The 57,671-nt window shown below is 61.5% G+C and carries 38 protein-coding genes, 1 tRNA gene and 2 pseudogenes; 7 read left to right on the top strand and 34 right to left on the bottom strand.

The annotated features are described in order from the left end of the window. Nucleotides 1-81: 81 nt before the first annotated feature. Nucleotides 82-1,524, bottom strand: a complete 1,443-nt coding sequence (gene gabD / locus HU773_RS01795; RefSeq protein WP_057957966.1) for an NADP-dependent succinate-semialdehyde dehydrogenase — start codon at nt 1,522-1,524, stop codon at nt 82-84. A 369-nt stretch (nt 1,525-1,893) separates the two neighbouring features. On the opposite strand from gabD, the gene HU773_RS01790 reads away from it, so the two are divergent. Next, nucleotides 1,894-1,970 (top strand) — tRNA-Arg (locus HU773_RS01790). A 185-nt stretch (nt 1,971-2,155) separates the two neighbouring features. On the opposite strand, the gene HU773_RS01785 is transcribed toward HU773_RS01790, so the two are convergent. Then, nucleotides 2,156-2,530: a nuclear transport factor 2 family protein gene (locus tag HU773_RS01785; RefSeq protein ID WP_186625065.1), complete on the bottom strand. Its 375-nt coding sequence runs from the start codon at nt 2,528-2,530 to the stop codon at nt 2,156-2,158. 108 nt (nt 2,531-2,638) lie between these two features. On the opposite strand from HU773_RS01785, the gene HU773_RS01780 reads away from it, so the two are divergent. Then, nucleotides 2,639-3,541, top strand: a complete 903-nt coding sequence (locus HU773_RS01780) for a LysR substrate-binding domain-containing protein (RefSeq protein ID WP_225923829.1) — start codon at nt 2,639-2,641, stop codon at nt 3,539-3,541. A gap of 101 nt (nt 3,542-3,642) precedes the next feature. Here HU773_RS01780 and HU773_RS01775 read toward each other — a convergent pair whose 3' ends face one another. The 20 genes and pseudogenes from HU773_RS01775 to HU773_RS01680 form a co-directional block, all read right to left on the bottom strand. Further along, nucleotides 3,643-4,245 (bottom strand): hypothetical protein, encoded by a 603-nt coding sequence (locus HU773_RS01775; protein WP_057957964.1) that lies wholly within the window; start codon nt 4,243-4,245, stop codon nt 3,643-3,645. Further along, nucleotides 4,242-4,814: an RNA polymerase sigma factor gene (locus HU773_RS01770; protein ID WP_057957963.1), complete on the bottom strand. Its 573-nt coding sequence runs from the start codon at nt 4,812-4,814 to the stop codon at nt 4,242-4,244. The genes HU773_RS01775 and HU773_RS01770 overlap by 4 nt, the downstream gene beginning before the upstream one ends. A gap of 94 nt (nt 4,815-4,908) precedes the next feature. After that, nucleotides 4,909-6,540, bottom strand: coding sequence for a vWA domain-containing protein (locus HU773_RS01765; RefSeq protein WP_186625063.1), 1,632 nt, complete (start codon nt 6,538-6,540; stop codon nt 4,909-4,911). A 203-nt stretch (nt 6,541-6,743) separates the two neighbouring features. Beyond that, nucleotides 6,744-7,394, bottom strand: coding sequence for a DUF799 domain-containing protein (locus HU773_RS01760; protein WP_057436967.1), 651 nt, complete (start codon nt 7,392-7,394; stop codon nt 6,744-6,746). Beyond that, the gene (locus HU773_RS01755; RefSeq protein ID WP_057957961.1) at nt 7,391-7,753 is read right to left on the bottom strand and encodes a DUF4810 domain-containing protein; all 363 of its coding nucleotides are present in this window, start codon (nt 7,751-7,753) and stop codon (nt 7,391-7,393) included. The genes HU773_RS01760 and HU773_RS01755 overlap by 4 nt, the downstream gene beginning before the upstream one ends. A 29-nt stretch (nt 7,754-7,782) precedes the next feature. After that, nucleotides 7,783-8,463 (bottom strand): CsgG/HfaB family protein, encoded by a 681-nt coding sequence (locus HU773_RS01750; RefSeq protein ID WP_186625060.1) that lies wholly within the window; start codon nt 8,461-8,463, stop codon nt 7,783-7,785. Between the two features lie 31 nt (nt 8,464-8,494). Continuing rightward, nucleotides 8,495-9,076: a hypothetical protein gene (locus HU773_RS01745; protein WP_186625058.1), complete on the bottom strand. Its 582-nt coding sequence runs from the start codon at nt 9,074-9,076 to the stop codon at nt 8,495-8,497. Between the two features lie 141 nt (nt 9,077-9,217). Beyond that, a pseudogene (locus tag HU773_RS01740) lies at nt 9,218-11,792 on the bottom strand (autotransporter family protein). A gap of 383 nt (nt 11,793-12,175) precedes the next feature. Further along, a complete protein-coding gene (gene pgaD / locus HU773_RS01735; protein ID WP_186625056.1) occupies nt 12,176-12,643 on the bottom strand; it encodes a poly-beta-1,6-N-acetyl-D-glucosamine biosynthesis protein PgaD in 468 nt (155 codons plus the stop codon). Beyond that, entirely contained in the window at nt 12,640-13,986 is a 1,347-nt protein-coding gene (pgaC, locus tag HU773_RS01730; RefSeq protein ID WP_120731196.1) for a poly-beta-1,6-N-acetyl-D-glucosamine synthase, read from the bottom strand. Before pgaC ends, pgaD begins: the two co-directional genes overlap by 4 nt. 3 nt (nt 13,987-13,989) lie before the next feature. Further along, nucleotides 13,990-15,990, bottom strand: a complete 2,001-nt coding sequence (pgaB, locus tag HU773_RS01725) for a poly-beta-1,6-N-acetyl-D-glucosamine N-deacetylase PgaB (protein ID WP_057957947.1) — start codon at nt 15,988-15,990, stop codon at nt 13,990-13,992. Between the two features lie 12 nt (nt 15,991-16,002). Next, nucleotides 16,003-18,453 (bottom strand): poly-beta-1,6 N-acetyl-D-glucosamine export porin PgaA, encoded by a 2,451-nt coding sequence (gene pgaA / locus HU773_RS01720; RefSeq protein WP_186625054.1) that lies wholly within the window; start codon nt 18,451-18,453, stop codon nt 16,003-16,005. 327 nt (nt 18,454-18,780) lie between these two features. After that, on the bottom strand, nt 18,781-20,277 hold the full coding sequence (locus tag HU773_RS01715; protein ID WP_057957945.1) for a YdgA family protein: 1,497 nt from the start codon (nt 20,275-20,277) through the stop codon (nt 18,781-18,783). A 258-nt stretch (nt 20,278-20,535) separates the two neighbouring features. Continuing rightward, on the bottom strand, nt 20,536-21,168 hold the full coding sequence (locus tag HU773_RS01710) for a hypothetical protein (protein ID WP_057438948.1): 633 nt from the start codon (nt 21,166-21,168) through the stop codon (nt 20,536-20,538). A gap of 81 nt (nt 21,169-21,249) precedes the next feature. Beyond that, a complete protein-coding gene (locus HU773_RS01705; RefSeq protein WP_169960020.1) occupies nt 21,250-22,692 on the bottom strand; it encodes an efflux transporter outer membrane subunit in 1,443 nt (480 codons plus the stop codon). Then, nucleotides 22,689-23,579, bottom strand: a complete 891-nt coding sequence (locus HU773_RS01700) for an efflux RND transporter periplasmic adaptor subunit (protein WP_186625053.1) — start codon at nt 23,577-23,579, stop codon at nt 22,689-22,691. Before HU773_RS01700 ends, HU773_RS01705 begins: the two co-directional genes overlap by 4 nt. Next, entirely contained in the window at nt 23,576-23,785 is a 210-nt protein-coding gene (locus tag HU773_RS01695) for a DUF1656 domain-containing protein (protein ID WP_057438946.1), read from the bottom strand. The genes HU773_RS01700 and HU773_RS01695 overlap by 4 nt, the downstream gene beginning before the upstream one ends. Next, nucleotides 23,782-25,860: an FUSC family protein gene (locus HU773_RS01690; protein ID WP_057957942.1), complete on the bottom strand. Its 2,079-nt coding sequence runs from the start codon at nt 25,858-25,860 to the stop codon at nt 23,782-23,784. Before HU773_RS01690 ends, HU773_RS01695 begins: the two co-directional genes overlap by 4 nt. After that, nucleotides 25,857-26,288 (bottom strand): MarR family winged helix-turn-helix transcriptional regulator, encoded by a 432-nt coding sequence (locus tag HU773_RS01685; RefSeq protein ID WP_057438945.1) that lies wholly within the window; start codon nt 26,286-26,288, stop codon nt 25,857-25,859. Before HU773_RS01685 ends, HU773_RS01690 begins: the two co-directional genes overlap by 4 nt. Before the next feature lie 269 nt (nt 26,289-26,557). Beyond that, nucleotides 26,558-26,800, bottom strand: a complete 243-nt coding sequence (locus HU773_RS01680) for a DUF2789 domain-containing protein (protein WP_057957941.1) — start codon at nt 26,798-26,800, stop codon at nt 26,558-26,560. Between the two features lie 150 nt (nt 26,801-26,950). Between HU773_RS01680 and HU773_RS01675 the strand changes: the two genes are divergently transcribed. Together HU773_RS01675 and HU773_RS01670 are read left to right on the top strand one after the other, a co-directional pair. After that, nucleotides 26,951-29,107, top strand: coding sequence for a PA5441 family protein (locus HU773_RS01675; protein WP_186625052.1), 2,157 nt, complete (start codon nt 26,951-26,953; stop codon nt 29,105-29,107). Nucleotides 29,108-29,111: 4 nt separating this feature from the next. After that, nucleotides 29,112-29,819 (top strand): DUF3142 domain-containing protein, encoded by a 708-nt coding sequence (locus tag HU773_RS01670; RefSeq protein WP_186625051.1) that lies wholly within the window; start codon nt 29,112-29,114, stop codon nt 29,817-29,819. 43 nt (nt 29,820-29,862) lie between these two features. Here the strand turns inward: HU773_RS01670 and HU773_RS01665 are convergent, their stop codons facing one another. The 10 genes and pseudogenes from HU773_RS01665 to HU773_RS01620 form a co-directional block, all read right to left on the bottom strand. Beyond that, entirely contained in the window at nt 29,863-32,316 is a 2,454-nt protein-coding gene (locus HU773_RS01665) for a TonB-dependent siderophore receptor (protein WP_186625050.1), read from the bottom strand. A 227-nt stretch (nt 32,317-32,543) separates the two neighbouring features. Further along, nucleotides 32,544-33,500, bottom strand: a complete 957-nt coding sequence (locus HU773_RS01660; protein WP_128593623.1) for a FecR domain-containing protein — start codon at nt 33,498-33,500, stop codon at nt 32,544-32,546. After that, nucleotides 33,497-34,006 carry a sigma-70 family RNA polymerase sigma factor gene (locus HU773_RS01655; RefSeq protein ID WP_057438940.1) on the bottom strand — a complete coding sequence of 170 codons (510 nt, stop codon included), beginning with the start codon at nt 34,004-34,006 and terminating at the stop codon, nt 33,497-33,499. The genes HU773_RS01660 and HU773_RS01655 overlap by 4 nt, the downstream gene beginning before the upstream one ends. 73 nt (nt 34,007-34,079) lie before the next feature. Beyond that, nucleotides 34,080-35,524 (bottom strand): annotated as a pseudogene (locus HU773_RS01650) (efflux transporter outer membrane subunit). Beyond that, a complete protein-coding gene (locus tag HU773_RS01645) occupies nt 35,521-36,579 on the bottom strand; it encodes an HlyD family secretion protein (protein WP_057438939.1) in 1,059 nt (352 codons plus the stop codon). Before HU773_RS01645 ends, HU773_RS01650 begins: the two are co-directional and overlap by 4 nt. 25 nt (nt 36,580-36,604) lie before the next feature. Further along, on the bottom strand, nt 36,605-38,140 hold the full coding sequence (locus HU773_RS01640; protein ID WP_057438938.1) for an MFS transporter: 1,536 nt from the start codon (nt 38,138-38,140) through the stop codon (nt 36,605-36,607). Between the two features lie 232 nt (nt 38,141-38,372). Beyond that, nucleotides 38,373-39,293 (bottom strand): LysR family transcriptional regulator, encoded by a 921-nt coding sequence (locus tag HU773_RS01635; protein WP_057444856.1) that lies wholly within the window; start codon nt 39,291-39,293, stop codon nt 38,373-38,375. A gap of 332 nt (nt 39,294-39,625) precedes the next feature. After that, nucleotides 39,626-40,984, bottom strand: a complete 1,359-nt coding sequence (locus tag HU773_RS01630; RefSeq protein WP_115129340.1) for an HlyD family type I secretion periplasmic adaptor subunit — start codon at nt 40,982-40,984, stop codon at nt 39,626-39,628. Next, the gene (locus tag HU773_RS01625; RefSeq protein ID WP_057957933.1) at nt 40,977-43,133 is read right to left on the bottom strand and encodes a type I secretion system permease/ATPase; all 2,157 of its coding nucleotides are present in this window, start codon (nt 43,131-43,133) and stop codon (nt 40,977-40,979) included. The genes HU773_RS01630 and HU773_RS01625 overlap by 8 nt, the downstream gene beginning before the upstream one ends. Nucleotides 43,134-43,174: 41 nt before the next feature. Further along, on the bottom strand, nt 43,175-44,521 hold the full coding sequence (locus tag HU773_RS01620) for a TolC family outer membrane protein (RefSeq protein WP_057438932.1): 1,347 nt from the start codon (nt 44,519-44,521) through the stop codon (nt 43,175-43,177). 339 nt (nt 44,522-44,860) lie between these two features. Between HU773_RS01620 and HU773_RS01615 the strand changes: the two genes are divergently transcribed. Both HU773_RS01615 and HU773_RS01610 read left to right on the top strand, forming a co-directional pair. Beyond that, nucleotides 44,861-53,158 carry a retention module-containing protein gene (locus HU773_RS01615; RefSeq protein WP_217883914.1) on the top strand — a complete coding sequence of 2,766 codons (8,298 nt, stop codon included), beginning with the start codon at nt 44,861-44,863 and terminating at the stop codon, nt 53,156-53,158. Nucleotides 53,159-53,318: 160 nt separating this feature from the next. Beyond that, on the top strand, nt 53,319-53,657 hold the full coding sequence (locus HU773_RS01610) for a hypothetical protein (protein ID WP_057441348.1): 339 nt from the start codon (nt 53,319-53,321) through the stop codon (nt 53,655-53,657). A gap of 14 nt (nt 53,658-53,671) precedes the next feature. Here HU773_RS01610 and lapD read toward each other — a convergent pair whose 3' ends face one another. Both lapD and lapG read right to left on the bottom strand, forming a co-directional pair. Beyond that, complete coding sequence (lapD, locus tag HU773_RS01605) at nt 53,672-55,618, bottom strand: cyclic di-GMP receptor LapD (RefSeq protein ID WP_057957931.1); 1,947 nt, start codon at nt 55,616-55,618, stop codon at nt 53,672-53,674. A gap of 14 nt (nt 55,619-55,632) precedes the next feature. Continuing rightward, nucleotides 55,633-56,325 (bottom strand): cysteine protease LapG, encoded by a 693-nt coding sequence (gene lapG, locus HU773_RS01600; protein ID WP_057441344.1) that lies wholly within the window; start codon nt 56,323-56,325, stop codon nt 55,633-55,635. A gap of 276 nt (nt 56,326-56,601) precedes the next feature. On the opposite strand from lapG, the gene HU773_RS01595 reads away from it, so the two are divergent. Next, nucleotides 56,602-57,312, top strand: a complete 711-nt coding sequence (locus HU773_RS01595; protein ID WP_057957930.1) for a GntR family transcriptional regulator — start codon at nt 56,602-56,604, stop codon at nt 57,310-57,312. Nucleotides 57,313-57,671: the final 359 nt, after the last annotated feature.

The raw sequence follows: 57,671 nt of genomic DNA, 5'->3' as shown, positions 1-57,671 counted from the left end.
CGGCCACTTCGAATAACGGTTTGAAGCACGCAAAGGGACAGCGCTCTCGTGCCCTTTGCGTTTGCAGCGATACCTTGCCGGTTAGATACCCAGGCAGAGGTATTTGATTTCCAGGTAATCCTCGATACCGTACTTGGAGCCTTCACGGCCCAGGCCCGACGCCTTGATACCACCAAACGGCGCCACTTCGTTGGAGATCAGCCCGGTGTTGACGCCGACCATGCCGTATTCCAGGGCCTCGGCCACACGGAACACACGGCCCAGGTCGCGGGCATAGAAGTAGGAGGCCAGGCCAAATTCGGTGTCGTTAGACATCGCGATCACTTCGGCTTCGTCTTTGAAGCGGAACAACGGCGCCAGCGGGCCGAAGGTTTCTTCCTTGGCCACGGCAGCGTTTTTCGGCACGTTGGTGAGGATAGTCGGCTCGAAGAAGTTGCCTTCCATAACCTTACCGCCCGCCAACAGGGTCGCACCTTTGCTCAAGGCATCGGCGATGTGTTCCTGGACCTTGGCCACGGCTTTTTCGTCGATCAGCGGGCCAGTCGTGGTGCCTTCTTCCAGACCGTTGCCGATCTTCAATTTGGCTACGGCCACTTTGAGTTTTTCCGCGAACGCGTCGTACACCGAATCCTGGATGTACAGACGGTTGGCGCACACGCACGTCTGGCCGTTGTTGCGGTACTTGGAGATGATCGCGCCTTCGACGGCCTTATCCAGGTCGGCGTCGTCGAACACGATGAACGGCGCGTTGCCGCCCAGTTCCAGGGAAACTTTCTTGATGTCCTTGGCGCATTCGGCCATCAACTGGCGACCGATTTCGGTCGAGCCGGTGAAGGACAATTTACGCACGGTCGGGTTGCTGGTCAGCTCGCTGCCGATATCGCCAGCGCTGCCGGAGACCACACTGAACACGCCGTTTGGAATCCCGGCACGCTGGGCCAGCTCAGCCAGGGCAAACGCCGAGAACGGGGTTTGCGACGCAGGCTTGAGGACCATGGTGCAACCGGCAGCCAGGGCCGGGCCGGCTTTACGGGTGATCATCGCGGCCGGGAAGTTCCACGGCGTGATGGCGGCGGTGACGCCGATCGGCTGCTTCATCACGATCAGGCGCTTGTCTGGCTGATGGCCAGGGATCACGTCCCCGTAGATACGCTTGGCCTCTTCGGCGAACCACTCGATAAACGAAGCGGCGTAGACGATTTCGCCCTTGGCTTCGGCCAGCGGCTTGCCCTGCTCCAGGGTCATCAGACGCGCCAGGTCATCCTGGTTCTCGATGATCAGCTCGAACCAGCGACGCAGCTTGTTTGCACGGTCCTTGGCAGTCAGTGCGCGCCAGGCCGGCAAAGCCTTGTCGGCGGCTTCGATGGCACGACGGGTTTCGGCGGCGCCCATCTTCGGCACGGTGCCCAGGATCTCGCCAGTCGCGGGGTTGTTGACCTTGATCGTTTGACCGTTGTCCGCATCGACCCAAGCGCCATCTATAAAGGCTTGCTGGCGGAACAACTGGGTGTCTTTAAGCTGCATGTCGGCTTTCCTTAACAGCACCGCGCGCGCGCGGGGCAAATTAGAGTTGTTGAAAGGCGCCTCGAAGGCTGCCGTCAGGGAAATCAGTCACTGGGCGCAAGCTGAAACATCGCGCACGGGAGACAGAGCGTTTGAAATCTCAAACGAATCCTAGGATCAATGGGGGGGCAGGGCAATAGTCTGTTCGAAAAAAAGAACGAAAACGGCGCATTAGCCGAATTATTCTGACAGGCGCACAACAGCCGGATTCAGCGCCAAGGACGCACACCGCCCGGTACAGAGCCTCGCCGCTCCAGAATCCTACCGGCAGACGGCCAAAAACCAGCATGGACGCCCAAGGTCGACATGGGTATGATGGCGCCCGCACAAGCATCCGTAGCTCAGCTGGATAGAGTACTGCCCTCCGAAGGCAGGGGTCGTGGGTTCGAATCCCGCCGGGTGCACCAGATACAGAGAAAAAGCCCCAGGTCGCAAGACCTGGGGCTTTTTTGTGGGCGCTGTCACAAAGACTCTTCTGCCGGCCATATCCAACTAGGCAAAGCGCTTTTGCGTTGTAAGTTGGAGTGCGTAAACTGGCAACGCGAAGAGTGCACTACATAAGTTTGTTCTCATTTTTCATCTGGCCGTTAGCTTACTGAGTTGTCACTTCACCGGCCTTGTGAAAGAGCTTTGCGAAGATCATCCACTGGCCATCGACTTTCATCAAGTTCAAGTAGTCGACCATGACGTTATTGAATAGGCGCAAACGCACTTTAACGATGGCCATTTCCGCAGACATCACATCAATCATCAATACTTCATCAAGTTTTGGAAAACCACCTTCCTGTGGCGACTGACGGCCTTGAACCATGGCCCTGTACTCATCAAAAGACCGGACGACCACGGTCGAGTCTTGTGCGCTATATAACACGCAACCCCGATGAAAGACCCGATCAAACAGATTCAAGTCCTGGGTTTGCAGTACATCAAAGTAGTTTTTCAGAAACGACTGGATTTCATTGATCATGGCGAACAACTCCCGCTTTATTAGCATGACATTATTTAAATAATTAAATCGTCGCTATTATCGGTATCTCGCTCGCTTCACGTATAGCGGCTATTATTAGACTTTTCCGTGAAAGGAATTCACCTATTGAAGCTCCCTCCACTCGCCGCATTGCGCGCCTTCGAGGCTTTGGCCCGGCTGGGCAAGGTGAATTTGGCGGCCGTTGAGCTGCACGTGACCCACAGTGCCGTCAGCCATCAGATTGGCTCTCTTGAAGAGTATTTGGGTATTACCTTGGTGATGCGCAGCGGACGTTCCCTGGTGTTGACGGAAGAGGGGCGCATTTATGCCTACCAGATCAGGCAGGCGCTGGGTGAAATCGCCGGGGTCACAGAGAAGTTTCTGGCGAGAAGCAATTTCCCGCAACTGACCCTGTCAGTGCTGCCCTCCTATGCCATGCACTGGTTATTGCCGCGCTTGCACGGTTTTATGAGTGCCCATCCCGGGTTGCGCCTGAAATTGGAATCGACCATGGCGTTCGCCGGTTTAGAACAGGGCCTGGTCAATTGCGCAATCCGCTTCGGTCACGGCCAATGGCCCGATATGCATTGCGAAACACTGATGAGCGACTCATTGCTGGTGGTCGCTGCTCGCGACTTCAACCACGGTGTATTGCCAGACACGCCGCACGCCATCCTCGAGCAGCCACTGCTACACGCCAGTGAAAGCTGGGCAACCTGGCTGTGCGCCGCAGGCGTGGAGGGGCAGCGCCCTCACGCCTCGCTGGAGTTTACCGACTCCACCTTGCTGCTCGAAGCGGTACGGCTCGGGCACGGCGTCGCATTGACGCGCCGCTCGATCGCCCATTCACTGATTCAACGTGGGGAGCTGGTCAAACTCACCGACATCGAACCGGCGCATTCTTCGAGCTACTACCTGGTCTGGCCACTGGGGATTAAACGTTCGGCGCAATTAACCTCCCTGCACAGCTGGCTCAAAGACCAAGTCGTGGCGTATCAAGACAGCCTATAAAACCGCTGCCTGTAGCTCTTAGTTCAAACCGCGCCGGGAGCCGCAGATACAGACGAAAAGCCCCAGGTCGCAAGACCTGGGGCTTTTTTATGGGCGCGGGTTCAACGCTTTTGCAACGCCTCCAACCGGGCGGGCAGGTCTTCGTCAGGAAAGCGCTTGTGCAGCGCCAGCAGTTTCTCATCCGCCGCCCTGCTCTCTCCCGCCTCGCGCAGATGCACAATCTCCTCAAGCCCCTGCTCCAGAGACTGCGGTTTGGCGGCTATCTGCTTGCTCATTTTCGCCACGGGCTCATCGGCCATGACCGCCGCCATCTCGGCCTGGACCGACGCGCTGTCAGCCTGTGGTGCCATCGCCATACGGGCCATGGGCGCGGGGGCGGCGGGGGCAGACAGTGCCTGCGGCGGTGGCGCAGCGGCATATTCGGCGGCTTCGGGCAGGTCGATATCAGGTACTGGCGAGCGCATTACCACGCCAATCATCAGTGCGACCCCGGCCACGGTGGCAAACGCCATCTGCCAGCGTGGTCGTTGGCAAGCTTGCAGCCAGCGTTGCCACAGGTTTGGCCCGGGAGCCGGTGCTTCGCGGCGGGCGGCGGCGAGGATGAAGGCGTCGAGGGACGCAGGCGGCTCGCTGGCGCTGTGTTGGCGAAAGTGCTGGATCAGCCCTTCGTCAGTCGGATCCTGGGGGTGTCGGGAGTCAGTCATACGGGTACCTCCTCGGCCAGCAGCCGACGCAATTTCTGCTGGGCGTAACGCAAGCGGCTTTTTACCGTTTCCAGTGGGCTGCCGGTCAGGGCGGCGATTTGCGGCAGTTCCAGGTCGCCGTGCAGGCGCAGCATAAACACTTCGCGCTGGTCTTCGGGCAGGTCTTGCAACGCTGCATCGAGACGACCCTGGTCGCGGCTCAGGCTCAGTTGCTGCTCGGGGCCGGAGCCGGCGTCGGGCTGGGCGTGCAGTTGTTCGTCGTAGCTGTCGTGCAGCGGGTTGTGGATGCCGTGCTTGCGCCAATGGTCGATCAGGCGGTTGCGGGCAATCTGGAACAGCCAGGTACGAAAACTCGCGCGGCCTTGTGGCTGGGTAGTGCTGCGGATCAGGCTGAGCCAGGTGTCCTGGTAGATTTCCTCAGCCAGTTCGGCCTTGTTGCAGAGGCCCACGAGAAACCGGTAAAGGCCCTGGCGGTGCCGGGCATAAAGGATTTCGAAGGCGCCTGCATCGCCGCTGCGGTAGCGGGCCAGCAGCGATTCGTCGCTGGGTGGATCATCTGGTACGGCCATGTTAAGTGGCGAACTCCTTTCGATGGATCACTGCAGATTACCTGTGGGAGCCGGGCAAGCCAGCTCCCACATTAGAGCTGTATCGTGTGCAAGATCAGTGTTTGAGGCTCTGGGCCAGTTCCACCAACTGTACAAATTCATTACGCAGGCCGTAGGGATCAACACCGCGGGCCGAGCGGGCCAGGGCGGCGGTGTCTTTTAGGCTCATGCTGCCAGTGTAGCGGCCATCGCCCTTGAGCTGTTGGGCGAAGGCGGCCACGGCGGCCGAGAAGCGCAGGTCGTCGCTGGGCGTGTGTTGAGCACTCTTGATCGGGTGTTCGATCAGGCGACTGCTGCCACCCGCCGCCGGCTTGTAGCGTACCCGCAACATGGCCAGTTCTGTGGCATTGCCATCGCCAGTCTTGGCCTGGGTATAGCGCAGCGGTTCCAGCCAGCCTTTTGAACCCTTGGGTACGATTTCATACAGCGCTGTCACGGTATGCCCGGCACCGATTTCGCCGGCGTCCACCTTGTCATTGCTGAAATCCTCACGTTTCAAGGCGCGGTTTTCATAGCCCAGCAGGCGATATTCGCTGACCTGGGCCGGGTTGAATTCCACCTGCAGCTTTACATCCCGCGCCACCACGGCCAGGGTCGAGCTGAGTTGCTCCACCAGTACCTTGCGCGCTTCGCGCAGGTTGTCGATATAGGCGTAGTTGCCATCGCCCGCGTCGGCCAGTTGTTCCATCAGGTGTTCGTTGTAGTTGTCCACACCAAACCCCAGGGTGGTCAGGGATACCCCGCTTTTGCGCTGGTCCACGGCCATCTGCTTGAGGCTGTCGAAGTCGCTGATGCCGACGTTGAAGTCACCGTCGGTGGCCAGCAGGATGCGGTTGATACCCTGGTCGATAAACCCTTCGCGGGCCATCTGATAGGCCAGTTCGATGCCCGATGCGCCCGCCGTGGAGCCGCCAGCGGTCAGTTGCTCGATGGCGTTGCGGATTTTTGCCTTGTCGCGCCCGGAGGTGGGCTTGAGCACCACCCGCGACTCGCCGGCATACACCACCAGCGACACGCGGTCCTGATCGCGCAGTTGGTCGACCAGCAGCTTGAGGGTGCTTTTCACCAGCGGCAGGCCTTCGCGGCGGTCCATGGAGCCGGAAACATCCACCAGGAACACCAGATTGGCCGGCGCCAATTCGGCCACCGCACGCTCGGAGGCCTTGATGCCGACGCGCAGCAGGCGCGTGTTGGGGTTCCAGGGGGTGGCGGCGACTTCGGTGGTCACGCCGAACGGTGAGCCATCGCTCGGCAGTGGGTAGTCGTAGGGGAAGTAATTGACCATTTCCTCAAGTCGCACGGCACCTTCGGGTGGCAACTGGCCTTGGTTGAGGAAACGCCTGACATTGGCATAGCTGCCCGTGTCGACATCGACGCTGAAGGTCGAGACCGGGGTTTCGGCAACGCTGTGCACCGGGTTGTCCGGCAGGTTTTGATACTGCTCACGCGGCTCGGCGCGGTACTCCATCGCCACGGCGTCATGCATGGCCATCGGTGCCGGCATCGCCATTCTTTTGAGCATGGCGCCCTGAGCCTGGACAGGCGCGCTTTGCAGTTCGGGGACGGCAGCCGCTTCGGGCGCCTTGGCCTCGTCACGGGATGACAGCCCACACCCGGCAAGTGCCACCAGCAAGGTCACGGCAAAGCCCTGGGCAGCGGGGCGCAGGAGGAGAAGAGGATGGGACATGGGCTGAACCTCGTGTGTGAATGATGCGTTCACAAGGTCAGACGTAGGAGCGTCGGGATTCGGGTTAGCGTCTGGTCACTCAACCTGTGTGGGAGCTGGCTTGACCTGCGATAGCGGTGGGCGAGTCAATACATACGGTGACTGACCTACCGCTATCGCGGGCAAGCCCGCTCCCACATTGGATCGGCAGTGACTGGTCCAGATCAGTCCGAGCCGTACTTGGGCGAGCGCGGGCCGTATAGGATCCCGGTGCGTTGCCCGGCCGACAACAGGCGCGCGCTGGTGATACCAGCAATCGGATGCGCCGCGTCGGTGGAGCTGTTGATCACTTGCTTGACCGCCGCAGTGATCAGCATGCCCACCAGGCCGCCGCCGTTGTTGTTGCCTTCCTCGCTGGACGCCCGTGCCGAGCCGGTCCACAGGGTGGTGCCGGTGCGCAGGTCGACCAGTTTGGCCGAGGCTGTCACGGAGGTGTCGCTGGTGATCAGCATGTACTTGGTGCCGTACTCGCTGACGGTGATGTACAGCGCCGCGTCTGCGCCGAAGATCTCATGCAGCTTGCCCGGCGGCACGCCCTGGATATCGTTGGCGGTGGTCAGGCCGTTCTGGCGGAAGGTTTCGTCCACCAGGGCAATCGGCATCACGTAGTAACCGGCTTCCGCTAACGGGTAGGTCACCTGCGATACCAGGCTGTAGGAGGCCTGCACTTCAGGGGACTCGTTGATCGGTGGCAGCACCAGGATCGACTTCGGCCGCGCCTGCTTGTAGGCCGAGTAATCGACGGTCTTGGGTGCTGCGCAACCGCCCAGCAAGGCCAGGGCGAGCAAGGCGCCGGTGAGTTTCAAAAAGCTCATTTCTTCACCTCTGGGGCCTTGGCGTTCTTGAGCAAAAAGTCCATGTAGGCAGCAGACTCGGGGAACAGCGCCTTCTCGGTGCGCAACTGCTGCACCATCTGGTCATCCTTGCCCATGCTCAGGTACAGCAAGCCCAGGTGGGCGTGGTAGCCCGGCGGGGCCTGGCGGCCACTGGCGTTGATCTTTTGCAGGTCGCGTTCCAGCGCTTCGACCTGGGCTTCCTTGGGCTCGCCCTTGAAGTACTCGTAAACCTGTGGCTGGTAGCTTTCCCATTGATACAGGGGCTTGGGTGCCGTCTGGCACCCTGCAACCAGCGCGGTTGCTGTCAGCATCAGCGCTAACTTAACTGCCTTGCTCATCCGTGTACTGCTCCTTGAAAACACTTAAATCAGTTACGCGGGTTCCAGGCGCCGGCGTTGATACCGTCGACCAGGCGGTTGATCGCTTCGCGCATGGCCAGGTCCAGGACCTTGCCATTGAGGGTGGAGTCATAGCTGGCGGTGCCGCCAAAGCCCACGACTTCACGGTTCGACAGCGCGTATTCACCGGCGCCCTGGGTGGAATACACCACTTCGGAGGTGCTGATGTTGACGATATTCAGGTTGATCTTGGCGTAGGCCACCTGGGTCTTGCCACGCCCGAGAATGCCGAACAACTGGCGGTCGCCGGTTTCTTTGCGGCCGAACTCGGTCACATCGCCGGTCACCACGAAGTCAGCACCCTTGAGGTTCTGGACGGTGCCCTTGATTTTCGCTTCCTGGGAGATTTCGCCCATGTTGTCGCGGTCCAGCACGCTGAAGCGGTTGGTCTGCTGCAAGTGGGTGATCAGGATGGTCTTGGCCTGGCCACCGAGGCGGTCCACGCCATCGGAGAAGATCCCGCGCATGTAGCTGGAGCGGTTATCGAACTTGCCCACGGCAATCGGCACGCGTACGCCGGAGTAGGCGACGCTGGCGCTGGCGACTTTTTCGATCGGCAGTGCGCGGGAGCTTTCCGTGGCGCAACCGGCCAGGGTCAGCAGTGCCGTGGCGGCAAGGCCGGACAGCAGGATTTTGCAGAGTGATTTCACAGGGTGCTCCTAGGTGAATAAATCCGGGGTATTAACGTGAGGGTATGGCGCGCAGGTCGTGCACGATGTAATTGCTCAAGCCACCGGTGAAATGGCGCTCGATATTGGCGTTGCCTTCATTGGTCAGGACCCCGCCAATGGTCTTCCATTGCTGCACCCGGCCGCCCCAGTTATTGGGCACCAGGCCACCCCGATCCTGGGCAAAATGCAGCACCTCGGCGTCGGCTTTCTTGACCTTGACCTTGTAGCCGAAGTCGATGCTTTGCAGGATGGTGTTGTCGTCGACCACCAGGCTGGTGATACCGCCCTTGGAGTCGAGGAGATGGCGCACGTAGACGATATCCACGTCCAGCAGGTAGTCAGCGGTCTGCTTGCTGCTGGCGTAGCGCTTGGCCTTGAGCAGACGGTCGACCAGGTCGACGCCCAGTTGCTCGCGGACTTTGGCGTCCGACATGAAAATTCGGCCCTGCCCCACCACGTTGACGTCGAAGGTATCGACCCAGAAGGTGGCGGTCTTGGGAATGGTCACGGGTGCTGGAGAGATGTAGTACGGGGGTTTGGAAGCGCAGCCGGCCAGAAAGGAAAGAGCCAGCAGTAGGGCAAAAATGCGCATCTTCGAATTCATCCCTGATTAAGTGCTGCGGCATTTTACGGGGTTGCGAGCGGTTCTCAAGGTGTTTCGCACTGGTGGGAGCAGGCTTGTGTGGGAGCAGGCTTACCAGTTCCCACACACGCTCGCTCCTACCAGGACGGTTTAGAACGCGTAACGGGCCTTGAGCATGACGCCATCGGCATCAAATCCACTGCGAGCCTGACGGGTGTAGCTGGCGCCGACGCTGAACGCCGAGACCTGGTAGTTCACGCCCACGCTGGCTTCATAGCTGTCACGCGCCACCGAAGCGCCGGTCACGCTGAACGTCGAACCGCCGTTCACAAAACTGGAAGTCTGCGCCACGCGATCACCCATCAGGTCGTGATAGGCCATCACGGTCGCTTCCGGTTGCAGAGTGCCGGCACCCAGCGCCAGGTTGCCTGCCACACGCAGGCCGGCGCCCAGCTCACCGACTTCGTAACGTTGGGAACCAGTGTTCAGCGCCGCCGAAGAGCCCTTCTCATGCAGGCTGTCCATGTGCACGCTGGAGTAACGCGCGGCGACACGCGGTTCGATCAGCACGCTGTCCGACGCCTTGAAGCTGTAACCGCCCACCACACTGGCCGACAGTGCCTGGCTGTCGTAGCTGCCCTTCGCTGTAGTGCCGGTGATATGACGCTTGCTGTCGTTGTCGTTGACGCCGTAGCTCAGGCTGCTATCGACAAACCAGTTCTGCAGCGACCAGTTGCCATACAGCGACAGCGCGTTGCCCTGCACTTCAGTCTTGTTGCCCAGGTCCGAGTGGATGTTGGAGTTGAGGTAGCTGTACGCCACGCCCACGCGGGTGCTGTCGTTCAAACGCCCGTCCACGCCGACGGCCACGCCGCTGCTGTTGGCTGAGTAACCGTTATCGCCACCGCGACCGTCCTGGTCCATGTTGCTGCTCAGGCCTTGCACCCACACACCGCCGCGTTCGCTGCCATCGCGCTGGCCGGCCAGGCGGTTGAGGATCGTGCCGTTGATCACGGTCTGCCCGGACAAGGCCACGTCCAGCGCGCCACGGTTTACGTCAGGTTTGAGCTGTTCGCCAATCTGCGCCAGTTGCTGGGCGCTGCCGGCGTTGGCCACGGCCTGGAACACTGCGTCGTCCTGGCTCAGTTGCCCCAGCACTTCGTTTTTCAGCAGGTTCACGGCGGTGACTACCGAGGTGCTGGCGCCCACGCCGCCGAGGTCGGTTTGCACCTGCTCGTCTGGCTTCAAGCCCACCACGGCCTTGACCGTCTGCGCATCGGCCGAGTAGCTGAGCACATCGAGCAACGACGAGCTGCTGGCGACCGTCAGGCCGTTGTTTTGCACGCTGCTGGCTTGCAGCAGGGTGTATTCGGTGCCGCTGGGCGCTGCGGTGAAATCACCGGGCTTGGCGCTCAAGGTCACCTTCGAAGCCTGGGCAAAATTCGCGGCGCCGCTGATCGTCAGGTAAGGCGTGGTCGGCACCACGCTGTTGGACAGGCGCATATCAACCCCGGCGCCGCTGGCTACATTCAGGTCGCCAGTGATGGTGGTGCCGGCGCCGGACAGGTTCAACGAACCCGCGTTGACCGATACCGGGCCGCCAATGCGCGCGCCGGTAAAATCGGCCTGGCCGTTGATGTTCACAGCCGTGACACCGAGCACATCACCGACGATTTTGCCGCCGCTCCAGTTCAGGCTCGCCAGGTTGGCCGCGTCGATGGCGGTGCCGGAGTTGCTGCGGATTTCCCCGGCTTGCTGGTTGATTTCGAAGGGGGAGGTTTGCTTGCCAGCATCGACCTTGATCGCAATGCCATCGGCGCTGACAGTGCCACGGTTGACGATGCCGCGAGAGCCGATGGGGCTGTTTTGCGCAAAGCTTGCACCACGGAAGTCGAAAGCGTTGGCGTTGGCGCCTTTGGCTTCTAGGACACCTGTATTGAGGATGTAGTCGACGGTACCGTCATAAAACACCACGCCGGACGCACCAGCGCCATTTGCCGAAAGCAGGCCGCTGTTTTCGATGCGTAAAGGAGTAGTTTCGGTTTCCACCTCAAAGGCCCAAGCGTCTTTACCCGTCACCGACAACGTCCCGGAGTTGAGGATCTTGCCCCCAATACTGGTGAGTTGCGTGCCCCGCCGGTCCAGTGCAATACCAAGGGAATCATCTCCGACCAATGAGATCACACCGGTATTGGAGACATCCCCTCCCACCGTGGCGCCATGCAGGTAAATACCATCTCCGCCTCTCTGGGAACTGGTTGTGGCTTGGATGGTGCCGGAGTTGATGACACTTCCGCCGATGGTCGCTCCACCGATTTCAAGGCCCTCATAACCACCGTTATTCAGGATGATCTTTCCAGCCTGGATCACATCCCCCCGTGATGGTGCTACTACGCGGATTAGTAGTCATTTCCAGAGATGCGTCCACGGCAAGCGCCCGAATGGGGCGGTCGTGATCACCCAGAACGATATCGGCCCGATTGATCAGCGACCCCTCGATCCTCGTATCGGCGATACTCACCCCCATCCAATTGCTCGTGACTAGGTTGGCGGTCACGTTCGTGGGCTGAGTCACCGTCCCGGTGAGGGTCAGTGATTCACTAAACTTCTCACCGCTCCAGGTGCTCTTGCCTTGACCAACGTCCACTTCAACGGCCAGCACTTGAGTGCTGATTGCCCCAACGATCAAAGCCAGCAGGCTTTTTTTAAACGGCTTTGGCTTCACGTAAAACTCCATGTATGACTGGGGCTCCGCTCACAATCTCGGCGGCAGCAGGTATAAAACCGAAACAGCCTGTTTGAGCCCTTGCACTGACCGACGACCTGCATCATTTGAGCTGATCAATGGCCTGCTAAATTTCCCGCAGATTGAGCAAGCGTTCGCGGTCATCGCCGAACAGGTTGTCAGCACACAGGCTCTCAAATTGAGCGAGGACCTCATTTTGATTCACAGCCAACCCATTGATTTATAACGAACAACTACTCATCAAACGTTTAAAGGCGCGCAACTCCGTGATTGTCAGTGGGCCGCCGAGGCGAGATAAATAGGACTACTCTTAAATTTATTGGCGAATCTTCCTGCAACAAAAGGTCACTTTTCCTACGCTCCTAGTTTTCCTGCCCCACCACCAGTTTTAACCCTGGCCGCCGCACCTCAAGGGAGTGATGCGCCGTCACCGCCTGCACCCCGCCCTCCTGATCGTTATGAATCACCAACACCCCCGGCCGGCGTAGTTGCTCAAGCTCGCCTGCCGCCAGGCGGAAGCTCTCGCTCAAGCCGTGGTCGCTCAACGCCTTGGTCGCCGCGCGCCGCTGGGCGAATTGCTTGCCGCGTCGTTGTTGGTAGCGCGCCCAGACGATCAGCAGCACCGCGTTGAACAAGGCGATCCACAGGTAGATCTGCAAGGTGTTCAGCGCGGCAAAAATCGGTGCATCGATGCGTGGGCCGCCATTGCTATCGAGCATCGGCACCAGGCCGCGCACCAGCAGGATCACCAGGCCGGCCCAGGCCATCAGGGTCAGGAAAATATCAATGGCCTGCATCACAGGCCGCTGTGGGGTACGGATCAGGTTCATGGCTTAACTTCCTTGGCAGGTGCCTTGATGCCGCGATCCGGGCTGACCCAGCGCGCGCGTTTTTGATGTTGGCGGAACAGGACTTTGGGAAAGCTGACCAGGGTGGTGAACAGGCTCACCAGCCAGAACACCAGCGGGTACCAGACGGTCCAGAACAGGGTTTTCCACAGGCCGCGCTCGTAGCGCCGGTCAATCATGATGCTCACGGCAAATTGCACCAGGCACACCACCGCCAGCAGCAACCCGGTGAAGGCCGGCGGCATCAGCGAACCGACGGCAATCGCCTCGGGCAACGGCACCACTTTCCCTACGCCCCAGAAGATCACCGACAGCAGGAAAGTGAAGGCCCAGCCGGTGGACAGGCAGTACTCGAACAGCAGCGGCCACAGGTAGCGATGGCGCCATTGCCAGATCCCGCGAATATTCTTGAACAGCACTTCGGCGCCGCCCTGGGCCCAGCGCAGACGCTGTTTCCACAGGCCGCCGAGGGTTTCCGGCATGAGGATCCAGCACAGCGCACGCGGCTCGTAGAAGATGCTCCAGTGGTCCAGTTGCAGCTTCCAGCTCACGTCGATGTCTTCGGTGATCATGTCGGTGCTCCAGTAGTCGACCCGGTCCAGGGCCGCCCGCCGAAACGCCACCACCACGCCAGACACGGTGAAGATCCGCCCGAAAACCCGCTGGGTACGCTTGATCAAACCAATGATCGAAGAGAACTCGCCCACCTGTACCCGACCAATCAAGGTCGAGCGCGTGCGGATGCGCGGGTTGCCGGTGACCGCGCCAAGCCGTGGGTTGTCGAGCATCGGCGCCACCAGGTAGGCCGCCGCGTTGCGGTCGAGCAAAGCGTCACCGTCGATGCACACCAGGTATTCGCTGCGCGCCGCCACGGCGCCCATGCGCAGGGCCACGGCCTTGCCCTGGTTTTGCGCCAGGTGCAGCACCCGCAGGCGCGGCTCTTGCAGCGCCAGGGCATCGAGTACTTCGGCGGTGTTGTCGCTGGAGCCGTCGTTGATCGCAATCACTTCCAGGTTGCGATAGCGCTGGGCCAACGCCGCGCCGATGGTCTCGGCGGCGTTGTCGCCTTCGTTGTAGCAAGGGATCAGGATCGAGATCAGCGGCTCGCCTTTGAGCACCGGCGCCGGGGTGTCATCGGACCACGGCCAGTGGCGCTCCCAGTGCAGCCAGAAGTACAGGCCGCCGGCGATCCACAGCCCGGACATGAACAACGGGTAGAAAAACACGAACTCCATCAGGAACTGCCCGGTGACCAGGAAGATCAGGCCCAGGGGCACACCCAACACCAATGCCAACACGAGAAGAGCAAGGATTCTGTCGAACATGAGTCAAGGATTCCATTTGTTGGAAAGGGCCGGACGCACGGTGTTCAGATCCGGCGAATTCTCCAGGAAGTTGTCGGGGTAGTAGCCAAAACTGCTGGCACCCTGGCGCTTGAGCACACCCATCCACTCGGCCATTTGCACGCCGGAAATGTCCGGGGCGGCTGGAGTGCGCCAATCCTTGGCCTGTAGCTCGAAGACCGTGCGCTGCATCGCACCGGGCCGGGCCTTGACCGTGGCCACGAGCTTTTCCAGCCAGGCGTTGGAGTTCTTCAGTGACTGACCTTCCATCAATGGCATCGCCATCGGCGCGGTCCAGTCGTAGTGCTGGAGGAAGTCGTCGAGGTTCTGCGCAAACCAGGCTTCGCTGGCTGGGTTGAGCATCGGCTCGGCGAAGATATTGCGCGCGGTGAGCACTTCCGGGCCGCGCAGGGCGCGGACCTTGGCGGTCAGTTCATGGGTGAAGTCGATCAGGTACCGGCTCTTGAAACGGGTCCAGCGCTGCATCACTTCAGGGTCGGCGCGCAGCGCCTGGATGCTGCCCGGCAGGCCGTTGGCGGCGTAGGTTTTCAGGGCTTGGGGGCTGGCGTCTTCAAAGTCCGAGAGCACGGCGTCATCGTGGAACAACACACCGTGGATAGCGCTGGTACGGGCCAGGTCTTCGTAGATCTCACCGATGACTTTGCGCACCTGGGGATCGAACGGCGACAGGCGCTGGTACTGTTTCGGGTCGACGGCCACCTTGCCGGTGGCCGGGTCCCAGCGGCTGACGCGGGGTAGCTTGGCATCCAGGGCAAAGCTCAGCACGGGCATCCAGGCGTAGACCTTGACCAGGCCGGCACGGGTATGCAGCTGCCAACTGACACGGTTGAACAGGTCGGCACGCATCGGCAGATGGCGGTTGGGGAAGTACAGCGAACGCGCCAGGCCATCGCCCTTGGGGTCGGCGAACGCCTGGAGGAATACAGTGTCGACGCCCATGTCCAGCACACGCTGGACCAGCGCGTCGAGGTTGCGCACCTCCTGCGCCTTGTCCGGGTCGTAGACATGATCGAGGTCCACATGCAGCACGCGCATCGGTGCTTTGACCTGCGCCGAGACCATGCTGTTGGCGAAGTCCTCACCGTACGGGTCGTTGTCCACCAGAAAGCGCGGGCTGCTCATCAAGTTGCCGAGGTTGTCGAGGCCGTCCTCCAGGGTCAGGGCCATCTGGTAACCCTGCTCACCCACCACCGTCAGAGCAGTGCCATCCGCCGCCCCATACGGCCATACCCACACACGCGGGGCCTTGCCGGTAACGGCGCGGATCTTATTGGAAATCGCCGCGACGTCGGCGCGCATCCGCGCCCGGAACTGCGCTTCGGACTCATAACTGCGGGTGACCGGGTCATAGCGCCGGGTGGCGGCGGCCGGTTCCTGGTTGCCCTGGGGGTTGGCCAGCACGCCCTTGTGGCTGGCGTCGGTGTGGGCGGCGATTTCCACCAGGCCCGATTGCGCCACTTCGCGCACTTGTTGCCAGGTCAGAAACTCCCCGCGGTTACGCGGCACGCCGGCAAAATCCACCGGCTGGTTCAACGGCGTGTCGACCCAACTGCCCACTGGCGCCAGCACGGCCGGCCACTGGTAGGCACGCAGGATCGGCATAACGCGGGTGTAAAAGCTCGAATAACCGTCGTCGAAGCTGAGCATGACGGCTTTGGGCGGCAGCTCTGGCCCGCCGGCACGGGCGGCGAGGACCTGGTCGACGCTGACCGCCTGGTAACCGTTCTCGCGCAGCCAGGACAACTGTTCGATCAGGCGTTCGGTACGCACCGCCACCACTCTCTGGTCGGGGTCACGGTCGTTGACATCGTGGTAGGCAATGCCCAGGAAATGGTTTTTCGGCCACGGCGCTTCGTTGACCGGTTTGAGTCGTTCAGCAGGTGGCGTAAAAGGCGCGGGGGACTGGGCACAGGCACTGCTCAGCACAAAACCCAGGGCCAGCAGGCAACGGGAAACAAGGGTCATGATCGGACTCTTCTAGAAACGGTAAGTGAGGTCGACGATCAGGCGCACATCGCTTTCGCGCTCACCGTCATAAGGTCGGTTGATCCAGCTCAGGTTGGCGCCGGTTTCCAGTACGTCGTTCCAGCGATAACGCTGGCCGTAACTGAGCAAACCAATGGCACCGGTGGAGTAATCGCGCTGGCTGTAAGTGCCCGCACCGGCCTGGAACTGCTGACTCCACTGGGTTTCGTAGCGGTGATAAAGCACATGGTTGACGCTCACCGTGGGCAGCACGCTGAAGTCTGAGCGCGGGTTGAAATACGCGGCCTCTTCCTTACTGTTGCGGCTGGCGGCGACTTCCAGGCCAAGGTCTACTTGCACGCCCGGCGAGCGGTAGACACCCTCACGGCCGATGAGCGACGCTTCGACACGGTCGTTACCGTCACTGAAGTGGGACGGGCTCAGCGCCAGTTTCCACTCACGGCTCTCGTTGGCGCTCCAGCGGATAAACCCGCTGCCGCCGTTGGCGGTGACGTTGGCATTGAGCGCGCGCAACGGCGTGCTGGCGGCCAGGTAGTCAAGACTGCCCCCGTACTGCCAGTGGTCGTTGATGTCGCGGGCAATCGCCAGGCGTGCGCCCTGCTTGGTGCCTTTGCCGTAGGAGTGATTGGAGACTTCGGCCTCCAGGGTCATATCACGGGTACGCCGCTCCACACCCAGGCGCTGCCAGCGGTGGTGGCCCGTGCCTTCTTCAAAGTCGGCGGTGGCGTAGCCGATACCGCCGAATATCCGCCAGTCTTCATCGATGGGCGGGCTGTAGAGCAGGGTTTCGATCCCCCAGTCACGACTACCGGCAACCGCCCCGCCGCCATGGCTTTTACCGGTCTCGGCTTCGATACGCAGCTCGGCCATCTCATGCACCTTGCGCAGGCGCTGGAGACGTTGGACCTGGCGATTGTCCGGGGCGCGGGCGACCACGTCATCGGCGAGCATATCGAGTTGGCGCCACTCCTGCAGATCCAGCGCGTTGTAGCCTTGGGAGACTTCCAGGTCGATGTGGCGCGGGTTCTGGTTTTCGGCGTCCTTGAGGGCAATTTCGGCACGTCGCGGCCAGGCGCGGGCGCGGAACATGTCCGCCTGGGCCACGCGCATGCCGACATTGCCGGGCGAGGTGCGCACCAGGGTTTCCAGGCTTTTTTCACTGGTCGGCAGATCGGCGCCGTAGGTCGCGGCCTGGGCCGCCAGTTGCTGGGCGGCCAGCCACGCGTCGTTGGGGTTACCGAGGGGCAGCCCCTTGAGTTCAACCCGAGGTCTTTGCGTGCTCGCCAGGTCGTTTGCGACGGCGCGAGCTTCGCGGGTCTGGTCGTTTTCCAGCAGGGAGTAGTACAGCGCGGTGCTGTCGACCACCTGATTGCTGGGGTCGGCATCCGACGCGGTCACTGCCTGGCGATACAGCGGCGCGGCCTTCTCGGGCAAACGCTGGTCGAGGTAGGCGGCGGCCACCCAGCGCAGGGCGTAGTTGGGCAGTTGCACGCCTTGAGCTTGCAAGGCTTCGTAGTCGTGGAGCACCTCGGCGGTACGTGCGCGGGCCTTGAGCGCGCCCAGGCGGTCGATGCGCCAGCGCACCACATCATCATGGGCACTGGCGTCCGGGGTCCAGGTGGCGAGCAGTTGGTCGTAATCCTTGAGGGCGCGGTCGGCGATCACAAAGCGTTCGCTTTCACTGCGCGTCGGGAATTCAGCCAGGCGCACGCGTTCGGCAGCCAGGTCGCCTTCCAGGCGGCGCTGGGTCACCGGGTCCAGCAAGCCGGGGTGGCGGGCGCTCAGGCGCAGGGCCGGTTCCGGCATACGTGCACGTTGCAGGGCGATCAGGTATTCGCGCACCACCTCGGACTGGTTACCGGCGCGGATAAACGCCTGGTCGAATTCGAACAGCGAATCATAGGGCTGCCCGGCACGGGACAACGCATAGCCCAGGGCCATACGCCGCTCGACATTCTCGGGCTTGGCCGCCACCAGGGTGCGGGCACGCTGCACGGCTTCGGCGGTTTTGCCGCCATCGGCCAGGGTCATGGCCAGGCCCAGTTGCAGGTCCGGGTTGCTCGGTTCGCGCAGCAAGGCCTGGCGATACACCGCCTCGGCGGGGGCCCAGCGCTGTTGATTGCGGTAGGTGCGGGCCACGGTGGTCAGCGCTTGGGTGGTCAGTTGGCGCTGGTGCCCCTGGGCCTCATAGACCTTGAGTACTTCGTCATCCTGGCGCGCCCAACTGGCGATCAACAGGTGATCGCTGACCTGGCCAGAGGTCTGGCGCTCGGCAGGCAATTGGCGCAACAGGTTGAGCGCTGGCGTGTAGTTGCCGGTACGGGCCTGGCGAATCAGGGAATCATAGGCAGGATCGGCCACGGCCAGGGTCGGCAGCAACAAGGCAGCACCGATCAGTAGACGCAGGCGGCCAGGGCCAGAGGGAGAGAAATTACGCAACATGTCGTCAGCTTCCTTACTCGGAAAGCTGTAGCGATAGGTTCGCCTGTACAACACGCATCAGGCCGCCGGTGTCTGATGACCCGGCCAAGCTTTCCTGGGCGCAATATCCCTGAGAAGGATATGGAATAGGACAAATTAGGACAATTGTTCAGAATTGTCCTACAAGCCAGTTGAGATCAAACGTGGGGCTTGTGTGGGAGCTGGCCTCTGTGGGAGCTGGCTTGCCTGCGATGGCATCACCTCTGTTTCACTGACACACCGAGGTGATGCTATCGCAGGCAAGCCAGCGCCTACACAAACCGTATTCCTACAGGGGGTCGGGCAGCCTTATTGGGCGCCGCTGACCGCACCCAGCTTGCCCAGTACGCCGCCGATAAACTGCTCGACGGTCATTTTCTGGCCATTGAAGGTCACTTCATTGTTGGCGTAATGCAGCTTGGCCAGGATGTCGTTGCCTTCCAGGGTCGCCAGTTGCGTGCCCACGGCCATGCCGCTGACCATCTCGCTGGCCATCTGGGCCTGCTGCTCGATGGCTTTGGGGTCAGTCACACCACCGATCTGCGCTTGCAGGGCGGCCACGTCAGCGATCATCGGCTTGGACAGGGTCAGATTGGCATCCAGCAGCGTGATCATCTGCTTGGCCAGTTCAACCGGCGGCAGCTCCATGGTGGACGGCTTGGTCAGGTCTACCACCAGGTTGAAGCGGCTTTCGCCATTGGCGGTCTTCAGGGACAGATTTTCCAGGGCCACTTGCGGCTTGGCGGCCAGCAGCAGATCAACGTTGGCCTGGGCCAGCACTTGCTCGGCTTCGCTCAGTTGCAGCTCAGGAATCGGTTGGCCGGCAGCCTGGGCAGCCTGCACCGGTTGCATCTTGTCCTGATACAGCTTGGTCAGCACCATGGTCGATGGCACATCGATGTTCTTGACGCTCACGGCCATGGCCGCCGAACCCACGGGCTTGCCCTGGTAACCGATCTCGGTGATTTTGTAGTCGACGCGACCGTCCAGGTTGTTGTCCTTGGTATCGCTGCTGTCTTTCTGCTCGAACCCTTTGACGGTCAGCACGGCTTGTTCCGGGCCAAAGGTGAACGTGCTGTTGCTCAACACGACGGTATTCTGGCCGACATAAAAACCAAAGCTGCTCTTGGTCAAGTTACTGGCGAGGGTCAAGCCATTGAGCTCTGCCTGGAACGGTGCCCCCTTGGGGTCGACCAGGGAGACCTTGAGGGCGTCCATGTAACCGTCGACCTTGATCTCTGTCGCCTTTTCGGTGTTGAAGTAGTCCATGTTCAAGCCGGAGAAGGTGACGCTGGTGGTGCCGTCCTTGTACTCCAGGGGCAGCAGCTCCAGGTTGCCCGTGACCGAACGGTTGAAACCGATGTTGGCGACGCCTTTGACCGGCGAAACGTCCTTGGTGGCGGCGAACCATTTTTCGGTGGTCGGGTTCTTCTCGAGGGCCAGGTGACTGGTAGCCAGCACTGGCCACCACTTCAGGGTGACCAGGCGCGAGACCGGCAGCGGACCGTGTTCGATACGGTCGACAAACAGCAGTTCGCTGTCTTTGAACTGTTCACCGAACACCGCGCCTTCAGCCTTGAGACGGAAGTGGCCGGTGCTGCTGAACCAGCCGCGATCCAGGGAGACCATCTCCAGGGTCATACGGCCATCGACACCGGCCAGGGAGCGTTCCATCTCCTTGTTGGCGTCTTCGATCGTGGTTTTAAGCACACCTTCCAATTGGCTGCCGGTGTACCAGGCACCGCCGGCACTGACCACGCCGACGGCGGCAACAAAACCCAAAAGTACAACGGCTGATTTATTCATGAAGTGTCCTGATCCAATCCTGTGCGAAGTGGGCTGTCTTCCCTGAACCCCGAAGTGGGGCGTCGGCTCAAGCCCGCCGAAAATCGGGGCAAGGTTAGCACTGGCGGGGGGGCTCGTTGCAATCTCTTGTGGCGGACAACGCGGCCCAGGGGATGGAAATGGAACATTGTGGCGAGGGGGCTTGCCCCCCGTTGGGCCGCGTAGCAGCCCCAATAAGACTCACGGAGTTTTATCAGGTCCACTGGACTCAGCCCTGGGTCAGGAGTATTCCATCTCGATTTCGTCGAGCTGGTGATCAAAACTCTTCAGCCGCGCCGTCCAGGTGTACACCAGCACTTCAAACTCGCGGTGAATCACCGCATTGCCCGGCGTATCCGCCTTGGGGTCGTAGAAGTCCAGTTGGTAACGCTCGCGGGCCATGGCGGTGGCGACGTCGGACAGTTCCCGGGCGTTGTTCAGCCAGTGCCGCCCTTCGGCCACTTGTCGGTCGAGTACCACGCATTGTTGCTTCAAGGCTTCGAGGCTTTTTTCCAGGGGCGTGCCGGTCAGTTCGCCCATGACTTCCTGGAAGGTGCGCCCAGGCTGCCAGTAGCTGCCCCAGAAATAGCGGTCGAACACGGTTTCGACCCGGCGCAGGGCGACCTTGGTGTCCCAGATTGCCACCCGCGTCTTGCCTTGTTCGAGGATTTTTTTCTGGGTGCGCTGGCCCTGGTAGGAGGCCCAGGCCACCACGCCAATGGACAACGCGGCGATCAACGCACAGGCGCTGTCGAGGAACACCATGGCCTTATCCAGTTGATGGGCCAGCATGACGCCGTAAAAGTAAGTCGCCGATAACAACACCAGTGCGAAGAGCACGCACCAGAACGCGGGAGCATAAGGGTTTTTCATTATTGGAATCCCCATGAGCAACGCAGGCAGTGATCAGCGGGCCATCACGCAAGCCCGTCTGATCAAAGCATAGCAACCGCCTCAGGGTTTGCCGGGTTGTGTGCCTTGCGTTCGTCCGCTTTCCCAGCCGCCGCCCAGGGCCAGGAACAGGTCGATCTGGCTCATCGCCACCTGGGTATTGGCCTGAGCCAGTTGCGCACGCATATCGGTGTAGGTGCGCGTGGCTTGCAGGTCGGCGAGGAACGACTCGCGCCCGGCCTGGAAGAAGCGGTGCGTCTGGTCGGCGGCCTGTTGCGCCGACTGCTCGGCCTCGGCCAGGGCATCGCGGCGCTGCAGTTGGGCAGTGTATTGCGCAAGCCCGGTCTGGGTCTCGCGGATGGCATTGAGCACCACCCCGTCAAAGTGCGCCAAGGCGCCCTGGGTCGCGGCTTCGGCTTCATGGATGCGCGCACGCGAGCCGTTGGACGGCACCGTCCAGCTCAACAGCGGGCCGAAGCCCCAGCGGTTGGCGGCCGGTTTGCCGAGGTTGTCGATAATGCCCACGGTGCCGATGGAGGCGCCGATGCTGATATCCGGGTACAACTCGCCGGTGGCCACGCCAATGCCCGCCGTCGCCGCCGCCAGTCGGCGTTCGGCCTGGCGCACGTCAGGGCGGCGCTTGAGCAGGGTGGCGCCGTCGCCCACCGGCAGCAACTGGGCAATCTGCGGCAACTCGGCGCAATCGCGGGTGCCGGCCGGCAATTGGTCCAGGGGTTTGGCCAGGAGCATCGACAGGCGGAACAAACCGGCCTGGCGCGCCGCCTCAAAGCGCGGCAGTTCAGCGCGCAAAGACTTGAATTGGGTTTGTGAGCGGGTGACCTGGGTTTCATCGCCACGCCCCGCATCGCGCAGGCGCTGGGTCAGGCGCGTGCTCTGGGCTTGCAGGTCGAGAGACTGGCGGGCGATGTGCAGCTCTTCATTGGCCGCACACACCTGGGTGTAGGAGCGCACCACGTCCGCCACCAGGGTGATGCGTGCGGTATCCACCGCGGCCTGGGTCGCGTCGGCATTGGCCTGGGCGCCTTCGATGCCGCGCTGCAAGGTGCCGAACAGGTCGAACTGATAGGAGGTGGTGATGCCGATATCACCGACATTCGCCACCGGCACTTTATTCGCCTGCAAAAAAGCCTCGCCGGACTCCTGCAAACGCTGGGCGCCGAGCTTGACCCCGCCGCTCCAGCCGCCCGCCGATTGCGCTTCCTGCACCTGGAAACGCGCCCGTTGCAGGTTGGCCGCCGCCACACGCAGGTCGGTGTTGGAGGCCATGGCCTGGCGCACCAGTTCATCCAGGCGCGGGTCCTGGTACAACTTCCACCAGTCGGCGGGCACCGGCGCCGAGACTACATTATTGCCCTGCCCGGCCAGTTGGCCCTGCAGGTCGCCACGGTTGACGGCGGCTGCATCCGGCAACTGGTAATCCGGGCCCACTACCTGGCAGGCCGACAACAGCAGCCCCAGCCCAGCGGTCGCCAGCAGTTGCTTCATGGCTGGTCTCCGGACTTGGGCTGGTCATCCATGATCGACACGGTGGCCGTGCGCCCGGCAATCATGCGGAAGTCCGCCGGCACATCATCAAAGGCGATACGCACCGGGATCCGCTGGGCCAGGCGCACCCAACTGAACGCTGGGTTGACGTTGGGCAGCAGGTTGGAGCCGCTGGTGCGGTCGCGGTCTTCGATGCCGGCGACGATGCTTTGTACATGCCCGCGCAAGCGGGCGTTGTCGCCAATCACACGGATATCCACGCTCTGGCCGACATGGATGCCGTCCAGTTTGGTCTCTTCAAAGTAGCCGTCGATGTGGAAGGAATTGCTGTCCACCACCGACAACACCGGGCGCCCGGCGGTCACGAACTCCTGGGTCCGGGGCGCACGGTCGTTGACGTAGCCGTCCACCGGGCTGCGGATCACCGAGCGGTCGAGGTTGAGCTGGGCGCTATCCACCGTCACCTGCGCCTCGGCCAGGGCCGACTGGGCGCGGGCCACGCGGGACAGGCTTTCTTCCAGTTGCTCGCTGGCCACCAGGTTGCCCAGGCCGCGGTTGCGCCTGGCTTCGCGCTGGGCCTGGGCCAGGGTTTCCTGGCGGTCGGCCACGGCCGCCTGGGCCTGGCGCAGGGCGAGCTTGAAACGGTCCTGGTCCACGGAGAACAGCACCTGGCCCCGGGTCACCAGTTGGTTATCGCGCACATCCACTTGCTGGATCAGCCCGGACACGTCCGGGGCGATCTGCACGATGTCGGCGCGGATATGCCCGTCGCGGGTCCAGGGGGCGAACATGTAGTACATGACCATACGCCAGACTACGACGCAGGCAAAGGTCACTACCAGCAACGTCAGGACCACACGGCCGATCGTCAAAAAAGGTTTTTTCATGTCATCAGGTATCGACTGAGTGAGTCCACAGCGCCCAGCAACAGCGCGTAGAGAGCCACATTGAATAATGCCCGGTGCCAGACCAGGCGGTAGAAGTGGACGCGGGTCAACAACCCGTGCACCACCAGGTAAAAGCCATACGTAATGCCCATCAGCACCAGCAGCGTGGGTAGGAACACTCCGCTGATATCCAGGTCACCGATCATAGAGGCGCTCCATCGGGTAACGGCGCGTCCATCTCGCCTGTACTGACAAACTCCACGCCGGGCAACAGCGCCAGGCGCAAACCGCTGAGGGCGTGCAGCAGGTGCAGGCGGGTTTCGCCCTCGCCTTGCAGGCCCTGGCCGTTGAGGGCGCGGCGGGTGCGGTCCAGGGTCATCAGCAGACCGCTGGGAGCCGGCAGGCGTTCACCGGCCTTCAGGCACGCCTTGAAGTACTCGCCGACCTCGGCCACCACCTGGTCGAGCAACACTCGCGGCACGCCGAGGATGCGGGGTGCGTAGGCCAGCAGGTCGAGCAGGTTCAGCGCCACGCGCAGCTCGCGCAGGGCGACGCCGGTGTCCTGGCCGGTCATGGCCAGGCGCGGCAGGTGCTGCATCAGGCGGTCGAGCATTTGCACGCCCAGGCGCCGGTGCTCGGCGAGGGTGGCCGGCTGCGTGAGGCCGACAATATCGCGCCAGCTGAAACGGGTCAGGCGCTTGGCCGCCAGCTCAGCGCCAAAGGGCCGCGCGATCAGGGTCCAGACAAAGGCAAACAGCAAGCCCACCGGGCCGGCGAGGTTGGAGTTGGCGAAACTCAGAAAATCCGCGTCGTAGGCGCCCTGGATGCTGATAAAGGACGAGGTGTTGACGATGGTCAGCAGCATGCCCAGGTAGAAACGCGGTTGCACCGTCAGGGTGCCGACCCAGATAAAGGGCACCGCAAACGCCAGCACCAGCATCGGAAAATCATGCAGATTGGGCAGGATCAGGAATAGGTAGAGGCTGGCGAACAGTACCGACATCGCCGTCCAGAAAAAGAACCGGTAGATCTGCGGCGCCGGGTCGTCCATCGAGGCGAAGAAACTGCACGCCACCGCCGCGAGGATCACTGCGCTGCCGCCATCGGTCCAGCCCAGCAGAATCCACAGCACCGAGGCGACGATAATCGCGCTGACCGTGGAAAACGCCGAGTAGAGCATCAGGCCGCGATCAAGGAACGGCGTCAGCCGGCCCAGGCGCCAGTGACGATAGACCGCGCGCCACGGGGCCTGGCTTTCACTGTGGATGGCGGCTTGCAGGCTGCGGCAGTCTTGCCACAGGTCGATCCACTCGCCGAGGCGATACAGCGCGTTGGAAAACAGCAACTGATGACGGTCGTCCAGGGCCTCGGCGTCGGGTTGCAGGGCTTCGAGCTGGTCACGCAGGACGCGCCAGCGTTCGACCGGCGCCTCATCGGTTGTGCTTTGCAGCCACTCGGTGGTGGCCGCCAGCAGCGGCGCGAACTTGCCGACCAACTCCGGGGTGCGGCGCTCCAGGGCATACAGCGCGTCATCCAGGGCATCCACCACCGGCAACAGATGGATCATGCGCCCGCGCAGCTCCTTGGTGTTGCGCACCGTTTGTGGCCGCGCGCCTTCGTGGGGCAGTTGGCCGATCATCAATTCCAGGGTGTTAAAGGTCGCGACCATGCCGCCGCGCAGGCTGCTGACTTCCTCGGGCTGTACGTTGCGATTGAGGAAGCGCTGGCTGTAGATCGTCGCGTCGGCAAACCATTTACGCACCGAGTCATCGAACACCGGTGCCAGGCGCCGTGGCCAGAACATCGCGCCGACCACCGCCGCTACGGCGATGCCAAGGAAGATTTCTTCGGTACGCGCCTCGGCCACATCCCACACCGCCAGGGGGTTATCCACCACCGGCAAGGCGATCAACGGCAAGGTGTAGCCCGCCAGCATCAAGGCGTAGCTGTTGGCGGTACGCAAATGCAGGGACAGAAACAGCAAAATGCCAGTCCACAACGCAATCACCACCACCAGCAGGAACGGTGTCTGCACAAACAGCGGCACGAAAAACACCGCGGCCATCGCCCCGAGAAAGGTGCCGATGGCACGGTACAAGGCCTTGGAACTGGTGGGCCCGACAAACGGGCTGGAGACGATATACACCGTGGCCATCGCCCAATACGGACGCGGCATTTGCATCAGCATGGCGATATACAGGGCAATCATCGACGCCGCGAAAGTACGCACACCGTAGAACCAATCCCGGGCCGGCGGCATGCCGGTAAAAAATCCGTTCAAGAAGCCACGACCAACGGTGGGTGGTTGGCTGCTTCAAAAGCATGCAGCACGCGCAACGCGGCTTCCAGATCGGCAGGGGCCATGTCTGCCAGCACTTCATGGCGCAAGCGCACCAGCTGGGCTTCGACCGCCTGCACCAACTCGCGGCCGCGCTCGGTCAGGCTCAACGCCTTGGCGCGGCGGTCGTGCAGGTCTTCGCTGCGGCACACCAGGCCGGCACTGCACAGTTGGTCGAGCAGGCGTACCAGGGACGGGCTTTCCATCCCCGAAGCCTGGGCCACCTTGACTTGATGCACGCCGTCGCCGAGACGGCCGATCATCAGTAAAGGCACCGCACAGGCTTCAGAAATACCGTAACTCACCAGCGTGGCCTGGCAGATTTTGCGCCAGTTACGGGCGCCCGCCACCATGCTGCTGCTGAGGCTCATATGAAGGGTTTCGAGGGTTTGAGGCACGAGGTCATTCGCATACAGTTAGTTTGCTAACTATCAATATGGTGGAGGAATGGAATCTCGTCAAGTTTTGATACAAATTCACAGATAGGCGGTGGGGCCCCTATAACGCGCCGCCTCTGTGGGAGCTGTCGAGCCTTGGCGAGGCTGCGGTGGCAGTAGCACTGCTGGCATTGATGTTGGCTGATCCACCGCTATCGCAGCCTCGCTCGGGCTAGACAGCTGCCACATTCGAATGAGTTCACTTAAGCACGGCTGCTGCGCAACAGCACATTCAACTCATCCACCACTTCCGCCCAATCCGCATCCTCCAGAATTTCTTCGCGTAGAAACGCCTTCTGGCTACCCGTCCAGAAAAACGCATCTTCGAGTTTCAACTCCGGCTTGAGCGGCGAATGCACCGCAACAAAACGCTCAATGCTGGTGGCGTCATCGGGCAGCCCGAGCTGTTTGAACAACGACGGCAGGCTGTGAACAGGCGATTGCATGGCAACTCCAAAAAATCAGTGATTGCCCTCAGTCTAGACCGATAAAACCCACAGATTGGCAGCCATTCGTGCAACATTTTGCAATGTTCACGCTATCATCTTCACCTTTCGCCCAGTGGCATTCACGGACTCCCGGAATAAGGACAATTCATGCGCATCGGTCTTCTGTCATCCCTGACCCTGGCACTGTGTGCCGCCTTTTCCCTGCAGGCCCAGGCCAGCGGCGACGACTCGTGCTACCCCGACTGGCGCGTGTCCCAGGATTCGCTGACCGCCTGCAGCAACATGCCATTCCTGAGCCCCGGCAATGACAGCCGGACCAACCTGCGCCTGTTGCTCGCGGCAAAAAAGAACGCGCCCCTGACCCCTAATGCGCTGGGTGAAGATGACCTGGCCCAGGGCTTCGGCCCGGTGCCGTTCCCGGTGTATCGCCTGGTGCCGCACCCGCCCGAAGGGCAGACGGGCGAAGAGCAAGGCACGGAGCTTGCGCAACTGTTGGCCTCGCTGGGCATCCAGCGCGAGGCCACGGCGGCGGCAGGCGATCAGTTTTTGTGGGGCGAAGGCAGCCGCTGCCGCAGCAACAATGTGCAGAGTGCCACCGACTTTGTGCGCCAAGTGATCAAGGCCGATGTGCCGGCGAATGAGCGAGTGCTGCTGGCCAATGCGCGCCTGAAATTGCTCGGCACCTGCGACTGGCAGGGGGAAGTGCTGCTGGAGCCGCAGTTGATCACTTCCATCCAGGGTCGCGAGCTGACCACCTACCTGCTCGCCGCTTCCGACTTTTACAGCGGGCGCTTTGTGTATGCCGAGCGCGGGTTTGCTGCGGTGACCCTGACCACACTGCCATGGCTCAAAGAAACGGCGGTGTACATGATCGCCCGCGCGTCGCTCAACCATGCCCAGGAAAACGCCTTCGATGAATACGGCCTACCCCAGCGCCAGGCTGTGGATAAGTCCGCGCTGGACGAAGCCGAGCACAGTTTCCTCAGCTACCTGAAAACTTATCCACAGGGTGAGTACGCCCCTTCCGCCCGTGGCCTGTTGCGCCGGGTGCACTGGTTGGCGGGCGATGCGAGCAAGCTGGCGGACGATTACGCCTGGCAACTGACCGAGGCCAGCGATGCCGAGCGCAATGGCTCCATTGATGAACTGGTGGAAGAAACCGACAACAAGCTGCTGACCAGCTACGCCGAGACCATCCGCAACCCATTGTTGCTGGCGATCAACGACCTGATGTGGATGCGCGCCAACAACCCGCCCAAGCTGACCCGCGCCACTCTCGACGGGCAAAAGGCCGCGTTTGCCAACGAGCCGGCGCTGTACGACTACTTGCAGGCGGCGTTCGCCCTGTATGTCGAGCACCAGCCAGACAACGCGTTGAAACATCTGCCACAAGAGCTGCCGTCGAGCCTGGATTACTTGGCCTTCAGCCAGCAAACCCTGCGCGGCCTGGCCCTGGAAGCCAAGCAGGACTGGAAAGGCGCCGAGGCGCTGTGGCTGCAACTGCTACCCCTGGCCAAGCAGCCCTTGCAGCGCGACCAACTGGAACTGGCCCTGGCGATGAACTACGAACGCAGCGGCCAATTGGCCAAGGTGTTCGCCGCCGACTCGCCGATCCAGACCAAGCAAGTGCGCTATATCCTGCTGCGCAGCGTGGCCGGGCCCGAGTTGCTGCGCCAGCAGATCAGCCAGGCCAGCGACCCGCTGGAGCGCAGTACCGCGCAATTTGTTTTGCTCTACAAAGACCTGCTGCGCGGCCAGTTCGCGACCTTTGCCGAGGACTTGCAGCAACTGCCGGCCTCGCCTGCCGCCGACAAGATCGGCACCAGCCTGGGCTATGTGTACGACGGCGGTCAGGCACTGACGCTGTTCCGCTGGAGCGGCGACAAGGCCGCCTCCGGCTACACCTGCCCGACCATCGCGCAAACCGCCAGCACCTTGCAGAGCGAGCCGAAAAACCCCCACGGCCTCAACTGCCTGGGTGAGTTCATCCTGCGCAACGGCCTGGATGGCATGCCCCTGGAAGAAGTGCGCTCGGCCGGTAGCCTGGGCAGCACCGCATCGGCCTTCAAAGGCGAAACCTTCTCCCGGCTCGAGGGTTACAAACAAGTCATCGCCAACCCCAAGGCGCCCCGTGACGACAAGGCCTATGCACTGTTCCGGGCGATCAACTGCTATGCGCCGTCGGGCTACAACAGCTGCGGCGGCGAAGATGTGGACAAGGCGGTGCGCAAGGGCTGGTTCCGCCAGTTGAAAACCGGGTTTGCCGACACCCAGTGGGGCAAGTCGCTGCAGTACTACTGGTAAGCCGGTGAAAGGTTTCTGGCTGGCGCTGCTGGTACTGGCGAGCCCGGCCTTCGGCGCGGTCGATGCCCGCGACTATGAGGCCTTCTGGCTGTGGAGCGGGGTCGCGCCACAGCCGGTGCTCAAGCAGGCCAAGACGCTGTACATCCTCCAGGGCCAGATCAACTCGACCCGCCGCCAGCCCTCACGCGGCGTGCAGTTCATCGCCCAGGGCATGAGCGTGCCGCGCATCCGCCAGGGCGAAGTGTGGATTGTCTACCGCGCCCACACCTTGCGCTGGCCAGAGCCGGTCTACACAAAAATGCTCGGCCAGGTGCAACGCTGGCGCGCAGCGGGCAACCCGGTGGTGGGCATCCAGATCGACTTCGACGCCCGCACCCAGTACCTGCATGAATACGCCGACTTCCTCAACGACCTGCGCCAGCGCCTGCCAAAGGATTTGCGCCTGAGCATCACCGGCCTGATGGACTGGAGCAGCAACGCCGACCCGGCCGCCATCGCCCAGCTCAAGGGCGTGGTGGATGAAGTGGTGGTGCAGACCTATCAGGGCCGCCACAGCATCCCGGATTACGCGGCGTACCTGCCACGGATGAACCGGCTGGGAATGCCGTTCAAGATTGGCTTGATCCAGGGCGGGCAGTGGCAGGAACCGGGGTATTTGCAGGGGAATGAGTGGTTTCGGGGGTATGTGGTGTTTTTGCAGAATCCGGGTTGAACCCTGTAGGAGCCGGCTTGCCGGTTCCTACAGGGGTAGCGTCTTACCAGTCGTAAGTCAGGCTCGACACCACCGTACGCCCTTCGCCGTAGTAGCAATCCAGATCGCTGGTGCACTGCGACACATAGGTTTTATTGGCAAGGTTCTGCACATTCATCGCCAACTTCACGCCTTTAAGCTTGAGAGCCGAGGCGCCCAGGTCGTAGCTCAGGCTGGCATCGTAGACGGTGTAGGACGGCACCGTGAACGCGCCGGCAACGTAGTCACCCATGCTGCTGCGCGTGTAGCGGGCCCCCAGGCCTGCGCCGAGACCAGCCAGCGGGGTGTCACCGATCACGGTGTAGTTGACCCACAACGCGGCCGTCAGCGGTGAGATACCGGCCGGGTGGCGGCCTTCGCGACCTTCGTTGTCCTTGGTGTACTTGATGTCGTTGCGCGCCGCCGAAGCGACCACATCCCAGGAATCGTTCAGCACCGCCTTGGCTTCGAACTCGACGCCGCGCGAACGCATGGCGCCGCTCTGGCTGCTGAAGTTGCTCGGCGGGTTGGCCGTCAGGATGTTTTCCTGGTCCAGTTGATAGACCGAGACCTGCACAAAACTTTCCTGGCCCGGTGGCTGGTACTTCACCCCGACTTCGTACTGGTTGCCTGTGGACGGGTCGAAGGGCTTATGGTTGGCATCGGTGCCGGACAGCGGCAGGAAGGACTCCGAGTAACTGATAAACGGCGCCAGGCCGTTATCGAACAGGTACACCAGGCCCGCACGGCCGGTGAAGGCCTGATCCTTGCTGCTGGTGCGATCGTCGCTCAGCGGCGCCTTGTTGACCACATTGGCCCAGTCATAGCGCCCACCCAGCACCAGTGCCCATTTGTCCCACTTGATCTGGTCCTGCACGTACAGGCCGGTCTGGGTGATGGTGTTGTCCCAGCGATACGGCTGGCCGAAATTCAGCGGCTGGCCATACACCGGGTTGAATAGATCAATGATCGGTGGGGTGCGGTCGTAGAGGCCGAGGAACCTGGAGTTGAAGTGGTAGTAATCCAGACCCACGATCAAGGTGTGGGAGAACTCGCCAGTGGTGAATTCGGCCTGGGCGATGTTATCCACGCCAATCACTTTGTTGTTCTGCCTCCAGTCCACGCCGAAGCGTTCCAGGTAGCGTTGATCCATGGCGCCAGTGGCCGGGTTGGCGACAAAACGGTAGCCGTGCAACGGCGCCACATAGCGGTCGTCCACTTCGGCATAGCGCGCGTTTTGCTTGAGGGTCCAGGTGTCGTTCAAGCGATGGGACAACTCGTAGCCGAAGGCAAATTGTTCGCGATTGTACTTGTTGACACCCGGCTCGCCGATAAACACATCACGGTCGATCTTGCCGTTGGGGTTGCGCCAGACCGTGCCGGATGCGGGCAGGCCCTGGGCCTCGGGCATGCCCTTGTCTTTCTGGTACTGGGCGAACAGGGTCAGGCTGGTGTCGTCGTTGGGCCGCCAGGTCAGGCTTGGCGCAATGAATTGGCGGCGGTTTTCGAAGTAGTCGATCTCCCCTTGCTCGTCCTTGAGGCGCCCGGTAAGGCGATAGAAAAACTGCCCTTGATCATCCAGCGGACCACTGAGGTCGATGGCCGCGCTTTTGTGCTCGTAGGTGCCGGCTTCGAGTACCACCTGGCGCACCGGGGTCTCGCTGGGACGCTTGCTGACCATATTGACGATGCCGCCGGGCTGGTTGTGCCCGTACAGCACCGACGCCGGGCCTTTGAGCACCTCGATGCGCTCCAGGGAATAGGGCTCGATCTGCAACGCTCCGCCGGTACTGCCGCCACCGTAAGGCAGGTGCAAACCGTCGAGGTACAAGGGTGTCGGCGAGAAGCCACGGGATGTCGGTTCATCGAACAGCTTCACCCGGTCGGAGAAGCCGCCGGCACTCATGCCAGGGGTGTAGAGCAGCGCCTGGGTCACGCTTTGCGCGCCGCGCGCCTTGATTTCAGCGGCGCTGATCACGTTGATGGTCTGGGGGATTTCCACCAGCGCCGCATCGGTCTTGCTGCCCGTGGCGCTGCGGGTGGCGACGATGCCGTCGACCGGGCCCCAGGCGTTTTCCTGGTGCTGCTGGGCGCTGATCTGGGTCGCCCCCAGTTGCATCGCGCCGTCCCCCGCGAGGGCCTGCACCGACCAACCGCTCCCCGCCTGCATCGCCACCAGGCCGCTGCCGGCCAACAAGCGCTCCAAGCCCGGCCCGGTGGCATAGCGCCCCTGCAAGCCAGGGCTGCGCTTGCCGGACGTCAGTGACGCATCCACCGAGAGCAAAATCCCCGAAGCGCTGGCGAAACGGTTCAACGCCTGGTCCAGGCTGCCGGCAGGGATGTTGTATTGGCGCAAGGCTTCGCCGGCGCTCTCCTGGGCCTGGACCAGGGTCGGGATAAGCGGCACAGTCGCCAGCACACTGACAAACAGGCCACGACGCAGGGCGCGGGCCAGGGGTTGGATTGGATGGTGCGGCATTGCAGGACTCCCCGTGAGAACGCTTCTTGATTGGCTTTCAAGAGGTAACCCGGACGGGATTGGAAAACCGACAAAGAAAAATGGAAAAAAATGCGGCCACTGACTTTCCACACCAAAACACCCATCAATGTAGGAGCTGGCTTGCCTGCGATAGCGGTGTATCAGTGACAGATGGGCCAACTGACCCACCGCTATCGCAGGCAAGCCAGCGCCTACAGTTGATCGAGTCAAACCCTGGCTTTGAGGGTGACCCAATAGCGAGTCACCGCCTGTACCCGCACCGGCAGTGAGCGCTCAAGGGCGGCGAGGATCGCGTCGGTGTCATTCAGCGGAAACACGCCGGTCAGTAACAAGCCGGAGATGGCCTCGTCACAGCGCAACAACCCCGGGCGATAGCGACTCAGCTCAGCCACAAACCGCCCCAGTGGCTGGCGCTCGGCAATCAGACGGTGCTGGGTCCAACTGCTGGCGTTGGCATCCAGCGCGGTCACTGCCGAGGTCTGTGTCGCACTGAACCACAGGCTGTCACCCGCCTTCATCAGCACCGGCACACCCTGCACCGGGCGGACCTGTAAGCGCCCTTCATAGAGGTCGACGCGGCTGCCGTCGTGCAGTTCGCGCACGGCAAAGCGGGTGCCCAGGGCCTGGATATCGCCCGCGGTGGTTTCGACGATCAGCGGCCGGGATGGGTCGTGGCCGCTGGTCAGCAGGATCTCGCCGCGAATCAGGCGGATGCGCCGCTCTGTGGCACTGAAGCGCAGGTCGACGGCGCTGTCGCTGTTGAGGTCCAGCTGGGTACCGTCGCTCAGGGTCAGGTGGCGAATCTCGCCGGTGGCGGTGCGATGCTCGGCAAACGCCGCCTGCCACGGCTGGCTGCCCTGGACCAGGTAGCCGCTGCCGCCGGCCACCAGCAACAGCCCAAGCAGTTTCAACGCCGCCCGACGCTGGGGGTCCGGCGCGTCACGCAACACCGCGCGGGCGCTGTCGGCGGGGACGCCGCCCAAGGTCTGCTGCAACTGCTGCAAACGCTGCCAGGCACGACGATGCTCCGGGTCGGCGGCCTGCCAACGGGCAAAGGCCTGGCGCTGGGCCCCGTCGAGTTCGCCGCCCCATTGCAGCATCAACCACTCGCTGGCCTGCTCGACCACAGCCTGGGCAATCGGCGCGTCATGGCGGGCTCTCATTCTTCGTAGACCACCTGGTAGCAGGCGATGATCGCGCGGGTCATGTACTTCTGCACCGAGCTGACCGTCACCCCCAGGCGTTCGGCGATCTGCGCGTAGGTCAGGCCTTCGAACTGCGACAGCAGGAACGCGCGGCGCACGTTCTCGGGCATGCGGTCGAGCATGGCGTCGATCTGCATCAGGGTTTCGAGGATCAACGCGCGGGTTTCCAGGCTCGGCGACTCGGGTTCCGGCAAGTGGGCAATGCTTTGCAGGTAGGCGCGCTCGATGCGCAAGCGGCGCCATTGGTCGATCACCAGGTTGCGGGCGATCTGCGTCAGGTAGCTGCGGCTTTCTTGGGCACCGGGAAAACGCCCCGACACCAGCAGGCGCAGGAAGGTGTCCTGCGCCACGTCGGCGGCGTGCTCGCGGTCGCCCAGGCGCTTGCGCAGCCAGCCTTGCAGCCAGCCATGATGGTCGCGGTACAGGAGATGAAGCTGTTGCTGGCCGTCAGTCGCGGTGTCCATGAATTGCTCGGATACACTATTGAGAGCAATTATCATTACAGCTTGTATCGCGACTGGCAAAAAACTTTATCTGTTACCGCCCGGCGGTCTGCACCGGATACACCGACTCCCAGCCCCCGCCCAGTGCCTTGTACAGGCCGACCATGGCCAGGGACACGCCGGTGGAGCTTTCCACCCATTGCTCCTGGGTCGCCAGCAACGCGCTCTGCACCGTGAGGACGTTGACGAAATCCACCACCCCTTCGACGTATTGGTGCTGGGCGGTGTCCAGGGCGATCTGGTTCTGGCGCACCGCTTCGGCCAGGCTGTCACGGCGCAGTTGGCTGGCGTTGTAGCGGGTCAACTGGTCGTCGATTTCATGCCAGGCGCGCAGCACGGTCTGCTGGTACGCCAAGGCCGCTTCCTGCTGCTGGGCTTCGCGCAGGTCGAGCATGCCCTGCAGGCGGCCACCGTTGAACAGCGGCAGGCTCAGCGACGGGCCGAAAGCAAAGGTGCGCGAGCCCCAGGAGCCCAGATCCGACAATTGCATGGCCTGGGAACCGAGGCTGCCCGACAGGGTGATCCGTGGGTAGAAGTCACCTTTGGCCACGCCGATGCTGGCGGTCGCCGCATGCAGGCGCGCCTCGGCCTGGCGGATATCCGGGCGGCGCTGTGCCAGCAGCGACGGCAGGCCAATCGCAACCTGGCGCTGGGTCTGGGGCACCGCCGCGTCAGCGACAGCTGCGCATGCAAGGCTTGCGGAGCCTGGCCCATCAACAGGCTCAGGGCATTGATCAACTGGTCCTGGCGCTGTTGCAAATCCGGCAGGCGCGCTTCGATGGCAGCTACTTGCGCAGCGGCTTCAGCGACATCCAGGTGAGTGGCCACGCCATCGGCCAAACGCAGTTGCGAGAGCTTCAGGCTACGGCGCGCCACGTCGAGGTTTTGCTCGGTGACCGCACGGGTGCTTTGCACGCCGCGCAGTTGGATGTAGTCCTGGGCGGTCTCGGCCAGCACCGATAGCAGCACCGTGCGGCGGTCGTTTTCCGCCACTTGCAGGGTGGCGTCGGCGGCTTCGGTTTCACGCCGTACCCGGCCCCAGAAGTCCAGTTCCCAGGAGGCGGCGAAACCGGCGTCCCACAGGTTGAAGGCCGAACGGCCGTTGTTGCCGGATGGATCGCTCAGGCCATTGGCGCTATTGCGTTTGCGCCCGTAGTTGCCATCGGCGCTGAGCTCTGGATAGCGCCCGGCGGTCGTCACCTGGCGTACTGCGCGGCTCTGTTGCAAGCGGCTGCTGGCCAGTTTCAGGTCGAGGTTGTCGGTCAATGCCCGGCGCACCAGGGCTGACAGTTGCGGGTCGTGGAACACATCCCACCACTGTTCTTCCAACGGGTCGCTGACCGCCCGGCTGGCGGCCTGGCGGCCCTGGGGCTCGGCCCATTGCGTCGCTGGCTGGGCATCGGGCCGTTTAAAATCCGGGCCGACGGTGCAGGCACCCAAGCTAATCAGGCTGAGAGTAAGCAGCGCGAGTTTTCTCATTGCTGCGCCACCTCACGTTGCTGCGCAGTGGGATGGGTATTGACGCTGGCCTCCACCGACATCCCGACCCGTAGGCGATGGACCTGTGCCTGACCCGGCTCCAGGATGATTTTCACCGGGATGCGCTGCACCACCTTGGTGAAGTTGCCGGTGGCGTTGTCTGGTTTGACCGAGGCGAAGGTCACGCCCGTGGCCGGCGCCAGGCTTTCCAGATGGCCGTTGAGGACTTCACCGTCGAGGCTGTCGACCCGCACTTCAACCGCCTGGCCGGCGTGCATATGGGACAGTTGGTTTTCCTGGAAATTGGCCACCACATAGGCGTCGGCCAACGGCACCACGGCGAGGATCTTGCTGCCCGGGGTGACAAAGGCGCCGACCCGTACCGCCCGCTCACCGACCATGCCATCCACCGGCGCGACGATGCGCGTGTACGACAATTGATAGCTGGCCATTTCCAACGCCGCCTGGGCGCGTTTCAAGCCACCTTCGGCGGCATCGCGCTGGGCGCTGAGAATCTCCACCTGCTTGCGTTCGGCGGCCAACACCGCCGTGGCGTTGGCCAGGCGTGCGGTGGCCTGGTCGATGCGGGTCCTGGCTTGCTGGGCGTTCTGCACCGTACCGGCACCGACACCGGCGAGGTGGTTGTAGCGGTTCAATTCGTGCTCGGCAAAGGCCACCTCGGCGCGATCGGCGGCCACCGTGGCCTGGGCCTGGGCGATCACCGAGCTCTGCCGCTCAAGGGTGGCCACCGCGTTTTTCAGCTGGGCCTGGGCCATCAGGGTCTCGGCATCGGCGGCCTGGGCGGCGGCGCGCAAGTCACGGTCGTCGATCAGCGCCAGCAACTGCCCGGCCTTGACCTGTTGGTTGTCTTCCACCAACACCTCTTTGATAAACCCGGCGACCCGCGGCGCCACCAGGGTGTAGTCGGCGGCGACGAAGGCGTCGTTGGTGGTCTGGCGCTTGCTGCCAAACACACCCGGCGCCAGCAGGTACACCAGCACGCCCACGGCGAATAGGCTGATAACAGTCACGGCAATCTGGTCTTTGCGTTTCATAAAAATCCTTGGTCTGCGTCAGCAATCAAGCGGGTGCGCGCGGCGGAAAAATCCGCGTCGGCATCCAGAAAATCAGGAGGATCAACGCCACCGCGACACCGGCCATGACGTAATAAAGATCCGAAGAAGTCAGCACCACGGCCTGCTGGTGCAGCCGGTGGGCCAGGCCCGTGGCGTCGCTGTCGGCCAGGGGCGAGTTGCCCAGGGCGTCCACCAGCATGGTCGAGTGGAAATGCAGGCGGTGGGTGGTCAGCACCTCGATCACCCCGGTGGCGACCACCGCCGCCAGGCCCTTGACCGTGTTGAACCAGGCCGAGGCAAACGGCCCGTCGGCGGGCACGATGCTGCCGGTGGACAGCATCAACAGCGGCAACACCGCCATCGGCTGCCCGAAGATTTGCAGCAGTTGCAGCACGTAGAACTCATCACGAATCCACGCCGAGGTCAGTTGCGCGCCGCCGATGCACGACAGGGTCAGCATGCCCAGGCCAATCCCCAGCACCCAGCGGCAGTCGACCCAGCGCAGGTTGCACAGGGCGGCCACCAGGGGCAGCGCGATCAGCTGCGGCAGGGCCATGATCAACATCACCGGCGCGGTTTGCAGCGGCCGGTAGCCCTGCACCTGCGCCAGGTAGCTGGACGGCAGGATGATCACCGCCTGCAACACCACCAGCACCCCGGCCAGCACGATCAGGGCGAAGGCCAGGTTGCGCAGGCCAAGCATCTGCAACTTGAAGAACGGCATCGGGTGTGACCATTCATTGAGCATGAACAGCACCAACAACAGCACCCCGCCAATCAGCAGCGTGGTGATCAGCGGCGACTCGAACCAGTCCAGGCGGTTGCCCTGCAAGATGCCGATCACCAGCATGCAGATCGCCGGGAAGCCCAGCAGCAGGCCGCGCCAGTTGAACTGCTTGAGGCGCTCCAGACGCAACGGGTCCTGGGGCAAGCCATAGGCCACGGCGGCCATGGCCAGCAGGCACGGCGCGACGATCTGCCAGAACGCCCACTGCCAGCCTACGTATTCGGTCCATAGCGCCGCCAACGGTGTACCGAGGCTGGGACCGAAGGTGGCGGTCAGGGCGTAGCCGGCCAGGCCGTAGAGTTTGACGTTGGCCGGCAAAAACCGCAGGGCCACGGTCATCAGCATTGGCGGCAACGCGCCGCCGGCCAGGCCTTGCAGGGTGCGCAGCACCAGCAGGCTTTCGTAGTTCGGCGCCAGCGGGCAAAGCACCCCCAGCAGGGTAAACAGGCCGATGGCCCACAGGGTGAAACGGCGCAGCGAAAACGTCACCGAACACCATGGGGCAAAGGCCATGGCCGAGACGGAGGTGGCGGTGTAGGCCGCGACCAGCCAGGTGCCTTCGTCAAACCCGATGTACAGCGCACCGCGAATATCGGCGAGGGCGACCTTGGTCACCATTTCGTTCAGGCCCGAGACCAGCACCGCCAGCAGCACGCCGACCAGGCCGATGATGATCCGTGGGCCGAACACAGGGGGGCTGACGGCGGCGGGTTTGGCGGTGGCCAAGGGCGCGGGGGCAGCGAGGGACGTCATGAAAGTACAACTCGGCAATAGAATACCCGAGCAGTTTAATAAGGCTTAGACATGACGAAAACTGACTTATCGGAAGGTTATAACTGCGCCAGACGCAATGATTGAATGTGGGAGGTGGCTTGCCTGCGGTAGCGGTGTGTCAGCTAAGGCATCTGTCACTGACACACCGCTATCGCAGGCAAGCCAGCTCCCACACAAGCCAGGCTAGCTCCACACATTTTGATCGTGGTCGTCAGGTGGGTTGGGCTTCGCGCCAGGTCGCGGCGCAGCTTTCGCGCATGGTTTCGCGCAGCCATTTGTGCGCCGGGTCTTTGTCGAAACGCGGGTGCCAGGCCTGGGTCAGGACCAGGGTCGGCAGGGAAATCGGCAGGGTAAATGCGCGCAGTGGCAGTTTCAGGCGATTGGCGCTGTAGAGCGCTTCCTTGGGCACCGGCAGGATCAGGTCGGAGTCAGGCAGCATAAACATCGCACCGTGAAACCCCGGCGCGATCATCGCCACCCGGCGTTCCAGGCCCTGGGCACTGAGGGCGGTGTCGATCGGCCCTCGGGCGATACCGCGCCGCGAGATGCTGATATGGGAATAGCTGGCAAAGCGCGCAGCGGTGATTTCTTCATCGAACAACGGGTGGCCTTCGCGGGCCAGGCCGACGAAGGTGGTGGAGAACAGGTTCTGCACCTTCACTTCCGGGGTAATCGGCATGGTGTTACCGACGCGCAGGTCCAGGCGCCCTTCGCGCAAGGCTTCGTCATCGCTGTCGCCTTCCGGGACAAAGCGCAGCTCGCAATGGGGCGCCACCCGCTCCATGGTGTCGAATAAACGACCGCCGTATACGCCGACAAAAAAGTCATTGGCGCGCACGCTGAACCGTCGGCGCAAGGTGCTCAAGTCAACCTCGTCCGCCGAGCGGAACAACAACGCCGCCTGCTCCACCACGTTGCGCACCTGGCCTTGCAACTCCAGGGCCTTGGGCGTGGGCACCAGACCGCGACCGGCGCGCACCAGGATCGGATCGCCCACCGCTTCGCGAATGCGCGTCAGGGTGCGGCTCATCGCCGCCGGGCTCAGGTTCATCCGCCGCGCGGCACCCACCACGCTGCCCTCGTCGAGCAAGGCGTCGAGGGCCACCAGCAGGTTCATATCCGGTAATTGCATGCCAAGCACTCGTGATGGGTTTGGAGTACAGCGCACGCAATCGTAGCAGGCTTTACCGGTACTGTTTCTACTGCGTCAGGTAACTTTAGGCGGTGGGCAAGGCGGCTGTGGTGGCGGATATAAGATCACTCTCTGGCAGTCAGGAGAGTGACTTTAAATACCGTTAGAGAATAACGATATGGCCTTTTTGCGGTAGGGCTGAGGGATGGGGTGAAGTTGAGGGCCCCTTCGCGAGCAAGCCCGCTCCCACTTTCGACCGATTTCCAACATAGGAATGCGGTTGAGTGTGGGAGCGGGCTTGCTCGCGATGAGGCCCGCCCAGACACTGAAGATCAACGCTCCTGCAGCGACTCCGCCCGGGCCTTGATGATGGGCTTGAGCAGGTAGCTGAGGATGGTTTTCTTGCCGGTAATGATATCGACCGAAGCGACCATGCCGGGGATGATGATCAGCGGCTTCTCATCGGTACCCAGGTGGCTGCGGTCGGTGCGCAAGGTGATCATGTAGTAGGTGGTTTTCTTGTCTTCGTCGGTGATGGTGTCGGCACCGATGCGCTCCAGCTTGGCCTTGAGGCCGCCGTAGATGGTGTAGTCATAGGCGGTGAACTTGACCACGGCCTCTTGCCCCGGGTGCAGGAAGGCAATGTCTTGCGGGCGGATCTTGGCTTCCACCAGCAGGGTGTCGTCCAACGGGACGATTTCTACCATGTCGCTGCCCGGCTGGATCACCCCACCGATGGTGTTGACCAGCAGTTGCTTGACGATCCCGCGCACCGGCGAGGTGACCAGGGTCCGGCTCACCCGGTCTTCGAGGGCTTTGCCGGTGGCCTGGGCCTTGTTCAAGTCGGTGCGGGCTTCGTTGAGCTCGGTCAGGGCTTCACTGCGATACTTACCGCGAGTCTCGTCGATCTTGCGCTGTACTTCCTTGATCGCCGAGTCGGCACGGGGGATGGCCAGGGTGGTGGCGTCCAGTTGGCCACGGGTTTCCATTTCTGCGCGCTTGAGGCGCAGTACTTCCACCGGCGACACCGCACCCTGGGCGACCAGGGGTTCGGACATGTTGATTTCCTGGCGCTGCAACGACAGCTGGTTACGGTACTGGCTCTGCTTGGAGGTGTACTCGCGCATTTCTTGCTGGCGCTGGGTCAGTTGTTCCTGCAAGCCGCCGATTTCGTCCTTGAACTGCTGGCGCCGGCTTTCGTACAGCGACTGCTCGTTGATGGCCTGGGTGGGCGCAGCGGCCCGCACATCTTCAGGGATGTTCAACGGCCGGTCTTCGACCTGGGCGCTCAAGCGCTCGATACGCAACAGCAGGGACAGGCGCTGGGCCTCGGTTTCCCCGGCGTTGGAGACAAAACGTGTGTCGTCCAGGCGAATCAGCGGCGCGCCGGCTTCGACGATCTGCCCTTCCTTGACGAACAGCTCGGCGACGATGCCGCCTTCCAGGTTCTGGATCTTCTGCAGCTTGGAGGATGGAATGGCCTTGCCATCGCCGCGCGTGACTTCGTCGACCTTGGCAAAGCCGGCCCACAGCAACATGCACAGGAAAAACCCGATGATCCCCCAGATGGTCAGCCGCACCACGCGCGGGGCATCTTCGATCAGGGCCTTCTTGACCTCTGGCAATGGCTGGCCGTCCAGCGAATCGGAACCAATGAAATAGCGACGGACCGCGTCCTTGAATTTACGCAACACTGATCTGCCCCTTCTTCAACGCTTCCATCACTACGGCTTTCGGACCATCGGCGAGGATTTGCCCACGGTCGATGACCAACAAGCGGTCCACCAGGGACAGCAGCGACGCCCGGTGTGTCACCAGCACCACCGTCTTGTTTTCCACAACGGCTTGCAGGCGCTGTTTAAGGCGCTCCTCGCCGGTGTTGTCCATGGCGCTGGTCGGTTCGTCCAGCAGCAGGATAGGCGGATTAAGCAGCAGGGCACGGGCCAGGGCGACGTTTTGTCGCTGGCCGCCAGAGAGGTTCTGGCCTCGCTCGCCCACTTGCAGTTCGTAGCCTTGCGGGTGCAGACGGGCAAATTCGTGGACGCCGGCCAGTTCGGCGGCTTGCAGCACCACTTCGTCTTCAACGTAGCGGGCGCCGGAGACCAGGTTGTCGCGCAGGGTGCCGGCCAGCAGTTGAATGTCCTGAGGCACATAGCCGACGTTGTGGCGCAGTTCGCTGACGTCGATCTGGCGAATGTCCACCCCGTCCACCAGCAGGGCGCCGGAGTCGGGCTGGTAGAGGCCGACGATCAGTTTGGCCAGGGAGCTTTTGCCCGAGCCGCTGCGCCCGATGATGCCAATTTTCTCGCCGGGCTTGATCACCAGGTTGATGTTCTTGAGCGCCATGTTCTGCTGGTTGGGGTAGGTAAAGTTCAGGCCCCGGCACTCGATGGCACCTTGCAGGGTGCGGCGGCTCAAGGGGCGCTCTTCGAAGTTGCGCTCCTGAGGCAGTTCCATCATCTGGTCGGTGGAGACCATGGTGACTTTGGCCTGCTGGTAGCGGGTCATCAGGCCCGACAGCGACGCCAGGGGGCTGAGGGCTCGGCCACTGAGCATGTAGCAGGCAATCAGGCCGCCCATGCTGAGGTTGCCGTCAATGATCTGGTAGACCCCGAAGACAATCATGATCACACCCGCCAGTTGCTGGATCAGCAGGGTGATGTTCATCGACAGGCCAGAGAGCATTTTCACCCGCAACTCAAGGCGGCTGAGGGTGCCAATGGTCTGCTCCCACTGGTACTGGCGCTCGCTTTCCGCGTTGTTGACCTTGACCGCATCCAGCCCGGCCAGGGTTTCGATCAGGCTCGACTGGCGCTCGGAGGCCAGGGCCATGGTGCGTTCCATGGTGGCGACCAGCGGTTTTTGCAGCAGGTAACCGATGCCCAGGGCAATCGGGAAAGCCAGCATGGGGATCCACACCAGGTGCCCGCCGAGGATGGCGATCACCATGAAGATCAGCAGGGTGAACGGCAAGTCGATCAGGCTGGTGAGGGTCAGGGACGCGAGGAAGTCGCGCAGGCTCTGAAACTCGTGGATGTTCTGGGCGAAACTGCCGACCCGCGCCGGGCGGTACTTCATCGACATGCCGACGATCCGCTCGAACAGCGTGGCCGAGATGATCAGGTCGGTTTTTTTGCCGGCCAGGTCCAGGCACAGACTGCGCAAGCTCTTGAGGACCAGGTCGAAGACGTAGGCGATGAAAATACCGGTGGCCAGCACCCACAGGGTGGCGGTGGCCTGGTTCGGCACCACGCGGTCGTAGACGTTCATCACGAACAGCGGCGCGGCCATGGCAATCAGGTTGATCAGGAAACTGGCAGCGATGGCATCGGCGTAGAGCCAACGCGAACGCTTGAGGGTGTCGCGAAACCACGAACGGGCCCGAGGGATCAGGGTGCCGTGGCTGACATCGAATTTGTGCTGGGGCTGGGCAAAAAACACTTTGCCGATGTAGTCATCGGCCAAGGCTTGACGCTTGACGATGGTTTCACCGCCATCGCTTTCGCTGAGCAGAACCTGGGCCTCGTCTTCACCCTGCCAGCCGAGCAGCACGGCACTCCGGCCGTCCTTGAGCAACAGCAGCGCCGGCATGGCAATCGCGGGGATCGAATCGAGCTTGCGTTGCAGCAGCCGGCCTTGCAAACCGGCGCGGGCCGCGGCCCGGGCCAGCAAATCGGCGGTCAGCTGCTGTGACGGCAATGGCAGACCGGTGGTCAGCATTGCCGCACTGGCAGGCTTCTGGTGCAGGGCGCAGAGAGCCAACAACCCGTCGAGTAACGGGTCGTCGTGCAATGTGCGTGGATCATGACTGAGATGGACTCGACTAACTTCTGATTCCACGCGGGCTCTCTCAACTAACGGATGGGTCTATAAGGAATAGCTCAATTCATCCCCGGCAGTTGAACTTTCGGCTTCACATCGTTCTGGACGACGGAGGCCATCGGTGCGACCACTCCCTGGCTCTTGAGCAACTCGCCCATGGTCGCCTTGATTCGGTACTGAGTAAATAACTGAACGTTTTTTATCTCTTCCAGACGACGCGAAGCGGTGAACAGTTCGTTTTCACTGTCGAGCAAGTCGAGCAGGGTCCGCTCGCCCAGGCTGAATTGCTTCTGGTAGGCGCCGCGTACTTTGCTGCTGTGGTCGACATATTGCTGGGCAATCGGCACCTGGGCATTGGCGTTGTTCATGGCGTTCCAGGCCAGGCCCAGTTCTTCGTTCAACTGGCGCAAGGCGTTATTGCGGATATCCAGGGCCTGGTTGGACTGGTAGGACTTGGACTCCAGCTCGGCTTTGTTGCTGCCACCGGCGTACAGGTTGAAGCGCATACGCAGCATCGCTTCCCAGCCATTGTTGTGGCTGGCGTCGCCGTCGATGTTGTTGTCGGCGTTGCGGCCCAACTCGGCGTCGAAGCGTGGGTAGAAGGAAGACTTGGCGGCTTCGTATTGTTTTTCGGCGGCGGCGATGTCGGATTCGGCCGAGCGCAGGATCGGGCTGTTATCCAGCATCTGGCGACGTGCTTCGTTCAGGTCTGCAGGCAGCATCGCCATGAAGCTAGGCGGACGCTCCAACTGATCGGCTTCCTGACCGACAGCGCTCAGGTAGTTGGTCTGGGCATCGGCCAGGTTGGTCTGCTCGGTGATCACGTTGTTGCGGGCCTGGGCCAGACGGGCTTCGGCCTGGTCCAGGTCAGCCCCGCTGCCGACGCCGCGCTGGGTGCGCAACTTGATCTGGTCGTAAATGCGCTCGTGGTTACGCAGGTTGTCTTCAGCCAGGCGCACGAATTCACGGCGGGTCAGGACGTCCAGATAAACCTGGGCTACCGTTAATGCAGTGCGCTCGGAAGTGCCAAGCAACGAAAACGCGCGGGAGTTAACGGTGGCTTGTTGACGCCCAACTTCACTGGAGGTGGCAAAACCGTCAAAAACCATTTGCTGCAGACGCAGGCTCGACTCACCGCGATTGAGGGTGTCCCAATGGCCACCACGGGCACGGGTGGACGAGCTGTCGGTGCCTTCACGGCCATAACCGGCGTTCAGGTCGACACGGGGCAGGTAACCGCCCTTGGCCGCACGCAACTGATAGTCAGCCGCGATACGAGCATTGACACCTGCCTGAATCTCAGGGTGCACATCCAGCGCTTGCTGCATGGCCTGGGGCAGGGTTTGGGCTTGTACGAAACTGGCGGCGAGAACGAACGGTATTGCCTTAAGCAGGTGCAAACGCATTTAAGAATCCCCAGGACTTCTTGTCTCAAGTCACAGCAACTTGGCGTGCTGCGTTAGAAAATGGCTACCGTAATGACCGTACGTCGGAAAGTTCAAAAGCGGAACTGGTTCACACATGTAGGACGGTTCGCCGCGTGAATATCAATGTGACATTAGCGAGGCGATTGTTTAGGATGGCGCCAAGAAGGTCAATAGTTTGGCATAAAGTAAATCGCCAAAAAATACAGCCAATTATTTGACGTCATTCGTTTTATAAACTACGCACCTCCCAGGCTGATGAATCCCATCAGATCTCAGCCCTAGGAACACCCACAGAATGGATCGCCGGAGAAATCTTCAATGAGCAGTGTTGTTGCCATCGTCAAAAGCATTGTTGGCCAAGTTTTCGTCATTTCTCCGGAAGGGGCCCGCCGGGTGCTTGTTGAAGGTGATCGCCTTTTTGCCGGCGACCAGATAGACACCGGGATGTCGGGCGCAGTCAGCCTGGAGCTGGCCGATGGTCGCACCCTGGACCTGGGCCGTGACACCCAGTGGAGCGCCACCGCGCCCGACTCCAGCACGGACCTGGCACAAGCCACCGCACAGGCTGCACCGTCGGTTGCCGAACTGCAGCAGGCAATCGCCGCCGGCGCTGACCCGACCACCGAGCTGGAAGCCACCGCCGCAGGCGCGGCAGCTGCTGGCACCGGCGCTGCGGGGGGCGGTCACAGCTTTGTGATGCTCGATGAGACCGCAGGCTCGGTTGATCCGACCATTGGTTTCCCGACGGCTGGCCTGGGTTTCGGTACCAATGCGTTGACCAACGAACTCGGCGGGCAGCCGACCGACCCGCTCACGGCAGCACCTTTGCCGTCGACCCTGTCCCTGAGCGCCACCCCGACCATCACCGAAGCCGGCGGCGTGCTGACCTACACCGCTACGGTGACCCAGCCGTCTACCAGCAACCTGACCGTCACCCTGTCCAACGGCGCGGTGATCACCATCCCGGCCGGCCAGGTGACTGGCTCCGTGAATGTGCCCCTGGCGCCTAATGACAGCCCGTATATCGACCCAGGCCAGATCAGCGTCACCGTCACTGGCACCACCGGCGGTAACAACCTGATCGTGACCGTCGACCCGACGCCGGCCGTCACCCAGATCACCGACACCATCGACACCACCACCGTGACCCTGACAGCAGGCGAAACGGTGACCGAAGGCGGTCAGATCACCTACACCGCGACCTTGACCAACCCGGCGCAGACGCCCGTCACCATTACCTTGAGCAACGGCTCGGTGATCAACATCGAGGCAGGTAAGTCCACCGGTACAGTGGTGGTCGAGACACCGGCCAACGACGTCTACAACAATGGCAGCACGGTCAGCACCACCATCACCGGGGCAACCGGTGGCAACTTCGAAAACCTGGTGCCCAACACCACACCAGCCGTCACCACGATTACCGATTCGGTCGACGACACCGGCGTGACCCTCACCGCCACTAACACCGTCACCGAAGGAGGCCAGATCACCTACACCGCGACGCTGACCAACCCGGCGCAAACCCCGGTGACCGTGACCTTGTCCAACGGCTCGGTGATCACCATCAAGGCCGGCGAGTCCGTCGGTACCGTGGTGGTCGACACTCCGGCGAACGACGTCTACGTCAACGGCAGCACCGTCACGACGACCATCACTGGCACGACCGGTGGCAACTTTGAAAACCTGGTGCCCAACACCACGCCAGCCGTCACCACCATCACCGATTCGGTCGACACCACCACCGTAACCCTGACTGCGCCAGGCGATGTCAGCGAAGGCGGCCAGATTACCTATATCGCCACGCTTTCCAATAAAGCCGACACTGACGTTACGCTGAAGCTGGATAACGGTTCGACCATCATCATCAAGGCGGGTGAAACCGTCGGCTCCGTCACCGTCGATGCTCCGGGCGATGATGTGTTTGTCGACAAAAGCACGCAAACCGTAAAGATCGTCGAGACTACTGGCGGCAACTTCGAAAAACTGGAAGTGGCCGGTGACGGCGCTACCACCACCGTCAACGACACTATCGACAAGGTCGATGTGGTCCTGACTGCGACTACCACCGTGGGCGAAGGCGGTAATATCGTCTACACCGCGTCGCTGGTGGACAAGGCAGGTAACCCGGTCACTAACACCACCAATCCGTTGACCGTGACGCTGGACAATGGCCAGGCCATCACCATTGGTGTCGGCCAGTCCGCTGGCACTGCCACCACTGTTGCGCCGAACGACGTGTATGAGGGCAACCAGACCGTCACCACCGCTATCACCAATGTGACCGGCGGCGCGCATTTCGAGAACCTGGTACCGGGCACCACGCCGGTCAACACCACCGTGACCGACACACCCGGCACCACCGACACCACCACCGTCACCCTGACCGCACCAGGCGAGGCCGACGAAGGTGGCAACATCACCTACACCGCGACCTTGAGCAACAAGGCCGGCAGCGACCTGACCCTGACCTTGAGCAATGGTGACGTGATCACTATCGCCAAGGGCGAGACGACAGGCCAGGTGACGTCCAAGGCACCGAGCGACGACGTATTCAAAGATGCAGGTCCGATCAACGTCACGATCAATCCGGACATCGTGGGTGGTGGCTTCGAGAAGCTTGATATCGCACCGGGTGGGGCGACGACGCAGATCAACGACACTATCGACAAGGTTGATGTGGTACTGACCGCCACCAAAACTGTGGGTGAAGGCGGCGAGATCGTTTACACCGCTACCTTGGTGGATAAAAACGGCGCGCCGGTGACTAACATCACCAGCCCTGTGACCGTGACCCTGGATAACAACCAGGTCATCACCATTGGTGTGAACCAGTCGAGCGGGACTGTCTCGGTTGTGGCTCCAGATGATGTGTACAAAGGCGACCAGACTGTTACTACCGGCATTAAAGAAGTCACCGGTGGCGAGCACTTTGAAAACCTGGTTCCAGGTACTGACAAGGTCACCACGACTGTCACTGACACACCGGGCACCGATAACACCACGACCGTGACGCTGACTGCTCCTTCGGAAGTGAGTGAAGGTGGCCAGATCACTTACACCGCCACCTTGAGCAACAAGGCTGACACTGACGTCACCCTGACACTCGATAACAAACAAACCATCACCATCAAGGCCGGCGAAACCGTCGGTACCGTCACCGTTGATGCCCCTGGCGATGACGTGTTCGTCGATAAGAGCACCCAGACTGTCCAGATCACCGGGACTGACGGCGGCAACTTCGAGAAGCTCGTGGTTGCTGGCAATGGCGCGACTACCACCATCAACGACACCATCGACAAGGTCGATGTGGTCCTGACCGCCACTAAAACTGTGGGCGAAGGCGGCGAGATCGTTTACACCGCCACCCTTGTGGATAAAAACGGTGCGCCAGTAACTAACATCACCAACCCTGTGACTGTGACCCTGGATAACAACCAGGTCATCACCATTGGTGTGAACCAGTCGAGCGGGACTGTCTCGGTTGTGGCTCCAGATGATGTGTACAAAGGCGACCAGACTGTTACTACCGGCATTAAAGAAGTCACCGGTGGCGAGCACTTTGAAAACCTGGTTCCAGGTACTGACAAGGTCACCACGACTGTCACTGACACACCGGGCACCGATAACACCACGACCGTGACGCTGACTGCTCCTTCGGAAGTGAGTGAAGGTGGCCAGATCACTTACACCGCCACCTTGAGCAACAAGGCTGACACTGACGTCACCCTGACACTCGATAACAAACAAACCATCACCATCAAAGCGGGCGAAACAGTCGGCACCGTCACCGTTGATGCCCCTGGCGATGACGTGTTCGTCGATAAGAGCACCCAAACCGTCCAGATCACCGGGACTGACGGCGGCAACTTCGAGAAGCTCGTAGTCGCTGGCGATGGCGCAACCACAACCATCAACGACACCATCGACAAGGTCGATGTGGTCCTGACCGCCACTAAAACTGTGGGCGAAGGCGGCGAGATCGTCTACACCGCTACCTTGGTAGATAAGAACGGCGCGCCGGTGACTAACATCACCAGCCCTGTGACCGTGACCCTGGATAACAACCAGGTCATCACCATCGGTGTGAACCAGTCGAGCGGTACTGTTTCGACTACAGCTCCGGATGATGTGTACAAAGGCGATCAGACTGTTACTACCGGCATTAAAGAAGTCACCGGTGGCGAGCACTTTGAAAACCTGGTTCCGGGCACTGATAAGGTCACTACGACTGTTACTGATACCCCAGGTACCGATAACACTACGACCGTGACGCTGACGGCTCCGTCGGAAGTGAGTGAGGGTGGCCAGATCACCTACACCGCTACGCTTTCGAATAAAGCGGATACCGACGTCACCCTGACGCTGGACAACAAACAGACCATCACCATCAAGGCCGGTGAAACCGTCGGTACCGTCACCGTTGATGCCCCTGGCGATGACGTGTTCGTCGACAAGAGCACCCAGACCGTTCAGATCACCGGGACTGACGGTGGCAACTTCGAGAAGCTCGTAGTTGCTGGCGATGGCGCAACCACAACCATCAACGACACCATCGACGAGGTGAGGGTTGTGCTGACCGCCACCGCCAACGTCGCCGAAGGTGGCCAGATCGTCTACACCGCCAGCCTCGTGGACAAGAACGGTGCGGCCGTGACCAACGTGGGTTCCGACCTGGTGATCAAGTTGGACAACGACTTGATCATTACCATCGGTAATGGCAAGACCAGCAGTACCGCCAACTTCACCGCGCCGAATGACTTCTACGTGGGCGCCAAGGATATTTCCGCGAAGATCACTAACGTGGTCAGCGGTGGTGACAAGTATGAAAACCTGATCCCGGTCGGTACTCCGGTAGTCACCAAGGTGACGGACGTGACGAGCAACACCGTGATCAGTATCGCGGGCGATACCTCGGTGACCGAAGGCCAGACCGCTCATTACACGTTGAACCTGACCCAGCCGGCAGCCACCGAAGTCACGGTGACCCTCTCGTATAAAGGTGTGGCCCAGGACGGTTCGGACTTCAACGGCGTGTACACCGTGAAGATTCCAGCCGGCCAAAGCACTGCGACGTTCGATATCAAGACCATCGACGACAAGCTGACCGAGCCTACGGAGAAGTTCGAGATCAGCATCTCCGGTACCTCCGGCGGTAACTTCGAGAACCTGGTTGTCAGCACCACCAACGGTAAAATCGAAACGTCGATCATCGATAACGATGCACCACCGACCATCGACCTGGATGCCAACAACTCCAGCGGCGCCACCGGGAACGACTTCAAGACCACGTTCACCGAGGGCGGCACTGGCGTGTCGATTGCTGACACCGACATCCGCATCACCGACCCGGACAGCACCCAACTGACTGGCGCCACGGTGGTGCTGACCAATACTCAGCCGAACGACTTGCTGGACTACAGCAAGGTCAGCGGTATGAACGTGACCTCGGTCACGGATCCTGTCACCGGCAAGATCACCCTGACCCTAACCGGGACGGCGTCGCTGGCTGACTACATGCAGCAGATCAAGAACATCACGTTCAGCAACAGCAGCGACGACCCGAGCACCACGCCACGGACCATCACCGTGACCGTGACCGACGGCGGCAACTACTCGAACGTAGCGACCACCACAGTCAACGTAGTGGCGGTCAACGACGCACCGGTTGCCACTGGCGGCGCCGTCACCGGCACCGAAGACACATCGCTGAAGCTGACTTGGGCCAATTTCGGGGTCACCGATGTGGATTCCCCTCAGGCCAGCCTCGGGGTGAAAATCACCGAGCTGCCAGTCGCCGGCAAGCTGCAGTACCTGGCAGCGGACGGCACTACCTGGACCAACGTGACAGCCGGCCAGACCTTCACCAAGGCGCAGATCGACGGCGGCCAGTTGCGCTTCACGCCAAACGCCAACGAATCCGGAGCCGACGGCTACGGCGGCACCGGTGTGGGCAACAAGCAGGCTGATTACGCACAGTTCAAGTTCCAGCCAACCGATGGCAAGGACCTGGGCACCAGCGCTACCGTGAAAGTCGACATCACCCCGGTTGCGGACGCGCCGACGTTGAGCGTTGCCGATAACAACATCGCATCGGTAGGCCTGACCAAGCAGAGCTGGAACAGCATTGCGAACCTGGGCACCAACGGCAATGGCGCGACACCGACCGCACTGAAAAATGCGATCGATAACGCGGGTACGCCTAACAGCACGACGCTTTCGACCAATGTCGAGTCGACGGCCAACGTACCAGCTGGCGCGGGGTCGAAAACCTCAGGCTTGATCTATCTGGAAGCCGGCAAGGCCTATACCTTCAGCGGCTATGCCGATGACAGTCTCCTGATCAGAATCGGCGGCAAAGACGTGGCTAGCGGTACCTGGGGCTCGAACTCCGGCCAGTTCAGCGGCACGTTCACCCCGACCAGCAATGGCTACTACAGCATCGATATTTACCATGCGAACCAGTCAAATGCCGGCGGCTATGACGTTAACCTGTCGATCAACGGTGGGGCGGCGACGAACCTGAGTAATACCAACATCCCGATCTACACCGGGGTCAACGACCTGATCAACGCAGGTGCCCAGGTGTCTGACCTGCATGGCACCAACGGCCAGGGCTACTACGACGCGTATAAGCTCAACGAAGGGCTGGAAAACGGCACGGTCAAACTGACCAAGGTCACCACTGGCCTGACCGATACCGACGGCTCGGAAACCCTGAGCGTGAAGATCGGCAGCATCCCGGTGGGCGCAGTGCTCAGCGATGGTGCCGGGCATACCTTTACGGCTACCAATGGCCATACCGAAGTCAATGTCACCGGTTGGGACCTCAATAATTTGAGCCTCAAACCACTGCCTTACACCAGCGGCCAGTACAACCTGACCGTGACGTCGACCTCCACCGAAAGCCTCGGCGGCTCGGCCACAACCGTTGCCAATGTGCCAGTCAAGGTGTACCCGGCCACCTATAGCGGGAGCACGGCGACTTCGGGCGATGACAACGTCACCGGTAGCAGCGGCAACGACATCATCGTGGCGGACGTTTCTGGCCTGAACGTGGTCCAGGGCAAAAACTACAACATCGCGTTCATGATCGATACGTCGGGCAGTATGGGTTCGGACTCGGTAGCGGCGGCGAAAGCCTCGCTGACCACCGTGTTCAACTCACTGAAAAACAGTATCGGCTCCAGCACCTCTGGCACCGTGAACATCTTCCTGGCGGACTTCAGTGACCAGGTCAATCGTACGGTTACAGTCAACCTGAAAGACCCGGGTGCACTGGATGCGCTGCAGAAGGTCCTGGATAAGATGGTGTCGACCGGCGGCACCAACTACGAAGACGTGTTCAAGGCTGCATCCAACTTCTTCAAAAGTGGCCAGGCGACTGGCAACAAGGATGCAATCAACACCACTTACTTCATCACCGATGGTCAGCCGACGTACTACCAGCGCTATGAGCAGACCAATCCGAGCTTGTACGGCAACGTCAAGCTGGACGATGTTGTCAACATGAGTAACTACACCCTGGGTACCGCCACGCGGATCACTATCGATTCGGAGCACTACCTTGACATCAATACGGTAGGGACGGTGACCCTCGGGACCTACAACTGGTGGGGTTGGGGGCAGTCCAACCTGGGTACCATTCATGCCCAAGGGGATGGCACCTATGAGTTGTCGTCCGTTGGCGGCAACGGTACAGCCTCATCCTCAAACATCAACGATCCAACGCTCATCAGCAACTCGCAGAACGCGTTCGCACTGCTCAAGGGCCTGTCCACAGGTGGCGTAGAAGCCATCGGCCTCAACAGCGGGATCAGCCTGAATCAGTTGGCACCGTACGACAGCGACAACAAGCCACAAAGCAACATCGATCCGAAGGACCTGGCCAACGCCATCCTCGGTCACAGCGAGGCCACCCTGCCGGGTGCCGACCGTGTCGATGGAGGTGACGGCAACGATATCCTGTTCGGCGACCTGGTGAGCTTCCCGGGCATTACCGGCGAGGGCTATAACGCCATCCAGACCTACGTGGCAGGGAAAAACGGCGTGGCGGTTGCTGCTGTCACCGGCCAGGATGTGCACAAGTACATCACCGAGCATTACACCGAGTTCAACACCTCGGGTGCCAAAGACGGTAATGACACCCTGCTGGGTGGCTCGGGTGATGACATCCTGTTCGGCCAGGGCGGCAACGACTACCTGGACGGTGGCAAGGGCAACGACATCCTGTTGGGCGGCACGGGTAACGACACGCTGATCGGCGGCCAGGGTAATGACATCCTGATCGGCGGCACCGGTGCCGATACCTTCGTCTGGAGATCCGGTGACGTCGGCAACGACGTGATCAAGGACTTCAAGGCCTCGGAAGGCGACCGTATCGACCTGCGTGACCTGCTCAAGGGCGAAACCGACAGCACCATCGACAACTTCCTGAAGTTGACCACGGTGGATAACGTGACCACGCTGCAGATCAGTTCCGAAGGCAAGCTCAACGCTGACGGCGGCCTGGCCAATGCGGATGTGACGATCAAGCTGGAAGGCAACAACTGGTCTGGCCAATCGATCAACTCGTTGATCACTGGTGCTGACCCGACCATCAAGGTCGATCACTCCTAATGAACCACTGAACCGGCCGCCTCTTGAGGCGGCCGATTCATTTGCGGCCACCGTTCACTGGCATGGGGCAACGATTGCACGGCATACTCACGTCCAATCGCGCTCCGTTGGCCTATGCTGCTGACAGGCTGTCGTCAGTTCTCCTCATGAGGGATGTTCAATGTTCTACGTGCAACGTGATGCACAGGGTGAGCTGATTCGCGCCGAAGCGGTTGCCTTCGCCGAATCGACCGGCACCCTGCCCGCGGATCATCATGAGATCCAGGCCTGGTTTGCCAATGAAGAAGCGGAGCTGAGCCTCAAGCAGCTCAAGCACAGTGACTCGGAGATGATTCGGGTGCTGGAAGACTTGATTCAGGTGCTGATCCAGAAAGGCGTGATCAACCTCACGGACCTGCCGGTTGCCGCGCAAGCCAAGCTCAAGGATCGCAGCCACGCACGGGAATCACTGGGTGGCCTGAGCCACCTGATCAATGATGATGAGACCGGCCTGATCTGAGGCCGGCCACGGCCTCAGCGCCAGGGCGCCGGCTCGCCAAACAGCTGGCCCTGCACGCCAAAAATCCCCATCTCGCGAATCACCTGCAACTCACCCTCGGTTTCGACCCGCTCGGCAATCAGCGGCAAGTCGATGCTGTGGGCTGCGCGCTGGATAGCTTCGATAAACAGGCGCTTGTCGCTTTCCTGGTCGATGTCGCGGATGTAGCTGCCATCGATCTTCAGGTAGGCCAGGCCCAGGCGCGCCAGGTTACCGATCATGCTGAAGCGCCCGCCAAAACGTTGCAGGCTGAGGGAGAAGTTCAGCTCCCGCAGGCGCTGGGTCAACTGCTCCAGTACCGCCTGTTCGGGCAGTTGCTCTTCACCGATTTCCAGGGTCAGGCGCGGGCCCAGGTTGGAATGCTGACGCAGCAGGTCGAACACGCGGTTCAGGGCTTGGGGGTCTGCCAGCGTGGCCGCAGACAGGTTCAAGGCCAACGAATGTTCATGGCTGGCCATCTGCTTGAGCACCAGCTCGAGCATCAGTCGGTCCAGACGCGCCGACCAGCCAAACCGCTCCAGCCAAGGCAGGAAACGGCCGGCCGGGATGGTGTGGCCCTGATCGTCCACCAAACGCGAGAGCACTTTGTAGTGCAGGATCAGTTGCGGATCCTGGGCGGCCACCACCGGCTGGAAGTACAGCTCGAAGCGTTGCTGGCTCAGCGCCAGGTCCAACAGTGAGTGCCAGGCATGATGATCGTCGCCGACGCTGGCGGCAGCGCTGTGGTCCAGGCACACCCAACTCACGTCACCCAGGGTTTCGGCCTGGGCCAATGCCTGGTCGGCCAGGGTCAGCAGGGCCTGGGGGGAATCACCGTGACTGAACGGCGCCAGGCCGATACAGGCAACCGGCGAAACGTCACTGGCGCCGGTGGCTTGCAGGCTTTGCAGGGTGCTTTCCAGGTTCTGCGCCAGCTGCATCGCCTCTTCACGCATCAGCCCCGGCGCCAGCACGGCAAACTCGCCGCCGCGGATGCGCGTAATCAGGTTGTGGGTTTCCGGGTACGGCTCGCACTGGCGCAGCAGTTGTTCGCCGACTGCCTGCAGCAGCTGGTCGGTGCGCTGGCCACCGAGGCGCTGGTTGAGGCCGGCCAGGTCCTTGACCCGCAGCACCAGCAGGTAGCCTGAGCTGGTTTCTTCGGGGTTGCTGACCCGGGCATTGAGTTGCATCTCGAAATAACGACGGTTGGCCAGGCCCGTGAGGTTGTCCTGATAGGATTCCACCCGCAGTTTTTCGCTGCGCTCGGCCTGTTCCTGGAACAGTGCCTTGAGCTTTTCCACCATCTGGTTCATCGCCTGTACCACGCGGCGCAGCTCCGGGGTGCGCGGCAGATCCGGCAGGCTCAGGAACTCACGGCGGGCAATGGCATGGGACTGTTTGACCATATAGTCCAGAGGCTTGAGTTGCCGGCGCAGTAATAGCGCACCCAGCACCGCACTGACGGCGCCGCACAGCAGCAGCCAGCCCAGGCTGCCCAGGGCGCTCTGCCACAGCTTGGCCAGGGCGAACATCGGATGGCTGACCACCTCGACCCGCGCCGCCTGCTCCCAACCACGGCTGACCAGGGCGTCGCCGCCGGCCGGTTCCAGGCCGATCAACTTGACGAACCAGTTGGGCACGCCGTTGTTGTCGGGGATACCACTGCGCTCGACGATGACCTGGTCATTGGTCACGTCAACCACGCGGATGCTCGCGTAATAACCGCTGTCGAAGATCGAGCTGACCAGCAGTTCGACCATCGCCGGGTCGTCGATATTGGGCGTCAGGGACAGCGCCAGAGCGGTCGCCGCGTCCTGCGCGTGGGAGCGCAGTTGGTTCACGTATTGGGTACGCGAACTTTCCAGGCTGACCATGAAGCTGCCGCTGAAGGCGACCACCAGGAACAGACAGATAGCGATCAACAGCTGTTTGAACAGTGACATCTGAACAGTTACTCCTAGTTGGCCGGCTCGGCTGGGAAACCTTCCGCCCGCATTTTTTTCAACACATCCTGCCAGCGCGACAGGCGCTTGGTGTCGCCAACCTTTTTGTTGCCTTTGGCGCCGGGCAGGTACAAGCCTTCGGCGTTGAAGGAGTAGACCGGCAGCAAGTCGGTCCGTTGGCTGGCAGGCTGGATCTCGTCGATCAGGCTGTCGAGTACCAGTGGCATGGCCTCTGGCGTCGAATAATAGGTCAAGACCATATGGGCGCGATTCTGCCGCAATGCCTTGACGTAGGTAATGCGCAATTTGTCGCTGGAGACGCCCAGGTGCCGCAGGCTGAAATACTTGGCAATGGCATAGTCTTCACAATCGCCGGCGCCCTTCCACAGGGCTTCGATGGGCGTCTCCCAATAATCGACCTGGCTCCATAAGTCGACATCTTCGACATAGCGCACCCGCTTGTTGAAGAACAGGTTGACCACCTTGAGCTGCTCCAACTCGCTGCCTTGTTTTTGCGTGGCCAGCAGCCGCTGCCAGTCGTCGATACGCTGCTGGCCCGCGCCCAGCGGTCCATAGAGCGCTGTAGCGCGCCGGCTGATCTGGGAAAAATCCCAATCGGCATGCAGCCCGCCAGGCAATAAGCCAGCCAGCAGCAGCGCTGAAAACAGCCAGCACAGGATCCGCGAGGGAGTAAAACGTACCGCCAATGGCTTCAGTCCGTAGAAAGAGACGGAGAATCATTCGATGGTGAAGGGTCAGTCGGCAAAAGACAATGGCACAGTGCAATCACCCAGCGTCCACTCAGCTAAAGCAATCGCACTTGTAAGACGCCCGCCAGCCATAATGTGCGATGTAAAACCGCGCTGTTGAGTCGCTTACAAAGGGAAACTTTGCCTGTTTGACAAGCCTGCATGCAATCTCTAGTGTTCTTTGGATCCAATCAGCCAAAACCCATTCCAACAAGAAAGGAGGATAGCGTAGTCGTGACGCACAAGCCGAACCCTTTGAGCAGCATCAAGATCAGTGGGCCCATTCCCGCTCACCTCGCGCGCTCCGTTATTGAAGAAACATTGCGCAACGCCATACTGGATGGTCGCCTGCCCTGCGGCACCGCCATGCGCCAGCAAGAGCTGGCCAGCCTGTTCGGGGTCAGCCGGATGCCGGTGCGCGAAGCCCTGCGCCAGCTGGAGGCACAGTCGCTGTTGCATGTGGTAACCCATAAAGGCGCCGTGGTTGCTCCGCTGATTGAAGATAACTCGGCGGAGACCTACGCCCTGCGTATTCTCCTGGAGTCGGAAGCACTGCGTTTGTCGATCCCATTACTCACCCAGAGCGATATCGAGCAGGCGGGCGCCTTGATCGACACCCTTGAGTGCGAAACCGACTACACCGAAATCGGCCGGCTCAACCGCCTGTTTCACATGGCGTTGTATGGCAAGGCACCCAACCAGCGGTTGTTGAACCTGGTGGAACACGGGCTGAACGAGGAGGAGCGGTTCCTGCGCTTCAACCTTGAAGCCATGGGACTGGGCAAAACCTCCCAGGAGGACCATCGCGAGTTGCTGAATCTGGTCGCGCAGAAAAAAGTCGAGCAGAGCGTGCTGACGCTGCGTAATCACCTGATGCGCGGCATGGAAGTGATCACTCAATACCTCAACAGCATTGAACAGGACAACGACAAAGGTCCGCGTTGACTTCTCCCGGCTTTAGCCGCCCAGTGCGCGACCTGGATGACCAGGCGCCGCACACGCCCAAAGCCGGTCCATGCCTGCCGTCACCCTCCTGGATGCTTGCGCCAACAGACTCGATATCGACCGATAGGAACCTGCAGCGTTGCAAAGCAATAATGGATCAAACCCTGCCCGTTAAGTCCACCCACATAAAACTCGCAAACAACAAGGAAAGTTCCCACCCCGAACAGTAAGTTCAACTGCAGCATTTCCCTTCCTGCAAAAAAACCTTATACAACTCAGAAAGTATTTGAACACTTAACCAAGTGATTATTCTTTAATTGGTCTTGGCACTTCATTCGAAAGCGTAGGCACAGGCTTGG

Origin of the sequence: Pseudomonas shahriarae (assembly GCF_014268455.2) — a bacterium.
Taxonomy (GTDB): domain Bacteria; phylum Pseudomonadota; class Gammaproteobacteria; order Pseudomonadales; family Pseudomonadaceae; genus Aquipseudomonas; species Aquipseudomonas shahriarae.
This window is presented reverse-complemented; position numbering and strand designations above follow the sequence as displayed.

Coding starts and splice junctions, on each gene's coding strand:
- HU773_RS01680 (WP_057957941.1), bottom strand. CDS start 26,800: ATGCAATCGCCTGTTCACAGCCTGCCGTCGTTGTTCAAACAGCTCGGG.
- HU773_RS01615 (WP_217883914.1), top strand. CDS start 44,861: ATGAGCAGTGTTGTTGCCATCGTCAAAAGCATTGTTGGCCAAGTTTTC.
- HU773_RS01760 (WP_057436967.1), bottom strand. CDS start 7,394: ATGAGCTTTTTGAAACTCACCGGCGCCTTGCTCGCCCTGGCCTTGCTG.
- HU773_RS01660 (WP_128593623.1), bottom strand. CDS start 33,500: ATGAGAGCCCGCCATGACGCGCCGATTGCCCAGGCTGTGGTCGAGCAG.
- HU773_RS01700 (WP_186625053.1), bottom strand. CDS start 23,579: ATGAAAAAACCTTTTTTGACGATCGGCCGTGTGGTCCTGACGTTGCTG.
- HU773_RS01675 (WP_186625052.1), top strand. CDS start 26,951: ATGCGCATCGGTCTTCTGTCATCCCTGACCCTGGCACTGTGTGCCGCC.
- HU773_RS01610 (WP_057441348.1), top strand. CDS start 53,319: ATGTTCTACGTGCAACGTGATGCACAGGGTGAGCTGATTCGCGCCGAA.
- HU773_RS01745 (WP_186625058.1), bottom strand. CDS start 9,076: ATGCGCATTTTTGCCCTACTGCTGGCTCTTTCCTTTCTGGCCGGCTGC.
- pgaD (WP_186625056.1), bottom strand. CDS start 12,643: ATGAACCTGATCCGTACCCCACAGCGGCCTGTGATGCAGGCCATTGAT.
- HU773_RS01715 (WP_057957945.1), bottom strand. CDS start 20,277: ATGAATAAATCAGCCGTTGTACTTTTGGGTTTTGTTGCCGCCGTCGGC.
- HU773_RS01635 (WP_057444856.1), bottom strand. CDS start 39,293: ATGCAATTACCGGATATGAACCTGCTGGTGGCCCTCGACGCCTTGCTC.
- gabD (WP_057957966.1), bottom strand. CDS start 1,524: ATGCAGCTTAAAGACACCCAGTTGTTCCGCCAGCAAGCCTTTATAGAT.
- HU773_RS01705 (WP_169960020.1), bottom strand. CDS start 22,692: ATGAAGCAACTGCTGGCGACCGCTGGGCTGGGGCTGCTGTTGTCGGCC.
- pgaA (WP_186625054.1), bottom strand. CDS start 18,453: ATGTTGCGTAATTTCTCTCCCTCTGGCCCTGGCCGCCTGCGTCTACTG.
- HU773_RS01655 (WP_057438940.1), bottom strand. CDS start 34,006: ATGGACACCGCGACTGACGGCCAGCAACAGCTTCATCTCCTGTACCGC.
- HU773_RS01620 (WP_057438932.1), bottom strand. CDS start 44,521: ATGCGTTTGCACCTGCTTAAGGCAATACCGTTCGTTCTCGCCGCCAGT.
- HU773_RS01710 (WP_057438948.1), bottom strand. CDS start 21,168: ATGAAAAACCCTTATGCTCCCGCGTTCTGGTGCGTGCTCTTCGCACTG.
- HU773_RS01685 (WP_057438945.1), bottom strand. CDS start 26,288: ATGAGCCTCAGCAGCAGCATGGTGGCGGGCGCCCGTAACTGGCGCAAA.
- pgaC (WP_120731196.1), bottom strand. CDS start 13,986: ATGTTCGACAGAATCCTTGCTCTTCTCGTGTTGGCATTGGTGTTGGGT.
- pgaB (WP_057957947.1), bottom strand. CDS start 15,990: ATGACCCTTGTTTCCCGTTGCCTGCTGGCCCTGGGTTTTGTGCTGAGC.
- HU773_RS01770 (WP_057957963.1), bottom strand. CDS start 4,814: ATGGCCGTACCAGATGATCCACCCAGCGACGAATCGCTGCTGGCCCGC.
- HU773_RS01665 (WP_186625050.1), bottom strand. CDS start 32,316: ATGCCGCACCATCCAATCCAACCCCTGGCCCGCGCCCTGCGTCGTGGC.
- HU773_RS01765 (WP_186625063.1), bottom strand. CDS start 6,540: ATGTCCCATCCTCTTCTCCTCCTGCGCCCCGCTGCCCAGGGCTTTGCC.
- HU773_RS01645 (WP_057438939.1), bottom strand. CDS start 36,579: ATGAAACGCAAAGACCAGATTGCCGTGACTGTTATCAGCCTATTCGCC.
- lapD (WP_057957931.1), bottom strand. CDS start 55,618: ATGTCACTGTTCAAACAGCTGTTGATCGCTATCTGTCTGTTCCTGGTG.
- HU773_RS01755 (WP_057957961.1), bottom strand. CDS start 7,753: ATGAGCAAGGCAGTTAAGTTAGCGCTGATGCTGACAGCAACCGCGCTG.
- HU773_RS01785 (WP_186625065.1), bottom strand. CDS start 2,530: ATGATCAATGAAATCCAGTCGTTTCTGAAAAACTACTTTGATGTACTG.
- HU773_RS01775 (WP_057957964.1), bottom strand. CDS start 4,245: ATGACTGACTCCCGACACCCCCAGGATCCGACTGACGAAGGGCTGATC.
- HU773_RS01695 (WP_057438946.1), bottom strand. CDS start 23,785: ATGATCGGTGACCTGGATATCAGCGGAGTGTTCCTACCCACGCTGCTG.
- HU773_RS01640 (WP_057438938.1), bottom strand. CDS start 38,140: ATGACGTCCCTCGCTGCCCCCGCGCCCTTGGCCACCGCCAAACCCGCC.